Genomic DNA, 57671 nt, shown 5'->3' on the forward strand with positions numbered 1-57671 from the left:
ATAGAGCGATGCTATTGACGCTACCAGGTGTTTCAACCGCGCAGATATTCGACGAAATCGACCAGTTGGACGCGCGCATCCTCTGGACGGACCGCTTGGGAAACGTTTGGTCCGTTCAACTACCGCGCTTCCAGTCCGCCTCATGGTTTCCCAGCGTGCGACAGGGCGTTCTGATTTTTCGTGTCAGCATCGGCTTAGCGGGATGCAGCATTTGAATAGCCGTTCGCCGCCTGCTGCAGGTTGTCATGCGCTACATATACTGTGCAACAATGCAGCGCCTTTCGCTTTCAAGCTGTATCTTTTTCAATTTTCCCGTCGATCCACGGTCGCAGCAATTGTGGCGTGCGCATGTCGCGCGGCGGAGCAAAGTCGCGTCGCGCGACGCCACGCATCGCCTGAGGAGAGCGAGGAAAGCCGCTGCGCCCACGATACCGCGTGTCGATGCCTCGCTGCCATTCCCGATCGGAAGTGGACTCACCTCTAAGCGCGACGCTCGTATATACGTCAAGCGCGGTTATGCCAAGGAGATTGGCCAACGTGCCGAGCGTCCGTGCTTGGCGCCGGGGAGAGGGCACACCCGCTTTACCGATCACGGTCGCGACATCGACTATATCGCCGCCCACTCGCGCCCACACGTAAGGCGCAGGGTGACGCGTCAGAAGGATGCCGACGCCACACGCGATTTCGCGCAGGCCATACAGTCGCACAAGCGCGCGGCTGCCTTCAATGCCGGCGGCACGGGCGACGCTACGCGGCGCAACGAGTTCAGCCGCCCCTATAGCCAGGCTGAACCATCCGAGTCCGCGTGCGAGCGAACGTGGGTTGCGCCCGGCGCGTAAAGCCCGGCCCGCCGAGTCAGTATGAGAGTTCATAAGAAGCCTTGTTAAGAAGTCGAGGGGAAGCCGTCCGACACATTCACGGTTTCAGAACAACCTTGATGCAGCCATCCTTCTTGTCCCGAAACGTTGTGTACATGTCCGGACCGTCTGAAAGCGCGACCGTATGGGTAATGACGAACGACGGATCGATTTGTCCGTCCCTAATGCGGCGTAACAGGTCGTCCGTCCAACGATTCACATGCGTTTGCCCCATGCGCCAGGTGAGCCCTTTGTTCATTGAAGCGCCAAAAGGAATCTTGTCTATCAATCCGCCATATACGCCAGGCACGGATAAGATGCCTGCGGGGCGGCAAACGTAAATCATTTCACGAAGCACATGCGGGCGATCCGTCTCCAACATCACTGTCTGTTTTGCGCGGTCGTACAGTGCGTCAATGGATCGGGTGGCGTGCGACTCCATGCCCACGGCGTCTATGCACTTTTCCGGACCTTTGCCCTGCGTCAACGCGCCCAATCTTTCCAAGACGCTTTCGTTTGCGAAGTCGATCGTCGTCGCGCCCGCGGCTTGCGCCATCGCAAGCCGCTCGGGTACGCGGTCGATCGCGATGACCTGCCTGGCTCCCAGCAGAACGGCGCTGCGTATTGCCATCTGTCCAACCGGACCGGCGCCCCAGATGGCGACAGTATCGGTGGGTTCGATGTCGCATTGGACGGCGGCTTGCCAGCCAGTTGGAAAGATGTCGCCAAGAAAGAGCACCTGTTCGTCGGTGAGGCCGTCGGGGATCTTGATGTGGGTCTTGTCGGCGAACGGCACACGGACGTATTCCGCCTGGCCACCGGGGTATCCACCCGTCAGATGGGTATAGCCGAAAAGACCGGCAGTCGTATGTCCGAACATCTTGTCTGCAGCGCTTGCATTACGGTTGCTTCGTTCACACACTGAAAAATTGCCACGTTTGCACTGCTCGCACTCACCACAGAAAATAGTAAATGGCACAACAATGCGTTCGCCCGCCTTCAATACCGAGTTGTCTTTGCCCACTTCAACGACTTCGCCCATGAACTCATGACCCATGATGTCACCGGATTTCATGCCGGGCATGAACCCGTCGAAGAGATGCAGGTCGGAGCCGCAGATCGCACAACTCGATACTTTGACGATGGCGTCTCGTGGGTGCTCAATGCGAGGGTCTGGAACAGTCTCGTAACGAATATCTTTCTTGCCTTGCCATATCAGCGCCTTCATGTCTTTCTCCGTGAGGATGCAGTCACAAGCGGCCGCATTGCAGTTGCAATAGACCTCTTCGATCCATCCAAAGCGGCCACAGAATGCAACGAGCAACGCGCATACCGCCACAGTTCTTCCGAGCGTAAGGCACACTGACAAACCCTCTTGCCCGCGACAAACCGAGGGAACGTGGCTCTTTTTACAGTTGGAAACGCGCGGTGCGTCTTCCAGGCATGAGCAGGCAGCCCGTCGTAGAAGGGCACACGGATTGCAGCAACCATAGACGGAGGAAATCTTCCTCGACTTTCCCGTCACGCAAGGAGCCGATATGGCTGAACCGAAAGACCACCTTCTCGACTGGCTACGCGATGCCCATGCCATGGAGCAACATGCGGAGCAAATGCTACGCGCTCAGTCCGGCCGGCTTGAGCACTATCCTGAGTTGAAGGCTCGCATCGATCAGCATCTGCAGGAGACACTTGGACAACAAAAGATCGTTGCTCAGTGTATTGAACGCCTCGGCGGTACGACGTCAGTAGTTAAGGACCTGACGGCCAAAATGATGGCCTTTGGCCAGGCGGTCGGCGGCATGACGATGACCGATGAAGTCGTTAAAGGTTCCATCATGAGTTATGTCTTCGAAAATCTTGAGATTGGCTCTTACACGGCTCTTATCGCCGCAGCCGAACGCGTAGGTGACGCGCAAACGAAAGCCGCGTGCGAGCAAATTCTGCCACAGGAGCAAGCGATGGCGCAGTGGCTGCTCGACCACATTCCGTCCATTTCGAATCGCTACCTCGAGCGCTCGGCGGCAGGGGAGGAGGCAAAGAAGTAGGCGAATCATTTCTCTGGCGAGAAGCAAGGTCTTCGCGTTCGCGCGACAGCAGAATCTTTGCCTTGCGTGACATTCGGGGTCCGGATTGCATTTCTTGCGCGGGTACTGCCAGACAGAGCGAGCTACTGCCTCGCGCTTGAAAGCTCAAGCAGGGCAGTGCGGCTTGCAGTGACCGAAGAACATTCACTCACGAAGATTGTCGAGGATCGCGCGCCAGGCGCACGTATCGCCGAGCCGCCATCACAAGCAGCAATGTGGCCGCACCGTCAACGCTGCCCGTGCCCCGGGCGGCTGCAACCTTGCGCTGGTGTACAAGCTGAATTCGCGTACGCGGCCATTTTCGCCCGAGCGCTCTCTCAAACCACCACCGCTTTTGTAGAGCGCGTCGCCGCTTTCCCGCGGTTCGCCTTTCAACTGTGCTTTAACTCCTACCAGGCTCGCTATGGCGTCGTAGAGGCGTGGGGCGCGTCGCCCAAACCCGGCAATCGCCCTCGAAGCACCACCCACGTATAGGTCGCGTGTCGGATGTACCGCTGCATGAAGAATTGCCTTCGCCACAATGGCTGGCGCGTAGACGGGTGGCGGCAGCTTGGGTTCGTCATCGAGATAATGTTTTGCATGCTCGACAAACAGTGTGTCGATGCCCGCCGGCTTGATAAGGGTGACCGATACAGGCGCCCGTTCGTCCTTCAGTTCAAGACGCAGCGAATCGGTAAAGCCTTTGACCGCGTGCTTGGACGCTACGTACGCGCCCTGCAGAGGTACTGCAATATCCGACAGCTCGCTTCCGAGATTGATGAGCGCCCCGCCGCTTTGCCGCAAATGCTTTATTGCGACACGCGAGCCATTCACAACGCCCCAATAGTTTGTGTTGAAGAGCCTGCGCTGGTCTTCCAGCGTCACATCCTCAAGGCGGCCGTAAATCGAAACGCCGGCATTGTTGATCCATGTGTCAAATCCGCCGAACCGCGCCACGGTGGCATCAGCGGCGGCTTGCAGCTGATTTTCGTCAGCGACGTCCGCCGCCGTGTATGCCACAGCCGGCGCTCCATCGCGTGCGAGTTACATTGCAAGCAACGCAAGGGACGCTTCGTCGCGGGAAATCAGCATCAGCCGGGCGCTAGCCATTGCCGCATGGCGAGCTACAGAAAGCTCGATACCACTGGTCGCACCGGTCAATACGATTGTCTGTTCGTTCAACGGCTTGAGTTCGATTCGCATGAAGGGTCCAAACCGGGTTTCAGTCATCGAGCATGCCGCATTCCCAACACCCATACGCTCGCTTATACCCCGGCCCTCCGCCCTTTGCCGAGGCGGTCATGGAAAGCCCGCGCCGCAATGCAAGCAACCGACGCATCATAATTTAGATCATAACGGCCGAGACCGTGTAAACACGAAACAATCGCGAGCAGATTGCTAGCGCGGGCGTCTGGCGAATGAGATATTCACAGTCCGGTCTTCGACTTCCGTTCACTACCAACGCCTTCGGAATAGAAGATTGCTGACACTCGAACGGAGGTGTACCGGATATCGATTGCTTCGACGCACTCTCCTGTTGTGAAGTTTGAACGGATCCCGTTAGCAGTTATCATCACTTCTTTCAATGGCAGCTTCGCTTTCTCTTAGCGTCCCCATGCGGCCCCGTATCGCGCATCCGAATACAGCGTGCTGTCGCACGGAGCGCCTGTGCCGGCATTCATAGCCGCACCGGGCAGCCGTTCCTGATAACCCTATGGTCTGCCTCGGGATGTCTGCCTTTGTGGACCGGCTTCAGACGGAAACAAGTGTAGGACTATTGCGCGTTGCCATATCGGCGACGGCGGCGCATATCGAGCTGGCGATCTTGTGATGCACCATATGGCCCGCGTCGGGCACCTCATCGAGTGTGCTGTTCGGCAAAACGTCCTGCAGACGCACGGCATGCGCTTGCGGATCGACGATCTTGTCGCCGGTTCCTGCGAAAATTCGCACCGGTATATCGATTGAAGCGTAGTGCGCGCGCAATCGCGCGGCGGCTGGGATCATAAACGCTGCATCTTCCGACGTTGCCCGAATCTGGCCTGGACGCAACAGCATCTCACGAGGCATGGCATCGAAGAAGCCGCCAGGCACGGGCTGCGGCGAGAACATCGCCTTGACTGTCTGGCCGATGAGCAACCGGCCAGCAAAGGGAGAAGCGGTGTATCGGATCACATCACCGACTACGGGAAGCGCGACCGGCGCCGTCATTGCAACGTCCAGCCGCGCTGAGGGAAAGTAGTATCCGGAGATAAGCACGAGGCCGCGCAATTCCCCGGGAAAATCGACGGCAAGAGACAGCGCGACAAGTGTTCCCCATGAGTGCCCCACAACGATTGGCTTTGCGATACCGAGCTCATTAAGCGCGCGCTGTATTAAAGCTGCCTGCGCTTGAGCAGTCCAAAGCCGATTGCGCGGCCGATCGCTGTGACCGAAACCCGGCCGATCGAAAGACACGACGCGAAAATTTTCGGCTAGTCCATCGGTGACACCGCTTGCTTCGAAGTCCTGCAGTGTGACCATGTTACCGTGCAAAAGTACTATGCACGGACCCGTACCACGATCTGAGTAATGCAGATGGGTTCCATCGATTCCAATAAACCGGCCAACCGGTGGATGGGCACGCTCGACCTGTTTTGCTTTATGCCGGTTCCAAAGGGCAGCGGCCGCGGCAGCGGTGGCAGCAAGCGCGGCGGCGCCAACTGAAGGGGACAGAGACCTAAGTTTGGATGTGAAACGAGGCATGGGATTTTCAGAGTAATCGTTGGAAAGGATCGCGGATGCAATAGCGATGGTGAATTAGCTAGAGTGCGGGAGACGTCTTGCGTCTCAGCCGGATGCGCAGGTTGCATGCGGCCAGCGTGTGTCACAGCGTTTTGGAAGTTCGTCGAGCGCGAGTGTCTTTTATTGGAAGCACTCATTGACTCTGCCGTGCAAGCTGCCTTGTATGCACCAACCGATACGGAGCTATAGAGGACGCGCCACCGGCGCGACACGATTGCAGCCCTAAAAGAAAATATGGCCTGACAATTCAGCAAGCCATGTGCCGGGGATGTAAGGTAAATCGGGGTCGACGCCTTACGTGCAAGGAATTGTGCCACCCATGTTAAGCCAACTTGCAAGCAGCTTGAGAATGGTAGGTATCGGTTTCGGCGCCGGCAGTAACGGATTGCTTGAGGCGGCTTGTCCGGCAGCACGCGCACTTGCAGCGCGGGTGAAGTCTCGCCTGGCGAACGACGCCACGTCCGACCGGTGAACCAACGAAAGAAAGGCAGGAGCTAAGCTCGAATCTGGTGTACGGGGGAGTTGAGGCGGGAGATTGAAGGCGGTGGAGGTTTTAGCTGAGAATCTGATTGTCGAAGTCGGAAACCAGCAAACAACAAACCATCCACCATGAACAAGTTTACGGAAAAAGCGGTTGTCGGTCTATCGGAAACCGGTCTGGGTCTGGACGAATTGGTCCGTCGCGGAGCCCGGCAGTTGATTCAACAGGCGATCGAAGCGGAGCTGACGGCGCTGTTGGAGCGGTTCGAAAACGTCAAGACGTTGCACGGGCAGCGCGCGGTGGTGCGCAATGGCTATTTGCCGGAGCGCGAGGTATTGACGGCGGCCGGCCCGATTGCCGTGAAGGTCCCCAAGGTTCGCGATCGTTCAGGATCAGGCGTGAAGTTCAATTCATCGATCGTGCCGCCATATGTGCGGAAGTCGCCGCGAGTGAGTGCTGCGCTGCCGTGGCTGTATCTGAAGGGCATCTCGACGGGCGACATGAGCGAGGCACTGAGCGTGCTGCTGGGCGAGGACGCCAAGGGGTTGTCGGCCAACGTGGTGAGCCGTCTGAAGGCGCAATGGGCCGACGAGCACGCCAACTGGAACCGGCGGGATCTGTCGACATCGCGCTACGTGTACTGGTGGGTCGACGGCATTCACACCGGCCTGCGTAGCGAGAACTCGGACGGCCAGTGCCTGTTGGTGATCATCGGCGTGAGGCCAGATGGACGCAAGGAGCGTGTGGCAATCGGCGACGGGTCTCGGGAGTCGAAGGCGTCCTGGCAGGAGCTGCTACTTGACCTGAAAACGCGTGGCTTGCAGGCCGGCCCGCTGCTGGCAGTCGGCGACGGCGCGATGGGCTTCTGGGCTGCACTGGAGGAAGTGTTTCCGGCAACGCGCGGCCAGCGCTGCTGGTTCCACAAGATGGGCAACGTGCTCAACGCGCTGCCGAAGTCGCAGCAGGGGCGTGCGAAGGCCGACCTGCAGGCGATTTGGATGGCCGCGACGCGCGCCGACGCGTATGCCGCGTTCGATCGTTTCGTGACGGTCTACGCCGCAAAATATCCGAAGGCGACCGAAACGCTGAAGAAGGACCGGGAGAGCCTGCTGTCGTTTTACGACTTCCCCGCCGAGCACTGGCAGCATTTGCGCACGACCAATGCGATTGAGTCGACATTCGCGACCGTGCGCCACCGGACGACTCGCACCCGCAACTGCGTGTCGCGACCAACCTTCCTCGGTCTGGCATTCAAGCTGATCGAGCAAGCCGAGAAAACCTGGCGCCGTATCAACGGCCCCGAACAGATCAAGCTGTTGTTGGAGGGCATTGCCTTCAGGGACGGCGAACCGGTGCAAGGCGATCAAACGGTTCAGCAGAAACTCGCCGCCTGAAGTCGAACGCTATCAAGCTGCCCATACACCATGCATGGACGCCCCCGGCTTGCCAAGCTCTCGTTCGTAACGTCGGGCAGGTAATGATTGCAGCCATGCATCCGGACTTCGCTATCCGGCCCACGGCCGGCTGTCCCTGATGGAATATGCTGGCCGGACTCTCATCACTCTTGCGTGCTTTCGCGCACATTGGTGTACCCAGAGTTTCCCAGCCACGGTCTAACCTGTCTCGCCATCACGTCATGATCGCCTGAGCAATCGGCTGTAGTCTCCTGCTGGCGGTTGAGCGGTAAGCATGCGGCAGATGGTTACGCGGTCGCTGCAGGCGCGTGGTAATCAGGGTGAAACTCGCGGCCGTGGACCAACAGCGCCCAGACGATCCGCGCATTCTTATTCGCGATCGCGACGGCGGCGACATTCGCGTTCCGCCGCTGCAGCAGGCCACTCAGCCAGCCGCCCTTGCATTCCTTGCGTTTGGCAACCTGCAGCAGCGAGCGCGCGCCGTGGATCAGCAATGTTCGCAGGTAGGTATCACCGCGCTTACTGATTCCAAGCAGCACGTTCTTGCCGCCGCTGGAGTTCTGTCGGGGTACCAGACCGAGCCACGCCGCAAGCTGCCGGGAGTTCCGGAAGCTCTTCGCGTCACCGACAGATGCGACAAGCGCGCTTGCGGTAAGTGGCCCGATGCCCGGGACACGCGCGAGCCGTCGACTCGTGTCGTCACTACGGTGCCAGGCCTGAATCTGCGCCTCGAGCTCCCGGACCTGCCTGTCAAGCTCCTTCAGATGGTCCATGAGGCGCTGGATGAGCAATCGAAACGAGCCTGTTAGTTCGTTTTCCGCATCTTCTATCAGCTCAGGTACCTGACGATTGAGATACCCGATTCCCCTTGGAACAGCGATCCCGAATTCAGCGAGCAGTCCGCGAATCTGGTTGGCCTGCGCCGTTCGTGCCCGGACAAAACCCTCGCGTACGCGATGCAGCGACAACACCGATTGCTGCTCGATGGTCTTAACTGGCACGAAACGCATGTTCGGTCGCGCGACTGCCTCGCAGATTGCTTCGGCATCGGCCGCGTCATTCTTGTTCGTCTTCACGTACGGTTTGACAAACTGGGGTGCGATTAATCTTACTGTGTGACCCATGGCCTGCAGTTTGCGAGCCCAGTAGTGTGCGCTAGCACATGCCTCCATCCCGATCACACAGGCCGGAAGGTTGGCGAAGAACTCCGCAACGTGATTCCGCTTGAGCACTTTCCTCAGAACAGTTCGGCCGTGCTCATTTACACCATGGACGGAAGAAACGTTCTTTCGCCAGATCGATGCCAACTGTCGTAACCTTCATGATGAACGCTCCCCTCATTCAAGTGGTTGCATTGACACTTCCACTTTGGCACATCGATGCCGTTTCGGGTGGGGGCGTCCATTCCATTACTCTTGACGATAGCTCGGGCACCACTCTAGAAGATCGCAACCGGTCAGTACAGAATCAACGCACCCGAGCAGTTGGCGAGCACTGCGAGCAATGCCCGCGTCCATAAGGCGACGATGCAGCCCTGCGCGGGTTGTCGTCTCGCCGAAAGGAAGGCATGTCAGGATCCGCTATGCTAGTGCAGACAAGGGTGGCTCCGTTAATGTGTTATTCGTACAAGCAACCGCAGCAGCACTCCGGTCGTTCCGGTTTTTTGACAATAAGCGTCGAAGCCGACTTGTACGCCCGCAGAACGGGTGACGCGTTCATCTTGGGAGGTGAACGCGACGAGGGCGGTGTCCCTCATTGAATGCAGCTCGCGCAGACGCCTGGCTAGCTCGAAGCCGTCCATCCCGGGCATATTGATGTCGAGCAGTGCAATGTCGGGAATCCAGTGATCGATTAGCTTGAGTGCGGCATCGCCGCTCAGGACGCAGCGCACGTCATAGCCTTCGCTCAGCAGGACCGCAGTAATTGCGTCGGCTCCCACGCGATAATCGTCAACGACAAGCAAACGCAGGGCGGTAGGGTGACGGTTAGCAACGGTGCGATCGGTCCATCGCGAGGTAAGAAGAGGCTCCACGAACAATCCCCGAAGTTTTATTTGCGCGTAGCAACGATTATTCCGACTCGGGCCGAAGTCGGGCCATTCTCCGCTCATGACGGATCAACAGACGACCCTTATGACTCTATCGGACTTCATTGAAGCGAGTTTCGATGTGCTGGTTGACGACTGGACGGCGTATGCGCGAGCCGTCAGTCCACAGGACGGCCACTTAAACGACACCCAACTGCGCGATTCGGCACGCGAGCTACTCGCCGGCATCGCGATCGACATGCGCGAGATGCAAAGTCGGGAGCAACAGGAAGCAAAGTCAAGGGAACCAGCCCTACCCAATTCGATGTTTAAAAATTGGACGTGTGCATGCTAATGACCGGCTCTCGCAAGGCTTCGGCATTAACGCGCTGGTCGCCGAATTTCGCGCCCTTCGAGCGAGCGTGCTGCGCAGATGGCAGGACCACGGGCCGCTTGACGCGGCCGCGTTCGAGCAAATGATCCGCTTCAACGAAGCTATCGATCAGATGCTCGCAGAGTCTGTCGGGCAGTTTGCGGCACGCACGGAACGCCTTCGAGATATGTTCGCCGGCATCCTGGCGCACGACCTACGCTCGCCAGTAGGCGCCATCATGGCGTCTACATACTCAATCCTGCGTGACGAGCATCTGTCGCCTACCAGCTTGCGAGCCGGCGCGAATCTGCAACGCAGTGCGGAGCGCGTGAAAACCATGATCGACGATCTTTTCGTTTATACGCGCACGCGTTTGGGCGATAAGCTGCCAATCGATCCGACCCAGCAAGATTTTGGCCGTATTTGTCGAAACGCGGTCGACGAGGTTCAATCCGCCTGCCCGAACGCTCAAATCGAGCTGGAGGCGACGGGCGAACTGGGTGGATTTTGGGACGGCGCGAAGCTCAGCCAGCTAATCGTCAATCTTCTCACCAACGCCGTCAACCATGGATCCGGATCCATTTGCCTGAGCGTCGGCGGCGATGATCATCAGGTCGTACTGAAAGTCGCGAACGAAGGCTCGCCGATTCCAGCTGATGCATTGCCAACGCTGTTTGATCCGTTGACCCGCGCTAGCGCGTCACGCGAGCAAAAACGGAGCAATCGTCAAGACTGGTGTACGCGGATCGGACGGCGTGATCAGGCGGCCAGTGATTGAGGAGCCGGTGTGCTTTCAATCACCGGGGTTCCGTCCTTGAAGGGGATACCTTTCAGAAGCGCCTCGATATTCTCTGCGCCGCGGATTTTCCTCCATGACTTTTCGGCGGCTTCAATCAACTTGAACGCCATCGCGAGGAAGGTTGCGCGCGACAGGCAGTTACGTGTGCGGCTTGTGCGATGGCGCACCGTCGCGAACGTCGATTCAATCGGATTCGTGGTCCGCACATGCTGCCAGTGCTCGGCAGGGAAGTCGTAGAATGCGAGCAATTCGTCTCGGTCCTTCGTGAGTTTCTCGACGGCCTTTGGATACTTTGCCCCGTAAGTGTCGACGAACTCGTTGAACGCGACGATCGCATCGGCTCTTGTCGCGGCATTCCAGATTTCAGCAAGCGCCGCCTTGGCCTTGCCGTGCTGCGACTTGGGCATGACGTTGAGGATGTTGCCGACCTTGTGGAACCAGCAGCGCTGGTGCTGTGTCTGTGGAAACACTTCTTCAAGCGCTGCCCACAGCCCCATCGCGCCATCGCCGACTGCCAGCAGCGGCGGCGCCTGCAGACCTCGCTTCTTCAGATCGAGCAGCAGCTCTTTCCAGGATTCCTTCGATTCGCGATAGCCGTCGCTGAGCGCCACTCGCTCCTTGCAGCCGTCCGGTTTTACGCCGATGATCACCAGCAGGCACTGCCCGTCCGAATCCTCCGCGCGGGCCTGCGTATGGATGCCGTCGGCCCACCAGTAGACCCAGCGCGAGGCCGAGAGGTCACGCTTGTTCCACTGCTCGTACTCTTCTGACCATGCGCCCTTCAGACGGCTCACGACGCTTGCTGACAGCCCTTTGGCCTGCTCGCCCAGCAACTCCGATAGCGCCTCGCCCATGTCGCCCGTCGAGACACCACGCAGGTACAGCCACGGTAGCGACGACGACACCCGCGGCGACTTGCGCACATACGGCGGTACGATCGTCGAATTGAACTTGATGCCGGAGCCCGAACGATCGCGAACCTTCGGCACCTGAACAGGCACCGGTCCCACGGCCGTAACGATCTCGCGCTCTGGCAGGTAGCCGTTGCGCACGACCGCCCGCCGCCCATCGATCGTCTTCACATTCGAATATTGCTCGAGCATCACTGCCAGTTCCGCCTCGATTGCCTGCTGGATGATTCGCCGCGCCCCTTGCTGAATCAGATCGTCCAGGCCGGCGGCCCTCGCGACTTGTGCTTCTTCTGCTGTTTGACTGCCGCTAGTTTCCTGCGTATGTTTCGCCATGGTGGTGGAGTTCGATTGTGGAAGTGTTACCGTGAGAAGCAACATTCTCCTTCAATCGCCACCGCCTTCTTCCGTCTCTTCTCCACGCCGCGTACACCAGTTTCAACGATAGCTCGCAAAAACGTGTTTCGTCCGGCATGGGGCTGGGACTGTACATCTGTCGCATCATTGCACAAGCGCATAACGGAAACATCGACGTCGAGTCGAACGAAGCCAAGACGGCATTTACGGTAACAATCCCAAGAGTTGCAGGGACAAGCCCTTAACGCTAACCGCGCCTAAACGATGCCCGCCCGACTGGGCGGCATCATCCCGTCGGCCTTTTGGGATCCTTCCGTTCATGGACGGGGATGGCCGCGCTTGTCGCTCGAAGTGCTGAGCGTCGAGGCTGGTGAAGTGCGGACATCGAGCCGCCCAAGCGTAATTCGTGATAAGTGCGGCCGTCTCGTTCCAGAATTTCCTGTGCGTCGCGCTGACGCCTCCCATGGACCGAATCGCTGTATGGCTGTATCCAAGAAACAAAGCTCGAGCGGAAGAAAGCCAATTCGCAACCGGCAGAACAAGCGTCTGTATCTCCCTTTAAGCAATGAACACGCAAGCCAACTGAACCTGCAGGCGCGCATCGCATTTGAGTCAATACGGACGGGAAGAGGCGATAGGGCCGCTTTGCTTCAGATGTCCTCGATCGTGCTTCTATGCGAATTCCCCACCGAAGACGGTCACGGGCTGTTGCCGCTCTCGTTGCTTCAAGAGGCAAGACGACGCATGGCGCGAGTCATGGCCGCCGGCAGCGCCGATGAAACATGCGAATATGCGCGACGGCTCATCGACCAACTGAACGAAATCGTCAACGAGTACGACAGGCAAATGCGCGAGACGCGCTTGCACACGATCGTCGCCGCATTCGATAAGGTCGACTGCATGTTGGTAGCAAGGAAGCGCAGCCTCGCGCGGACGAGGAGGCTGACGATCAGATTGAGTGACGGCTTGTAACCCCGCTAGAACTGACGCAATGACCGATCGACAATCCCAAGTGTTACGTTTTCCGCACGGAGTGCAATTCGAAGACGGCAATCGACGTCTGGAAATCCCGAGGATAGACAGAGACATCCACCCATTTCGGTCGGCTCGTCGAACATGTGGCCCAGAAGAAGGGGGTTGCGCGGCGGTCGCGCGAAACACAACGTGATCGCATGCGAGCCTTTAACGTGGCTGCCTATGACCGCTTCTCGCAATCCGATCTTGTCTACGGGCGAGCCTGGTCCTCTCCTGAGTTACGCCGTATCCAGCTTCGGCAGCCGAAACAATTCCAGCCTTTGCGCCAGTAAGGTCCACGCGCACGCTGCCTTCGGTCAGGCAGGTCCAATAACGTTGACCGCGGCACCAGAGTTTTATCCCGTTACGGACGTCTCGCTCACTCAACCCGAGCGCCGCCGCTTGGACAAGCGCGTCCTTAAGTATCCCTACCTTGAGAGGGATTTTTGATGCGGAATTCGGCGGAAAGGCGCGGGGAAAACGCCTCTGCAGAATGATAACCGCGCGTTCTGCTGCGTCGGCAGAGGTTCTCGGAAGCTTCGTCAATGGGTTGGCGTGCCGCTCGTCGCCTTCTGTCGATGACGTCCCGCGTGAAGTGGCCTTGTCAACCTTGGCGTCTTGCTTAAACTGCGCCTTCAGCACCGCAAGTTGTTCGAATCCCATCGTACGTGTCCCAATTAATTAATCAAATTTTGCCAGTCAGCTTATACATCGCCAATAGCGAAATAACGATGGCCTCGCCCGGCATTCTTGCATTGGACGCATCCGTCGGCGGCGCAGGCGGGTATGCGTGTGGGCTCGCACTTCGCGCGAACCGCTCTACAATGCAGAGTGTCGAAAGTCTTGCGATGCGGAAAACAAATTCTCCGGTCAATGCGATGCTCAACTGCGGCTCAATCTCCGGCCTCTCCCTTCGATAAGGCCTTCCCTGTGAAGCACAAAAATTGCTTGTATGCCTGACGTTTGCAGTTTATCTCGCTTACCCTCTCCAGCGTCGAAACGCTCATCTATGCCTCCGACCTCCGAAGCGCTTTTCAATGCTCTCCCTATTGGCGCCTATCTTCTCGCACCGACAGCGGATGCCACCGTCCTTGCGGTGAACGACGCGTTCCTGACAAATTCGACTTTGCGACGCGAAGAGATGGTCGGTCGAAGTCTATTCGACATTTTTCCGCACAATCCAAACGACTTGGAAGATACCGGCGTCGAGGCGCTGCGTCGCTCGCTCATGCAAGTGATTGAGACCGGCAAGCAGACCGCGCTTGCTCTCCAACGGTTCCCGCTCTGGATCAGTGCGCACGGCGGCACTAAACGTTACGAGGAGCGGTACTGGCGCGCGGTCAACACGCCAATCTTCGATGCTGAAGGCGCTATGACCAGTATCCTGCATACCACCGAAGATGTGACCGCCGCCCACCGCGACCAGCAAGCGTTACTGCGAAGTGAGGCGCGGTACCGCAGTTTGTTCGAAGCGATCAATGAGGGCTTTTGCGTCATTGAGATGGTGTATGACAAGCAAGGCATCCCGGTCGATTATCGCTTCTTGCAAGTGAATCCCGCGTTCGAGGCTCAAACAGGCCTTGTCGACGCCACCGGACGGACGATTCGCGAGATAGTGCCTGCGCATGAAGGGCACTGGTTCGCGACTTACGGCGCGGTGGCTCGCACTGGAATTGCAAGGCATTTCCAAGACGAAGCCGTGGCGCTCGGTCGTTGGTACGACGTTCATGCTTTCCGTCCCGATCCGTCCTCGCCTGATGAGGTAGCGGTTCTATTTTCCGATATCACAAGGCAGCGCACAGCTGAGCGACGTCTGCTTGAAAGTGAACGAAGCGCCAGAGCCGCCGCGCGTGACGCGATGGCGGCAACGCGGCGCCTCGACGCCGTGTTGGAAGCAGCGCCAATTGCGATCGTGGTTAGTGACCGACTAGGCGCAATCGAACGAGTGAACCGTTCCTTCGTCCAACTTTGGGGAGAGAACTATCCTCTGCCCCAAGACATCAGCGACTTTCGATTGTGGCAAGCCCGTTGGGCCGACCATTCTGAGAAACATGGCCAGGCTCTCGGGACAGATGAGTGGACGACCGCTCGCGTTTTGCAAGGCGAGGCGATAGCCCGAGACATCTTGTCGATTGTCAGCTTCGACGACCCGCCAAACCATCGAACCGTGCTCAGTAATGGCGCCCGTATTGAGGATGAAAACGGTGAAGTGGTGGGCGCCGTGGTCGCCCAGCTCGATATCACCGACCGAGTTCGTGCGGAAGAGGAGCTACGGCTTGCAGACAAGCGCAAGGATGAATTCCTGGCGATGCTGTCGCACGAGTTACGAAACCCGCTGGCGCCGATCGCGGCTGCAGCCGAGCTAATGCGAGCCTCGCCCAACGATGAGCAGCGAGTAAGCAAGTCCAGCGGTATCATCGCACGGCAGGTCAAGCACATCACGGGTTTGATCGATGACCTGCTGGACGTTTCGCGGGTCACTCAAGGGCTGGTCAAATTAAACACTGAGATGGTTGACGTCAACCGCATAGCGGCTGACGCGATCGAGCAAGTACGCCCACTTATCGATCAGCGAAGGCACCGACTGTCATTTACCACACCGGCGGGTGCAGCGCTGGTTCGCGCGGACTCCAAGCGCTTGACGCAGGTCCTGGTGAACGTCATAAACAACGCTGCCAAATACACACCTGAAGGAGGCGACATCAGCGTCTCAATCGCTATCGATGGGCCGCATGTCAGAGTGACGATCACTGACAACGGGATCGGAATGACACCTGAAATAGCGGCCCGTGCGTTTGAACTGTTCTCACAGGCGGAACGTAGCTCGGATCGCTCCCAGGGAGGCCTCGGAATTGGACTTGCGCTCGTGAGGAGTCTCGTCACTTTGCACGGCGGGACCGTGCAAGCTTACAGCGCAGGTCCGCATCAAGGCAGCACATTCGTTATTTGCCTAGACCACGTCGAGATGTTGGCGATGCAAACTGACGCCGAGAACAACGAGCAGCACGACGCCGACCATGGCCATCTTCAACTGCGGGTCTTGATCGTCGATGACAACGTTGATGCGGGAGAGACGCTGAGCATGTTGCTGGAGGCGATGGGAAACGAAGTACGGGTCGCGCGCAATGCCCAGTCGGGGCTCGAGACCTACGACCGTTGGCTGCCAGATGTATGTCTTCTCGATATCGGGCTACCCGATATTGATGGGTACAGGCTCGCTGGTATGTTGAGGGCGCGAGTCCATTCGCCGGAAACACTACTGATCGCGGTGACGGGATATGGACTTCAACAGGATAAAGAGAAGTCTCTCGCGGCAGGCTTCGATCATCATTTCGTGAAGCCGCTGGACATCGACAAGCTGGTTTCGGTTCTTGGTGCCGTTTCTTCCCGGCGGCGCTGATCGAAGGGCGGTAGCTGGGGTCGTTTTTCGAGTCGTCGCCGGTCTGCACTACTGCCGAACCTAGGCCAATCGCAGTCATTCGCCTGAAAGCGATCATTGCCGGTTGAAGGGTTGAAGGTCCGTTTCGTTCCGGGCTAACTAACACCGACGAACGCACACATTACGCTCGCTCAAGCGGGTAGAGGCGCTTTGGCCCGGCTGGTTGTCAGTGCACGGTCCTGCGGAGATGTGCGCCAGGGGGCCGCGCGGGTTGCTACAATCGTTGCACGCGCATCAAGACGCTATGCAGGCGTGAGCCAACGTCGCTCGCTCCCTTTAAACCACATTAACTCTGCAATGCAACGTCCGATCCTCGTCGTTGAAGACAATATTAACGACCTCGACCTATTGCTTCTCGCCTTAGAACGCACCGGCGCAACCAACCCGATTGTCACCGTCAGCGATGGTCAGCAAGCGCTTGACTTTTTACTGCGGAAACACCGATTCAGTGACCGCGAAGGGCTGGATCCCGAGTTCGTGCTGCTCGATATTAAGTTGCCGCGTGTGAACGGGCTGGAGGTGCTGGGGACAATGCGCGAAGTGCCCATTCTGCGCACTGTACCAGTCATTATGCTCACATCATCAAGCTATGAGGGCGATGTTCTCGCAGCCTATGATTTAGGAGCTAACGGCTACGTCATCAAAGACAACGACTTCCAGGCATTCGTAGTAGCCGTCTCACAGATCAGCAGGATGTGGGCGAAACACAACGAGCACCCGCCGCATTTTAGACGAACAAACGTACGCGATCCACGAACGACGCCCCTCGGAGTAAGGTTGAATAAGTGGGAGAGCGCGTGATGTATGTCAGCAATGCGGGTCAGCGGAGATCTACGGGCATCTTCCAAGGAAGCAGCGCGTCGTAGTCGTCAACGGTCCTCGCCAGAGGAAGACGTTGGAACAACCAGTGAAGGTAGCGATAGGGATCGATGCCCCCGGCTTTGCAGGTTTCGATCAGGCTGTAGAGGTTTGCACTTGCGTTCGCCCCCGCTACGGTGTCGCTAAAAAGCCATGAGCGGCGCCCGACGACGAATGGGCGAATCGCGTTTTCGCAAGGGTTATTCGAGATGGCCCAAGTGCCGTTCTCGACGTAGCGGATCAGCTTCGGCCACTGCTCGCGCAGATAGGTGAGTGCCTTTCCGAGCAAACTTTTTGGTACGACACCCGGCGACTCCGCGAGGGCTAGAGCGTAGATGGCGTCGAGTATGCGCGTGCTGTATCGACGTCGCAATCGCTGTCGTCGCTCAGCTGCCCATTTCTTAGGGCGGGCCTCCGCAGCGAACAGCTTGCCGATCAGCGTGATGAATCGTGTCGCGAGCAGATCGGGCGAACGCGCGGCTTTCGGCACGTTCTCCTCCGCTTTGATGAAGTACCGTCTTAGGTGTGCCCAACATCCGAGGTGCACGAGGTCGTAGCGTTGAGCGATGTCGTTGTAGGGCTCGTAGCCATCAGTCATCAGAACCGCGCCCTTGCGGATCCCCGTGAACAGCTTGTCGGCTAGCTTGGTACCGCGTCCGGGCGTATAGCTGAAGCAGCGGATGGGGACGCCTGAATTGGTCATCTGCGCCCAGAGGTAGCTCTTCGTTTGCGGCTTGCGCCCTTTCTCTTTCAGTACCTGGAACGTCGTCTCGTCGCAGTAGATCAGTTCGGCGTCGAGCAACGCATCGCGCATGAGGTTGATCACGGGCTGGGTCGCGAGGCCAACGCCAACCATGCTGGCGGCGATCGTGTTCGACGAGATGTCTCCGCCGAAGCGACACAGCAGACCGGCCTGGCGATAGAGCGGCATGCCGAACTGATATTTGCCGGTGGCGATCCATGCGAGCGCTGCTTCGCTCAACAGTCCGCGCGCGATGATGCGCGGCGGCGCTGGAGTGACCTTGATGCCGAGATCGCAGCACGGGCACGCATATTTGACGCGCTGGTGTTGGATCACTCGAAGCTGCTCGGGGATCACATCGAGCTGCTCGCTGATCTCCGCGCCGATCTCAACGAGCGCTTGCCCATCGTTCGTGCAAAAGCGTTCGGCTTCGGGCAATTCGTGCCGCACGACCTCGCGCGGCAGATTGGGATCAAGCGGCTTGCGGTGACCGCGCTTCTTGCGCTTGTGCGCGCCAACCGTCGTCTCTGGCGTGTCTTCTTGGGCAGGCGCGCTGTTCGCGCCGAGCACCTCGGCTTCGTTGAACAAGTCAAGTTGATCAGAATCTAGTGCCTCGCTCTTGGCGCCGAACAGTTCGCGACGGTAGGCTCGGAGTCGCTCCTCAGCAAGATCGCGCTCTGCCGTCATAAGCCGCAAGGCGCCGCGTAAGGCCTCCTGTTCTTCTCGCAATGCCCGAGCAGCATCGCGCTCGGCGAGCAACGCCTTCAATTCCTCGGCGGTGATCGTGACATTGATCGGCATGGCGGGTTAGACCATGCGCACGGCCTCACTGTTCAGCTCACGCGGCGATATTCCTGCTTCGGATGCCGTCTTATCGCGGTGATGTCATCGCCATCGAGCAACGCGTGCAACACGTTGGTCGTCATCGTCACGATCTCAGCCTTGTTGTCTGGCCAGATGAAGTGGCTGCTCTCCAATCGTTTTATCAAAAGCCAGAAACCACTGCCGTCCCAGCCAAGAATCTTTATCCGGTCACGACGTCGGTTTCCGAAGATGTAAAGCGACGTGTCCATCGGATTTAGGCGCATCGACTGCTCGACGAGAATCGACAGACTGTTCATGCCGTAGCGGAAGTCGACAGGATCGCGGTGCAGGTAGACCTTCAGATTATCGTCGAACCGGAACACGGCATCCTCCCGAGCATCTGGACCACGGTGGTCAGCTCGTCGATGGTCGCCTCTGTGATGTCGAACTCAACACCGTTGGGCAAACGTATGTGCAAGGCAACCGTGATCGATGGTGTGCGCGCGGACACCGCTCCTTCAACCGTCACAGCCCCTTGAACAACCGGTACAAATGGTGATGGCACGTCGGGCGCATGAGTCCGCAAGGCCGGCGGCGCGACATCAAGCGATGCCCTGTCTGCTGGCCTCAGTTCCTTCTCCGCCGAATTCCGCGCCGCATGTGTCTTCTGATAGCGCGTGATCCACTCGCGCAACAGATTCGGGTTCAAGCCGTATTCCATCGCCGTACGCGCTATCGAAACGCTGGACGTCATGCACAACTGGACCAGTTCCTCGCGGGCTTGCGGATCGTATTCCCGGCGACCATCCCGCTTCGCGCCGACTACCAGACGGCTACGCAAACCTCGATCTTCTGTCATGTACTCTCATCCCAGCTGTCCACGTGGACAGGTAGCATCAGAGAATCACTCGTCCATTGCTAGGGCGTCCTTGAAGGACCGCATACGAACAAACCGCAATTAGTTTCCGGATCCCATTGCCGCAGCGCGCAGCGGATGCTGATATCCGTGACCTGCTCCCATTCAACTTCGTAACACGGAACGACGTATCCGCATCAACCTGATCGAGCAACAGGCAGTCGCTGGCTCTCGATGGTGTGCGTTAATTCGCGCTTACAAAAAGCGCACCTTATTAGCATAATTTGTGGATTTCGCTAGCGGCAGCGGACGTTGTCTTGCGAGCGTGTTTCGCCGATGCACGCAACCGGACTAGTCAATCGATTGCGGCGGTCATGGTCGAACTGCGATGTCGCACTAAGAACGCGACCATGCAGAACGCAGTCGTGGAAATAAGTGAGACCACCAAAACGGTCCACTCGACCAAGAGATAATTTTGCCCGACCGTCCAGATCAACGCAGCGGAAATCGGAGCTACACCCTTCGCGATGTTCGACGGCGCAGAGAGCAGTCCGCTGACTGCTCCGTAGCCCTCGGTCCACATCACATCTTGCACGATCGTGCCGCGCAGGATTGTCATCATGCCGTTAGCGCCGCCGTAGATGACCGCGAACAGGATCAAAGCGATGGGCGAGGTTCCTGCGACCAGGAGGATCACAACAGAAACCGGAAACGCCGAAGTGATGATAAGGCCAACGATCTTTGACGACACGTTTCGTCCGACGGTGAACCAGAGCACGCGAGCAAGAACCTGGGCCGGACCGATCACTGCCATCGTCGCGAGAATGCTGGGCTGCGATACTCGGCGTTCGACCATCAACGGAACGAGGTGAAACGTCAGCGCAGCGAAGGTCGCGTAGTAGGCGGTAAAGCAGACCGCAAGCGCCCAGAACACCGGGGTTTGCAGCGCGCGCCTGACGGACGCCTCATTTTCTGCCCTGATCCGCTCCTTGTTGACGGCGAGTGCCGCGACGTTCGGATCATTGCGCAGGGCCAGCCAGTGAATGGGCAGGCACATGCAGGCGTTGATCGCCGCGAGCGCGAGTAATGCATGCCGCCATCCCAGAGCATCGACAAGCTCCTGCGTAAGCGGAATGAATACGGTGCTCGCAAATCCCGCAACGAGCGTCACCAGCGTGATTTTCGTGCGGAAGCTGCGGGGATAGTCGCGGGTTAGAATCGCGAACACCGGATCGTAGAGCGTGGCCGCCATGACACGCCCAATCCGACCCATGCAGCGAACAGCGTCACAAGGCTTGCTGCCTGCGACCAAAGGACCAACATGACGGAGGCGAGCAGCGAGCCAGCCGTCAATACGATGCGGCTATGTCCGTGGTCGATCCACTTGCCGACCGGGTATGCGGCCAGCCCGGACACCAGCAGCCCGCACGAAAGCGCAGCATTCGTCGATGCCCGGCTCCATCCCAGTTCCTGCTCCATCGGCACGACAAAGAGCGAAAACGCGTAATAGACCACTCCCCACGCGACAAGCTGGCCGGTCGCCAGTGCCCAGGTTGCCCTATTGCTCTCAGGTTTTCGGTCGCTAGCGTAGGGCGGCATGGGTCAGATACTGGCTTGATTCACGCGTTTCATCAGCTCTTCGGCACTCTCCTTGCGCTCGCTGTAGCGATCGACCAGGTACGGGCCAATATCGCGCGTCAGTAGCGTGAACTTCACCAGCTCTTCCATCACATCCACGACGCGATCGAAATAGGCCGAAGGCATCATGCGTCCGGTCTCGTCGAATTCCATGAACGCCTTGGCCACCGACGACTGGTTCGGGATGGTCAGCATCCGCATCCAGCGTCCAAGCACCCGCATCTGATTGACGGCGTTGAACGATTGTGAGCCGCCACTCACCTGCATTACCGCGAGCGTCTTGCCCTGCGTCGGCCGCACCGCGCCAACCGAAAGCGGAATCCAGTCGATCTGCGCTTTCATGATGCCGGTCATCGCGCCGTGGCGCTCCGGCGAGCACCAGACCATGCCTTCGGACCACAGCGCCAGCTCACGCAGCTCAGCCACTTTGGGATGTGTGTCTGGCGCGTCGTCGGGCAGCGGCAGGCCGCTCGGATTGAATGTGCGGACTTCGGCACCCATCGCCGTAAGCAGACGTGCGGCCTCTTCGCTCAGCAATCGGCTGAACGAGCGCTCGCGCAGCGAACCGTAGAGCAGCAAGATGCGGGGCGCATGAGCGGATACCTCCGCGGCCTGAAGGCGTTGGATATCGGGCACTTCGAGCAGCGCCGCATCGACCTGCGGCAGCTCGGTGGCAAGATCAGTTATCGGTGCAGACACGCTTGCCCTCCGTATCGATGACTACCTCGCCGTCTTCCTTCGTGAACGCGCCGCGTTGTGCTTCGGGCAGGATGTCAAGCACGATCTCGGACGGACGGCACAAGCGCACGCCCACCGACGTCACCACAAAGGGACGATTGATGAGAATGGGGTGCGCGATCATCGCGTCGAGCAACTGGTCGTCGGTCAATGCCGGGTTGTCCAGATGCAGTTCGGCGTAGGGCGTGCCTTTCTGGCGCAGCACCTCGCGCACGCCCAGGCCCGACTGGTTGATCAGCTCGACGAGCTTCTCGCGCGACGGCGGGTTCTTGAGGTATTCGATGACGACGGGTTCGATACCCGCGTTGCGGACCATCGCAAGCGTATTACGCGAGGTGCCGCAGTCCGGGTTGTGATAGATGATGACTTCGCTCATTGCTTGTTTCCGTAAAGCTCAGGCGCACTCGTACCAGTTCTTCGAACGGTTGACGATATGCACCACGAGCAGCATGACCGGCACTTCGACCAGCACGCCTACGACGGTCGCGAGTGCCGCGCCGGAGTTAAGGCCGAACAGGCCGATTGCCGTGGCGACGGCCAGCTCGAAGAAGTTCGACGCGCCGATCAGGGCAGACGGACAGGCGATGTTGTGCTTCTCGCCGACCGCGCGATTAAGCCAGTAAGCCAGCGCCGAATTGAAGAAAACCTGAATCAGGATCGGCACGGCAAGCAGCACGATGACGAGCGGTTGCCTGAGGATCGCCTCGCCTTGAAAGGCGAACAGGAGTACTAGCGTTGCAAGCAGCGCCGTGATCGACCACGGGCCGATTTTCACCATAGCCGCTTCGAGCGCCGCTTCGCCATGTGAGAGCAGTAACTTGCGCAGGGTCTGCGCGAGAAGCACCGGAATGACGATGTACAGCCCGACCGAGATGAGCAGAGTCGCCCAGGGCACCGCAATGGCCGATAAGCCGAGCAGCAGGCCGACCAGCGGTGCGAATGCGACCACCATGATGCTGTCGTTGAGCGCCACCTGAGACAGCGTGAAGAGCGGATCGCCACCCGTCAGGCGGCTCCAGACGAACACCATCGCCGTGCACGGCGCTGCTGCCAGCAGGATGAGCCCGGCCACGTAGCTGTCGAGCTGCGCGGCGGGCAGCATCGGCGCGAACAGGTGCTTGATGAAGAGCCACGCGAGGAACGCCATCGTGAACGGCTTGACTAGCCAATTGACCACGAGTGTGACGCCAATGCCCTTGATGTGCTGACGCACTTCATGCAGCGAGCCGAAATCGACCTTCACTAGCATCGGAATGATCATCACCCAGATCAGCAACCCGACCGGCAGGTTGACTTGGGCGTACTCCATGCGGCCGATTGCCTGAAAGACGCCAGGCAGCATTTGGCCAAGGAGGATGCCCGCGACGATGCACAGCGCAACCCAGACCGTCAGGTAACGCTCGAAAAATCCGATTGCTGGGGGCGCTGCGCGGACCGCTGTTCCGGTACTGCTCATTTCTTTCCTGCGATAGTGTCCACGGACTTGGCCGGTGTGCAGCAGGCGGTGGGTGCCTGTGTTTTCTCCTGCGAACGCGCGCGTGACGAACCGTACATGGGGGCGGTATCCAGCGTGCGAAAGGTCTCCCATGCAACGCCCTGTGGATCAACGGTCCACGCCTTGTCGGACCTTGCGTAGCAGCAGGTCGTGCCGATTTGCGCCTGCACCGGCAGTTGTGCCGCCGTAAAGCGCGCGGTCATCTCATCAAGTTCCGCGTGTGTTTCGACTTGAATACCAATATGGTCAACGCCGGGCTTGACGCCTCGTTTCCAGATCGCGAAGTTCACCGCCGGATCGGCCAATTCCCACTTGCAATAATCGTCTACCAGAACGACGGGCTCGGCATTGCCAAACATTGCGCTGTAGAACCGGATACTGTCGTTCAGATTGTCGACAGCGACGTGAATGTGCATGCGTTTCATGGTGTGTCTCCACAACAGTTAGGGAGCTCGCTAATCGCGCAGGTTGCGCCAGCGCAGCAGTTCTCCGTAAGAAACCCGATCAGGTTCGTCATCGCGTCGAAGTTTGCCGAGTAGATGACAAAGCGCCCCGACTGACGCGACTTGACAAGCTCTGCGTGCGCCAGATCTTTGAGATGGAATGAAAGGCTGGAAGGAGCAAGCCCTAGTTGCTGTGCGATCTCGCCCGCGGGCATACCGTCGGGTCCAGCGACGACGAGCTGTCGGAAAATCGCCAGGCGCGATTCGTGGGCGAGAGCGCTCAAGGCGCGTACAACGAGGTCTGGGTTCATGCACGACACGATAGACGATGCGTTTCGATATTTTAAGTATAATTGAAATAACGGATTTATCGATAGAGTCTTGTTTGCTTGCTGGACTACCAAAGAAGTCAGCCGCTTCAGCCGCTTCAGTCGTGCTTAAAGCGGCCACTCAGGGAACTGGCATTTCCCTGGCCTTCGGGTCAGGTCCGCCGATCGCCGGCGATACGCAGCAAGGAGACGCATGAAGGGCGCAAGGGGCCGCTCATCGTCACGCGAGGCCCGTCCGGCGCCTTCCAATGACTGGCGCACAATCAACCTCTCGTCGGAGCCGTATGGCCCAGCACGGCCGCGATCGTTAGAATGACCAGCATGGCAAGCGCTTCAACGGACAGCAAGACATCAAAACGCTTTTGTGTGGCCGCAAATGAAGAATCGTCCCGAAGCGCCTGCGCGTGAAGCTTGGGGAGAACCACCAACCGGTTCCAACCGCCCAATCCCACGGCCGCTGCAACGCACACAAGCTTCGCCGCAAGTATCCGGCCCCAGGGCGTTGCGAAGAACCGCACGTCTGCCTCCCCAGTGTCCTGCAAAACGTTGTAGAAGCCGGTGATTAGCACGACAACAAGCGCGGCCGTCGCCAGATACGATAGCTCAGCGCAGAACGCTAGCCTTCTATCGGCCGTTGCGTGAGCGGTCGTTGGGCCTCGGAGCATAATTGCGGCAACGATCACGCTTCCGGCCCACAGTGCCGTTGCGCACAAATGCATGACATGGATGGCTTCCCGCACCGAGAGGTCGCCCGCATCGGCTGCATGGCTGGCCGCTGCCTTGCCTGCAGCCCACGCGACTAGGCCCGCGATAAACAGCGGCAACCCCCAGCGACCAGATAGCCAGCTCAGCGTCGCCAGCAGGGCGCCGACAAATGCAACCGACCACGCGAACCCGAAGTGCGATTCGGTGAGCACGGAACTTACCGCGGCACCGGCGTCGGCAAGCGGCGAGCCGCTCATGACGGCTGCCTGTAGCCAAAGGTACGCAAGGGCCGTGAGCGCCAACACAATCGATAGACCGGTCTGCCAAATGCGTAGTGCGGTGGGTGCGCCCATACCGCTGCGCTTGCCCATTTCCGCGCAGGCGAGGCAACCGGCTGCCGTCGCGAACACCACATCCTGGACGGCTGCTACGCCGATTTGCGTGGCGACGAGCGGTTCCACGGTCACTTCACCATGAATTTGTAGTGCCCCTGCGTACGATGTCCATCCGCAGCGACAGCCACCCATGCAACCGCATAGGCGCCTGGCTTCAGCGGACTCAAGCCCACGGACATGCGCTTGCTGTCCGATGAGTCTACTTCGGACTTGCCTCTCGTGACAGCCTTGCCTTGTTCATCGGTAACCGCGATTGAACTGAACGCGCGCTCGAGCCTATCGTCGAAGTCGATCACGACGGCGTCGATCGTGGTCGGTGCGGTCGATCCTGCGGCCGGCTCCTGATGTTTCGGATAAGCGTGCGCCCACGCGAGGTGGGCGGCCAGAAGCGCGACCGTGGCAACAGCCGTGCGCACTGTAACGAGTTTCATGACGGTGTTCCTGTTAGAAGGTGCCGACTTACTGAAATAGTGGCTTGCCGATCGTGCGCGGCGCGACATCGTCGAAGAAAATATGCATTTGCACGAGGATGCCGATGTGCGAGCCGCTCGCTCGACTGATCGGGATTTGCGCTTCGACGCCGAGCTGGCCATAGCGGCTTATCCAGATGAAGCCGGGGTTCACGGTCCCGGTTGTTTGTCCCTGACTGCGAGAGAGCGGCACTTCGACCAGCGGGATGAGGTTGGAAAACGGCTGGGGCAGGCCGAGGTCGTGTACGTGTTGTTGCAGGTAGGGCAGGCTGTACTGAAACGTGAAGCCATAGTCGAAGGAGTTCGGTTGGCCGCCGCCCGTCGTGAACGACGGTCCTGCTTCCCCCGTAATGGCGACGGGACGCAGCCAGGCTAGCGAGTCGGGCAGGTCGCCCATGCCCTTGCCGGCGAAGACCGTGGGCGAGATCGTCGAGAAGTTGTCGGCAATCGCGCGGCTGCCCGTGCCGCCGAGGTCGGCATTCACACCCACCGACGTCATGAATTCGTGCGCGTCATTTACGTAAAGCAGGTACTTGAGCCCCACGCCGAAGTTGTCAAAGCCGCGCGCAGTGGGATTGTTTTGCATGACGTAGCCGCCGTCCACGGAGAAAGCCAATCGCGGAGTGATGAGCTTGTCGTACTCGAAGCTGAAAGTGTTGATGCTTTGGTCGCCGGCGTCACCCGGCACGCGCTGGTGGCCGAATTCGAGGTTGGCTTCGTCGCCTACGCCGGGGTCATCAACGGAAAGTGTGGAGGGAAATACGCGATCGCCCGCGATGGCGTGAGCGTGAGCGGGGGCAGCATGGGCAAGGCAGACAATCGTGGCCAGCAGCGCGTAGCGTGCCGGGGGCGTACAGCGATTGATGAAGGTTCGCATTTTGGCTATCTCCAGTTATCGTTCGATGCCGTCGTGCAGAAACACGACACGCTGCCGCTTAGCAGGCGCCAAGAAGCAGAGTTGCAGGTCAAACACGGGATTAGGAGAAGACCGGAGGCGCCCTAGGTTGCGCTACTGTGTAGATGAGAGTGAGAGGCACGGCGATCAAGGCACCGGCGACCGTCATTGTCGTTGCGGCTAGCGGTACGACAAGCCCAGCCGAAGTGCCGAGGAGCGTCGGGACATGTCCGATCAGACTGCAATAGGCGCAGGCCTGTCCGTGCGTAGGAACCCCATGCGCAGGCTTGCCGTCATGTGCCGACGACACAACTGGATCATCGGCTGAGCAATACGTAGCCAGCGCATCACCGAGCCGGTGATGCGACGCCAACAGCTGCGAGACCACCGGCGCGAGTGTCACCAGCAGGATTGCAAGCAATCCCAGCAGAGAGCCAAGGCGATGGAATCGAACGCGGTACATGGCGCGCTTGGTGAATGGAACGCGGAGGTTAGGAAATTATCCCACGCCAGTAGAAAGTTCAACTACCGAGATTCAGCGGATTATTCGCATCTCGCAATAGAAAGCAATGCGGAAGCATTTGGACGCACCGACTGAATCCGTACGACGAACGAAACAATCGACTTTTGGTTAGCGGCGATGTATAAGCGCACCTGGCCATGCCTGAACAAGGACACTGCGGGAAGCCGGTGAGATTCCGGCGCGGTCGCGCCACTGTATCGGGGGACGCCGATGATCGGCCACTCCCCGAAGCCAGACCTCTCAGTGTCATCCTCTACACCGATATGGAACGCGATTATTCCGGGAGTTCACAATGCTTGACCCTCTGCGCCAGATTTTCAACGACTCGGACTCGAAAGTCCGCAATAACCTGTTCGGCATTTATGGCGTGCTGATCGGTATCAATGTGTTCGCGTCGGTGTGGGCATTCGTTGCCTTTCACGCATACCCTGTCCTGCTCGGCACTGCGATGCTTGCCTATGGCTTCGGTTTGCGCCATGCCGTCGACGCCGACCATATCGCGGCCATCGACAATGTGACGCGCAAGCTGATGCAGGAAAGGAAGCGGCCCGTAGCCGTCGGCTTCTTCTTTTCGCTCGGCCACTCGTCAGTGGTCGTGCTCGCCTCGGTCGCCGTCGCACTGGCGACAGAGGCGATTCAGGGGCGATTCGACAGCTTCAAGGCGATTGGCGGAATGATCGGCACCTTCGTTTCGGCCGTTTTCCTTTTCGCGCTGGCGCTAATGAATTTCCTGATTTGCGCGGCATCTATCGTGCGTGGAAGCATGTCCGCGCTGGCGGGGCGTACGTTGATGACGACTTCGATGTGCTGCTCGCCAACCGGGGGCTCATTGCCCGCCTCTTCCGCCCGCTTTTTCGCCTGGTGACGCGTAGCTGGCACATGTATCCAATCGGATTCCTCTTCGGGCTTGTATTCGATACCGCAACCGAAATCAGTTTGCTCGGCATTGCAGCGACGCAGGCAGCAAAAGGGCTCTCGCCCTAAGCCATCATGGTCTTTCCGGTACTCTTCAGTGCGGGGATGTCACTCATCGGCACGCTCGATGGCCATTTGATGTTGGGCGCCTATGGTTGGGCTTATCAGAAGCCCTTGCGCAAGATTTACTACAACATGACGATCACGCTCGTCTCGATCGTGGTCGCCGTCGCGATCGGCGGCATCGAGGCTCTCGGACTGCTCGCCAATCGACTCGAACTAAAGGGTCCGGTGTGGGATGCAATTGGCTCGCTCAACGACAACTTCGGCGCGCTCGGCTATATCATCATTGGTATCTTTGCGCTTAGCTGGATTGCTTCGCTCGTGATCTACAGGTTGAAGCGTTTCGACGAGGTGCAGACGGGTTAGCAAGTCCGACTTGGTACGCGGCTGATGATGCCATTCAGTACGATGGCGGGCAGCGTCGTGCACCGCCCGCCTGCGATCAGAATTTATAGGACACGGTGACTTGCGCGGTCAAGGGAGGACTGGGCATGAGCGTGTAGTCGAAAGTCGCGGCCGAACCGCCGGTGTAGTACTTGCGATTGAACAAGTTGAAAATGTTCAGCTGCGTTTTCCAGTGCCCTTGCTGGTAGGACGCCATGGCGTCGGTGCGAACGTAGCTGGCCAATTTGAAGGTGTTCGGCAGGGTCGCCTCTCGCGAGCCCACGTAATAGACGCCAGCCCCAAATTGCAATCCCGGTATGGACTGCAATTGATAGACCGTCCAAAGGCTTGCGCTGTGACGCGGAACATTACTGAGTAGATCGCCGACGGGGTAAGTCGTGTCACTCGTGACTTTGGCGAGCGTGTAGGCATACGTGACGATGGCTTTCCATTGCGGCGTGATGTTGCCAGCGATGTCGAGCTCCACCCCCTGACTTCTCTGCTTGCCTGTCAACACCTGGAGCAACGGGTCGGTTGGGTCGGTCGTGAGGATGTGATTTCGGTTCAAACTGAATAAGGCAAGGTTGGCGCCCAGCCGATCCTTGATGAGATCTTGCTTGACGCCTATCTCGAATTGCTCCGCGACTTCCGCATCGTAGGTGACGTTGCTGCCGCTATGTCCGACGTTAGGCGCATGGCTGCGGCTCCAGTCCGCAAAAAACGAAGTATTCCCCATGGGTTGCCACACCAGCCCAACCCGCGGGGAGAACGTCGTCTGCTGACCTCGGACGGTCGCTTCGCCCACCTCGTCGGCGCGATTAAAAAATCGATCCGCGCGCATGCCGAGCTGGAGTTTGATTTGAGGCGTCAGTTCGACCAGATCTTGCACATAGGCGCCGTAATCCTTGCCCTGGCTCTGGTGAACCGGCAACGGATCGCCCGGCGTTAGGCCGGAAACATAGTCGGGGTTGAACAGGTCCAGCGTCATGTTAGACACCTGCGAGCCGCCGTTACCAAGTTTGAGATAGCCGTAGTCTAGGCCGGCGAGCAAGGAATGCTTGAAGCTTCCAGTGTAGAAATCGCCGACCAGCTCGGCCCGGGCAGTGTACTGCCGCGAGAATTCGTTCGCGCCGCTATAGACCGAATAGTCGAGCAAATTGCCCACAGCAGTCGTACTGTCGGGAAACGACTGCGTCGAGAGCTGGCGCGCGTAGGCGTATTGACCAGAGAGTCGCAACTTCCAATTCGCTGAGAGCGCCTGCTCGAATAGCACGGTTTCGGAAAAGGTGTCGTTCCTGCCGTAGTCGCCTTGAACTCCTGGGTACACTCCGTCATGAAGTCCGTAGTAGCGAGTGCGAGAAAGGTCTTGATAGTTGGGCACAGCTGGAACACCGAAGTCGAAGCCATCGCGGTTCAGATGGTTGTACTCGGTCAGCAGCGTCACCGACGTGCCCCGGTGATTGTCCCAAGTGATCGCCGGCGCCACCGACCATGAGCGATAGGCCGCGTTATCCCGGAAGGTCGAGTTGCTTTCACCCGAGGCGTTCAGCCGAAAGCTCAGTTCGTCGTTCAGCACGCGGTTCACATCCAGGGTCGAGCGCACCAGACCGTAGGTCCCCGCTGTCACATCGACTTCGCCGAAGTTGTCGCGCTCAGGCCGTTTAGAGACGGTGTTGATATAACCACCCACCGCGCCAATGCCGCCATATAACGCGCCCGCCGGACCTTTGAACACGTCGACGCGATCAATGTTCTGTACGTCGCGAAAAGCATAGTAGCCGTAGTTGCGAAAGCCGTCGCGCAAGCCATTGCTCTCGCTGAAGCCGCGAATGTTAAAGAAGGTCGCACCGTTGCCGCCGTAGTTCGCCTCAGCATGCACCCCGCTGACGTTGTCCGCTATCTGGTCGATGCGAGTGACACCCCGGTCCTGCAAAACCTCGGACGGCACGACCTGAATGGATGCGGGATAGTCCTTGAGGGGCGTATTTGTTTGCGTCGTGCTGTCCGATTTCTGTGCGTCATAACTCGAGCCGTGCGTGCCGGTGACGACAACAGGCGGCAAAGCCTGGCTCGCCGATTCTGAATCATTCGCAACACCGCTAGCACTGTCGTGCGTTTGCGGGTTGGCCGAAGGTATCGCCGGGTCGGCGGCCCGCGCATCAGGCGCGGGGATGAGCCCTGCGCACATCAGTGCTACCGCGACATGTGCCGGTACCGTTTTCATACGCACCAGCCCGCCGGGTTTGGCTGTGATGCCATTGCGCGCTGCGTTCGTCCGCGCGTTTTGAGCGCCCGCGAAAGGCGGTCGTTGTGTGATATTCATATTGTCGATCCAGCAGAAAGAATGGTCGAACGTGCGCGGCACCGTCACGGCGTGCGCAGCGGGGAAAGCGTCTTTCAGCTGAAAAGAGGAGGTGCCCGCGACAGCGGCAGGGAATGAGGCGAACGGCGCAACGGCGTGCGCGCAGGAGCTGGACTCCAAGATCGCGCGACACGTGTCAGGCCGAAAAGCACAACGGCAAGTGCAACTCCCACGCACGCCAGAACAAGCGCGGCACTGAATGGGCAAATCCCATCGTCTGCCGCCATTGCGTCGTGCAAGTGAGAGTCCGACATGCCAGACATCTCCGGGACGTTGTCCATCGTGCCCATCATCTGACCCATGTCCATCTCGGGCGATGTTTCGGGCATCGCCGCAGTTGGGCTGGCGTGATGCGTGAACATTGGACCGTGCCCCGAACACATCACAAGCGTGAGATCGCCGGTAGCCACTGATATGGGGTCGAGCATAATCCCGCCCGGCAGGAGCGCGCGCACGAACAAGAGGGCGAGCGCAGCCAGCAGGCGTCGCCGGCCGATCGCGCTGCCCCGAAACAAAAAGCGCCGAAAGGGATACATAGCGCGCATTCTACCTTTCGTTGTGGAAAGGCATGCAATCATGCATTTAGCAAAGGCTGCGCATATGCCTATAGGGCGACAAGATGAGCGGTAGCACGTTGCATTAAAGAGTTCGACGTTCTTCCTCAGTACACTGGACTGCTAATGATCATAAGCAGTGAGGGTTTTAATGGGTAAAATGGGGGTAGCGTTATTTACGCCTCGCCGAACGCCCATTAGCACGGGGCAGAGGCGGGTGTTCGGACTAGTCAGCGGGCTGGGACGTTACTGCCAGGTGGCAGTTTGCGCGGCGGGCGGAAGCTGAGCGGCGACGCTCTATGGTGAGGTGAGCACCTGCGGGAGCACGCGCGCGACAATCGATGGCCAATCAACCTCAACAATTGACGCTTCCCACGCCGCGCACCTACACCCGCACCGACTTCACGGCGCTGCGCGCGTTTGTGCAGCGCGTGCCTGCGGCCACCATCGCGCGGCTTTACTACGACGTCGAACGCTCGCCCCATGCGGCGAGCGCTGAGACCACCGAGCGCTATCTGCGTCAAATGCGTGATGACCTGGTAAGTCTGGCGCTCAAACACGGCTCATCGGTGCTCGCCGATCACCTCAAACTCGATCAAACAACACGGCAGCGCGCGGCTTACCGCCATGACGCTACGCATGGTCGAGCAGGCGTCGACCCTGGCGGCCGCTACGCCGACGCTGGCTCACCCGGTCGAGCTGTGGTTCCGGCCGCTGATCGCGCGACGGCTGATCGGCGAGTAAATCACCACGCTGGGCGCCCTGATCGAGTATTGCAACGCGCGCGGCGGCAGCTGGTGGCGATCCGTGCCGCGCATCGGACCCTTGCGCGCGGCAACGCTGGTGGCATGGCTGCGTCGGCATGAGCGAAGCCTCGGCGCACGCGTCGCCGACGACGTCGATGCGAGGCCACTCGATGTCACCTTTCGCGCAGCGGGCGAGCCGCTCGCCATCGTGGTGGGCGGCGATCCGGCCGTGCCCCGTCTGGCGCCCTTCGAGCAGCTCGCCGTGCCGGCCGAGTTATCGGGCGGTGATGGACTCCATCGAGGCATCAACCGCTCGGGCAGCTTCGCCTTCATTCGTGCCGAGCACGATCTGGCCGCCGTGCACGCCTACCTGCACCGGTATCGCGATCGTCCGGTGACCCTGCGCGCCTATACGCGGGAGCTCGAACGGCTGATTTTGTGGAGCGTCGTGGTTCGACAAAAGCCGCTTTCGTCGCTGCTGGTGGAAGACTGCGAGGCGTACAAGGATTTTTCAAAGCGCCGATTGCCAGCTTTACGGGACCGAAGCGTCCACGCACGAGCGGCCGTTGGCGCCCCTTTGCGCCCGAGGGGCTGTCGGAAGACAGTCAAGCGTATGCGGTGCGCGTAATTCGCGCCGCCTTCGCCTGGCTCGTCGAGGTGCGCTTCGCGGGCAACCCGTGGAGCGCCGTGCATGAGCCGGCGACGGTTATCCGCGAGTCCGCTGTTAAGGTTCACCGCGCACTACCGGCGGATCTCTGGACGTGCGTACGACGGCTGCTCGACGAACGTTGCAAGGCCCCGATTCTGCCGTCGCCAACGGAGCCGGGGGAGGCGGGGGCTCGTTTGACCAAGCTTGCGCGGGCGCGTGAGCAGCAAGAGGCGGCGCCTCAGTGGCGGGCTGCGCGGGCGGCCATTCTTTTGATGGGCGACTCGGGGCTGCGGTGAGTCGAAGCCGCTCAGGCACGGCGTGAAGATTTGCGCGCTTCTGACGTCAGAAGCGAATCGTCGACATCCGCTCGACGTTTACCAGGGGAGGCGCCTGCAGCGAGTGAGGCATCTGGTTTGGGTCCTCGAACCGTCTGGGCCCTGACGATTGTCGGCAAGCGGCGCAAGCAACGCACGGTGCCGGTAAGCGGCGCCACGCTCGACGCACTGCGCGCCCATTGGGCGGACCGCGATCGTGACTTCAATGGTCAGGCGCAGGGGCCGCTCATTGCGCCAGTCTGGATTCCAGAAACCAATGCTGCGCAGAGTCGGCACACCACTGACGACCGTGACGTGGCTTACACGCCGGACGCACTTGGGCGGCTGGTCCGCATGGCCGTCCGGCGACTTGTAGTCGAGCTTCGTGCCGATCCGACGGGCTTGAGCGAAATTAGCACCGAGGACTTGGTGCAACTGGTAAACACCTCGGCGCATGCGTTTCGCCACACCTTCGGTACACGCGCCGTCGCTCGAGATATGCCGACGGACGTTGTTCAGTCGATCCTTGGGCATGCGTCACTCCAGACCACGTCCATCTACGTCAAAGCAGAGAAGCGGCGCATGCTTGAGGCGGCGGCACGGTACTACGCGGATGACGACGCCTAGCCTTTGAAAGCGCCGGGCCGGTGCTTGCACACTGGGCTTGATCAGTAGGGAAAAGCCGAAAAGCGGCAGACTTGGGGAGCATCCGGGGTCGCAGGTAGTTACTCAGATGTGAGGCTTCGCGTCATAAGAAATTCCGCCTATGCAAGTCCGATGTTATTCGAAGCAAGGCACAAAGCACTGTGCTCGCCTGGCAATCGACCGATGCTCGCGAAATCCAATCTATTTAATAACTTTCACATGCAATATACCTACGAGACCCTTTGCGAGCGGACATGGGCGGCGGTAAATCGCTACATTGGTGAAGCAAACAATCTGACGAAATACCCGAACGTCGCTCGTGAGCAACTGGGTGCCGCCCGCGGCATAGTCATAGGTTTTTTTGCGCTCACGTTCGACGCACCGGCCAGTCGGGCCGACCAAGCGGATATGCTTGACCGCATTGCGCGTGCCCAAAATCAATTGCGAGAGCAGTGCCGCGAACGAACGCCGAGGACCTGACTACTCGATATGAGGTTTAGCCAGATTAGCCAGCTCTTGATTGCGTCGAAAACGAGGAGGCAATCTGATGGACGCCGACGACGACGCGCAAAAGCCCTAAATGCCTATGTTTCTCGAACGAACGAACGCCCGCGGTTAGTTCCGTGGGCGTTTTTCTATGGCAACGATCGCCGATTAAGACGCGCGGGCAATGTTCCGCTAGCTTCGTTCTCATTTTCCGCGGATGCCGGTCGCCAATTTATTGGCGCCGTCGCACGGCCGTAGTTCGGATTTTTGACCTTGAGCCAGTCACGGGTGTACGCCGGCCGAGTACGGCGCTTTGAGCCGTTTCGCCATAACCCCTTCGAGGTTGAATCGCGCTGCGCGCTCGAATGCCAGCTCGCCTTGCTCCTCGATGCCATCAACGTACACGATGACCATCGTGTCTGCAAAGCTCTCGCGCAACATCGCTTTCCTATCAAAAAGCCGCATGCGTCGCATGTCGTGGTGGCCCCAAGCGAGCATGTCGAAAACGTAGATCCGTGCCGGATCCTCCGTAGCGGCCGCATGTAGGCTCAGTGGATGGCGGCTTCGCGTCCGCCGTTGAAGGCGTTCTAAGGAGGTGCGACCGGTGCCGTCATCGACGGTCAGCTCCGCGTCCCAAGAGAAGCTACCAGGAATATCCGCAACCGCGGCAACGACTTCGGGGAAATGTTCGTTAAGGGACTTACCATTGCGCGAGATCAAATCAACTGAGCTGCCTACCTTCCGCACCAGCGCCCGGTAGCCGTCGTATTTGACTTCAAAGATCCATCCCTCGCGGGAAAACGGACCGGGAGCTGGGATGCCATGCATGAGATCAGCAGCTTCAAGCGACAATAGCATGCTCAGGTTCCACAAACGGCGCGCTGGCAGGAGCTAGCTTCGCCTCGCAAAAGCTTGGCGACTTACTTTTGCCGTGCAAATCCGACATACCGCATTCCGAGTGCCCGGTGCTACGAAGCTCTGCGAACCTGGCTTCCCGATTCAGTCTGCCCGGGACCGGCTCGATGGCTTAGGAATTAGGTGGAACGGCCGACTTCGGCGGGAAAACTTCTGACGTCAGAAGCGGCTCACCAAAATTTGCGTGGAGCATAGCGGGTAGAACTTCTTCCATATGGGTTCGCCAATATGTTTTGAGCAGGCGCTGACGCGCCGTCGCGCAGGTTGCCGACCGAAGTCGTCCACCTATTGGACGATGCATCGTGCAAACCACCTCGATCTACGTCAAGGCGGAGAAGCAGCGTATGCTCGAAGCGGCGGCACGTTATAACGCGGACGACGGTGAGTGAGTCGTGCAACCAGCGCGATGTATGTCGTTGCCGCGTTCGTAGCAGCTGATACTGAGCACTCACGTATCGCCGAACCGTTCGCCAATAAGCGAATCGTAGTGGCGAGGGAAGGGCAGCAACGATTGCCCGCATCATAGCGTCCAGGCCCGTAAGACTCGAAAATGCGGGCGCGAGGGCGCGAGCTGTACGGAGAATGACATAACCTTCGCGGAAGCTATTAACACGAGTGCGATATTCTTTCCATCTTCGAGAACCTAGTCTACATGCTTACACCTGAAGGCGCGGATGACACCGAAGTCATCGTTCGACCGGCCGCTTATGGACGCTGGCAGGTCGAGATTCCGACCGGTCACGGGGTTGCTGTCAATTTAGTCGACGACGAGCGCGCGGCAATCGCTTTCGCGCACGCCGTCCGTCCTGGCGCCGACATTCGAGTGCTGCCTGCAGCAGGGTGACTGCCGCAGCGAGCGATGGTCTTATCGCGAAGGGAAGGGAGCGCCCAACTTTGCCGGGTCGCTAGAGGGACGCATGCGGAAAGTGCTAGTACGTGCTTCGCGCGTTGCATCCGGTCCGCGCCGCTCTTCGGCGACGGCTTAACGGAATGAGCCAAGTCGGTCACGACAGCTTTTGGCCATTGACAAGCGTATGCTGATCTCATCCTCGACCCTCAGGAAAAATCATGCGTCCGCAAACATACCTGAGGATCTACTGCACTTCTTGCGGCTTTTGGTCCGGCTGCATCTTTATCGATGATGTAGCGGTGAAAGGCATCTTTGGATGCCGGAGTCCATATGAGGTGGAGATCTGGGCCAAGGACTCTGTCTATCGCCTTGATGTGATCAAGATTGAGTCCCATTGAATCGACCCGGCGACCCCCATTTGACCATGCAGCGACGGACTGACCTGCGAATCTACAAGCCGACAGCAGAGGCACAAGTTGGCTCGCGCCCGTCCCAAGCGTTGTCTGATGCCACTGAGGTGCACGACAGCATTTCCAGCAATCGATACAGATTGTATAAGCGCGTCCCAGGCGGCTACCGGGTCTTCGAGGTCGCCTTCAATAACGAAAATGCGAGGTGGAGATGGGCTGCTGTGACAGGATGTGATAAGCGCGAGCAACACACCGCCGCGCCCCAAACATTCGCATCAGAGCGTCTTGCCGTCATCAACGCAAAGCGGCAGTTGGACGGGGACTTTTGGGTGATGACCACTTGGCCCGATTCGATTCGGACCGCGTTTCATGATTGGGGAGGCATTCTCCGGATAGGTGAAGTCTTGGTGATCCATTGGAACCGAAGACCGCGCCGGATCGCAAGAAAAGCGCAAACATCTTCGGCTGCGCCTAAGTGGTCGCCACCCAGACGGTCATCTCATCTTCTGAGAAAGTCCGTCGGCGTCAGGCGAATCATGTCGGAGCTGACAACCAGAGACATTCGTTCCGCCACCGCGCGGATGCGCGCATACCCGTCTACAAAGCACTGCCGTATGCGTTCATCGTGAGCTGGTAAGTCGAGCCAGAAGCACTGCTGCAGCGCTTCTAACAAGATCACGCACTCAACGCGCGGACCATCTTTCAGTATCGCGAACTCGGCTCCATGTCGGGTCAGCTGAAACTGAGATTCGCTCGGAGCCGCTTTCATAGAGACGTCGGTAATCGTTATAGCTCGGGATTTGCAATATCGCCATCGACGATCTTTCGACCGATTTGCTGGGCAGCTGCGAGCGCCTCGTCCGGTCCCGTGTAAGGGCCGATTGGCGAAGCGCCATCAAACGGATACAACAGCTTGGAATCCGTCTTACGCACCACCTTCAACGTGCCGTGAAAGCCGCTCGCGCGAGTGCCGCGGTAGGACGCATAAACGGCAAAGTCGCTCTCGGTCAAGCCGGCTGCCGGTGCGACAGATTTGAACGGGAAGAGAACTAGCTTTGGGCGTTTTCCGTTGCGCATAGCACCGTTGAAATAGACGAACAGTTCAATCTCAGCAAAAAATGTACCAAAAGGAATTGGACAGACGCGAGATACTCGCCAACTGTGCGTGCTCGCGTGGACCGCGCCCGCTGCGGCCGCACAAGCGCGCGGGGGCGTGGCTCCATTGAACAGATCTGTGGCCGACCTCGCGTCATTGCTCGACATTTCCAGGCGTCGTCAACGAATTTGTGCCTCGTGGACCTTTCAAGGGCGACGAGCCGCCAGTGAACGTAAATGCACACCTGTGCACCGCACGCTGAACAACGTCAGCGTCCTAACCTCGCTTGCGTTCTTGCTCGGGGTGCTAGCCCAATACTGTTTCGAAGTGCGCCCGAAAGGGCGTGCGGATGTCGCCGGTGTCTGGCGTATAAGCTTCGGCGCGCGTCCGTTCGTCGCCATGCAGTGACTGCAGGTAGGCAGTTGCTTCATCCACGCTCGGTACTCGACCGTTGTGACCGCGCGACTTTGCTGGCAACGCCGTCCAGATGACGGCGTCTGCGCCGGTTCCGTCCATCCATTCGGTCAGCGTCTCAGATTGCTCGCATTCAATACCCCAGGCCCCGGAATACTGCCAATCCATTCGTCAGAACTCGCGCGGATGTCTTCTCGGATCCGCAACGCTTCTTGTGCAAAACTAAGCAAATCAACCAGAACCGGTGCCCAAAAAGTTGGTTGTACCGGTGCGCCCTCAAGCACGACGAGACTGATACAAGGGTAGAAGCGGGCCAGGCGAGTCGTTTCAGGTGTATTGATGAATCGTGGGGAATGGAAAGCTTTGCTGGAAGCCTATTAGCATTCGGGATGCCGTCAAAATGAAACGTATACGCTTTGATCTTTGCGATTTGCGGGAGCCTTAAGCAGCAAATACGCCGCTCGTTCCAGAACTCTTTGTGCTATCTTTTGTATGTTCATAAGCAATCCATACATCGATGCCGTCCTCTAGCACTTATGCGCGCCGTTGGACAAGTCGTCGCGTAGTGCGCCGCGACAGCCGGCTGCGAGTGCTGGTGGTGGACGATAATACGAATGCCGCGGACGCTTTTACCGCGTATTTCGGACTGTTTGGAACAACTTCGAAGGCTGCCTATGGGGGCGCAAGCGCGATTTGCACAGCGCTGAAGTGGGTGCCGAGTGTTGTTTTCCTCGACATATCTATGCCCGAATTAGACGGGTTTGCGGTGGCGCGACGATTCAGATCCGAACCTCTGCTCAAAGACGTCGTAATAGTCGCCCTAACTGCGCACGACGAGGCCTTCGTTCAGCAGCGTGCTCCGATAGGCGACTTCGACGGCTATTGTCAAAAAGGCAACCCCGCGACTGCGTTAGTCGAATTGCTTGAACAGCTCACCGCTGAAGTTTGAAAGCGTACGCCTGCGAGGGGCGGGCTGTCGCGCTGGTCTGCCGGAGCAATCCTGGCTCTTGTCGGGGTCGGCCTCTTCATCGTTATTCGGGCCCCCAAGCGTTTGAGCCATAAATAGCACGTTTCGTATTAAGCGCCAAATTTGGTCTGGGAGCGATGCCTGTGACCTCCCATCCCCGTCGAGCTAGAGTCCTGAGGAGTTAGTGCACAACTCCGGGCGCAGGACGACAATGCAGCGCAACCGGTGATCGGGTTGTGCTCATTCGCTGCGTTGTTCGTCGCTTCCCACCCCTCAAGCATGAAGCGAAATAAGGGAACGGAAGCGCGAAATCCGTGGAACCGAGCTTGCTTCGCGATCGGAAACTCCTTGAACGTCGAACTATGAAAGCAATTATCTGGGGACATACGACCATTGCCGAGGGACATGAAGAAATTCACCGCTTCGCTTTCGAGCTTCAGGATGGAAGTGAAGCGCCCTCCGTGCGCGAGTCGGTTTCGCTGCGGACAGCTCGGGTAGTCGTTGCACATCTCGAAGACGGGAACGCGTTGATTAAGATGTTTCGAGCCATCGTAAGTTGCGACCCGGGGAGTTACGACGACTTGATTGGCCGATGCTTTGAGGATAACTTTATTGAGAACGGTCCAAGCGATCGGGTCAACATTCGCGAAGGCTGGCAAAACGCCGACCATTAAGCACCGGGAGCAGACCGCAAATTCGTGGATACCGCATACCGCTACTTCAAAACGATGCTTACGGTCGAAACGAAATGCGCCGGATCATGCGTGTCAAACAATGGTCCACCGCTTGGGGACGCTTGCATTGTCAAGGATCAGTTGAATGGCGCGGTGATAGTCGCGAATGGCGCCAGCTGAAGAACTGCCGCCTGGAGACTTAACTCGGCTTTAAATTGGACTTAACTCGGCTTCAAATTGCGGATTTTAACTGGAACACGCTCCGGCGACTTGCCTTTTTCCGGGAGCATTGTCGGCTTGCTGGATGGCGCCCTCGCTCGCACGCCGTCAACACCGTGGCATAGCAGGGCGAGCCAAAGCAATGCAACCCGCTGGAAGAGCAGTGGCGTCGCGCCGCTCGCCGGGGATCGGGAGTGGGGGGAGACTACAAGCAGCCCACGCAATATGGCCTGATTTTAACGGACGAGCTTTAACGTCACAACCGCGCAGACCGCGCGCGGTTGAGATCTAACGGCCTTTAAACGGCTTGACCTGCGCCAAGGTCAGCGCCTGTCGTGGGATTTGCGGCTGGGTCTGAGGCTGTGCGAGAAGCCATCGATTGCAGCGCCTGCACTTCCTGCTCCGATACCTGAACAGTGGCCGTGCCGTCTCCGCCATCGACTGCCGGCTGCGGATCCTCGACGAACTGCCAGTCGCCGCCCTGGTTCCAAGGGCCTCGGGCGTCGTCGCCTTTGGACATATTGAAATAGACGCTCGTGAATTCCGGGTTACCGGGCAGCTTGCCCTGCGGGAAGTTCGGCTGGATGGCGTGCAGCGCTTTCTCGAAAGACTTTTGGTGGGCAATCTCGCGCGTCATCAGAAAACCCAACGCCTCTTTGATGCCTGGATCATCAGTGACGTTGATCAGTCGTTCGTAGACGATCTTGGCGCGCGCTTCCGCGGCGATGTTCGAACGCAGATCGGCAGTGGGTTCGCCAATGGTGTCGATATAGGCCGCCGTCCACGGTACGCCGGCAGAATTGGTGAGCGGCGCTCCACCGCCATAGAGGATCGAGGTGATATGCGAATCGTTGCCCGCGCCAGTCAGCGAGCGATACAGTTCGGCTTCAGCTTGTACGCCTTCGGCCAACTGGCCCTTGGCGCCCTTGTTGAGCATCGCGACAATCGAGCCGATTACCTCAAGGTGGCTCAGCTCCTCGGTCGCGATATCGAACAGCAGGTCTTTACGGCCCGGATCATCTTCAGCAACAGCCTGGGTGAAGTAGCGACAGGCGGCCGCGAGTTCGCCTTGGGGACCGCCAAACTGTTCAAGCAGAAGGTTGGCTAGCCCAGGATTCGGGGCCGCGACACGGACGGTGTATTGCAGGCGCTTATTATGAACAAACATTTCAACGGCTCCTTGTGAGGGGCGAGCGGTAGCCTTGCGGGCGTGCACGCGAGCAGCAAATGGTCGGGTTGATCTCGCAGCGACCGAGAGGAGCGCCGAAGCGTCACTTGCGGTCCACATGCCACGAGCCCCAGCGCGGAAATGCGCCGGCGTCTTGAAGGCAGGAACGCGCGCTCGATGCACAGCACTGACAGCGGCGCTGCGACGTCGTCGCAACACAAATTGAGCAATGGCTGTGCCATACTCTGTGTCTCGCAACCGCACGACGTCGCAATTGCGGTCCTCGACTCTGCGACGCCGTTTTCCGCACAGAGCCGTCTCTACGCGACGCACGGGCACCGCCGGTAGCTCTTTAGCAACCGATCACATTTCTCTGGCAGCGGGCTGAAGCACCGATCCTTGGGCAGCCTTCTGTTAAAGTCCGGTACCGGTTCCTCTGATGTTTGTGATATGGCTTCGTGATTGGCTCTCAGGTTCTGGCAGGCACTCGGAGTGGCCAGAACTTTTAACCGACCTCTTGGGTCGGTTTTTTTTGCCCTTCCGCGCGAATTGAAGGCTAGCTTCTGAAAGCCATTTCTGCGTGACATGAAAACGATTACTTACTAAAATGTAACCGCAGCGTCGGACGTCCATTCGGCCAGCTAGGACCTGAGAGAACGCCGAGGTAATACGAAAACAGGCCGACGCTGCACCTCGGAATTTCGCATTTGTCCGTTTCGTCAAAAGAAGCGCTGGAGGAGAAACAGCAGCGCAGCACTCGCGGTCATGGCGGCCAAACATCCGACTACAATAAGGCTGCGCGGCCAACGTCTAAGCTGCTCGATCTGTCGCAACTGGAGTTCGATCGCATGCTGCACCCGCTCGCTTGAGCGCTCCCATTCGGATTTCATCGTGCCTCCGCTTTGATGAGTTTTGGGAAGGCCCGCCGAAACACGGGGATCACCCATCGGAAAGATTCGACAGCTCCTTCAGCGACAGTTCGAGGATTTCCGCCGCATCGGCATGGAGTGCCGCAATCTCTGCGCCTAATGAAATACCCGATGGCATTCTGCGATTGTCTGAAGAATCGCGAAGCACGGTTATGGCCAGTCGTAGTGCCCCGGCGAGATCAAGATTGTTCATGAGCCCCTCCTTCCCATATGGGGTTGAACATTTTGGATACCCAAAGATTGGGTACCGAGTTGTATTCTAGCGTTAGATTTTGCGGTTCGAATAAGCGATACGAACCGTTCGCTTTTAAAATCGTCTGTGGCGGGTTAGGACCAGTCTCGGTAGGCGCATCACGATCGGTCGGGCAGGTCTCTCTCGATTCCTTAACGATCATTCGACGCAATGGGAAAGGCTCCAGGTAGATACCAGTACTTTGCCGCATTGCTGAAATAACACGCAGCAAATCTTTCGCAGCCCTCATAATGAAGTTCGAGGCAGCATGCCCGGGAGGCTTAATCTGCCGCGACTCAACCCGACATCGGCCGCGCACTGACCCAACGCACATCTTGCGGTGGTGTCTGATTGAAGTCGTGCGCAGGTCCGCTCGAGCGCTTAATGGAGCGCTTCTCTCTTGGTTTAGATCGCTCGGTCAATTTAGAGCGTCGCGCCCCGACACTCGCCTCTTTTATGGGCAAAGCCTTTCATGTCCGCGCTGTTTGGGCCGACTGACATGAGACGGTCCCAAGGACATGAATGTTGCACAACTTCCTTTCGAACAATCGCGCCATCATCCTGGCGAAGTGCCAGGAAAGAGTGGCAAGTCGTCCCTTTCGGGCGGCGTCCAAGGACCAACTCCAAACTGGCGTGCCGCTCTTCCTTGACCAGTTGATTGCGACGCTTCGTTTCGAGCAGAGCGATAACTCGCCTGGCGGCCAAGAAGTTTCCGGTCCGCCCGGCGGCGTTGCCACCAATTCCGAGATTGGAGCATCAGCCAGCGAGCACGGAAGCGCACTCTATGCATTGGGTTACACCATCGATCAGGTCGTGCACGATTACGGCGATGTTTGTCAGGCTGTTACCACGTTGGCGCATGAGCGCGACGTTCCTTTCGAGGTCGAAGAATTCAAAACAATGAATCACTGCCTCGACACGGCAATAGCAAGGGCCGTGATGGAATTCAGCTATCAACACGGCAGGGTGGAGCATCAAGAGGAAACACAGGCTTTCAAAGAACGGATAGAAGAACTCGCGGATGAGATGCGAAATGCGCTGGGCAACGCGATGATGGCATTCCAGGCCGCCAAAGCGGGCAACCTAAGTCTGTCAGGCGCTACGGGAACCATTTTGGAACGTGCCCTTGCCACGATGCGCAAGACGATCGAATCCTCGATTGAGGACCCAAGGGCGCCGGCTGAGAACGCACGACTGGCGGCAGAAAACCACTGCCTGGCTGAGTTTATTGCCGAGGTCGCGCATGCGGCTCAGCTAGCTGCTCAGGTAAGAGGCGTAAGACTCACGGTTCTAGCGGTCGACAATACGCTTGCGTTCCGTGCGGATCGCGATGCCCTGTACTCAGCTCTTGGACACCTTATCCAAAATGCGTTCAAGTTCACCCGTCCGCGCAGCACCGTCACCCTTAGCGCATACGCGATAGCGGATCGAATCCTGATTGATGTAAAGGACCATTGCGGCGGACTCGCGCCAGACGCGGCACGTACCATGTTCAAACCCTTTAGGCAGCAGTCCGCAGATAAGACCGGCCTTGGGTTAGGTCTATCGGTTACAAAAAAGATCGTTGAAACCTATCAAGGCGTTTTGAGCGTGAAGAACCGGCCGGGCGTCGGTTGCATCTTCACCATTGACTTGCCGCGATATACGGCGTAGATGGCAAGACTGCTGAACGGTGAACACCTGACGACAAGGAGCGTTTTCGCGCGTTACCTTTGCTTAGAAATGAAGTCCCACCGAGGAAGGGCTTGCTAGTTTGCTAGTCCGCGACCTCTAAGTACACAGCTGACCGGGCATCGCGCCAATGTCAGTGTGGGTTGACCTGGTTGCGATCGTTCAGCCCGCGGCATACCCATTGCTCGGTCGTGTTATGCATGACCGCGCCCATCCACGATAAAGGAAAGCGCTTGACATCCTGGTCTAGGGAAAGAAATGACCGCGTGCAGGCCTGCTCGAAACGCAGCGCTCACAAATTTAAGGAGAACTACCGTGGCTGTAGCAACGCTAAAAGATTTGTTTATCCACGCCTTGTCTGATGTTTATAGTGCAGAAAAGCAATTGACGAAGGCGCTCCCGAAGCTCGCCCGCGCGTCGACCAACCCGGATCTTGCCGCCGCTTTCAAGACACACCTTGAGGAGACGCAGGGACAGATCGAGCGGATCGATCAGGTGGTGGCGGGCACTGAAATCAAGCTTAAGCGCGTCAAATGCGTGGCGATGGAAGGGCTTGTCGAAGAAGGTCAAGAGCAAATCGAGGAAATCGAGAAAGGTCCGATCCTTGATGCTGCACTGATCGCCGCGGCGCAAAAGGTCGAACATTACGAGATTGCGAGCTACGGCACCCTCGCAGCCCTTGCCAAAAAGCTTGGTTACGCCGACGCGATGAATCTTCTTCTTGAAACATTGGAAGAAGAAAAAGCCACTGACCAAAAGCTGACGATGCTCGCCGAGCAAGAGCTATCTGAGGAGGAGGCAGGCACAAAGAACAGCAAGTGAAATTAGGGCGCCGCGTTCGTGCTCAGACGCGGCGCCTGATTTTCACGGCAGTTTCAAGCGTTAGCCGCTTTGGTTATCGCTACCCAGGGCCTCTCTCAGAAGCGCTCAACGAAAGACCGCCGAGTAGCCGAGGGCACGATGTCCACGCATGACTGTTTCCCTGTCACAGCACTGCCTCATCGTCTAGTCCCACTTCGCCCACTTTCTGTCGTTGTGCATAGCGGGAGAAACAGTTCCTACGAAGTCCACGGAGCATCAATGACTGAGCACGACCCGAATGCAGGGGGATTCGAGCGGGTTGCCCTCGCACTGCAGGGCGGCGGCGCCATCGGCGCGTTCCAGGCCGGCGTGTTCGAGACCCTACACGAGGCAAATATTGAAGTAGACGCTTGCTGCGGATCGTCAATCGGCGCAATCAACGCTGCCATCTATTTTGGTAATTCAAAGTCGCGTCGAATGGATCAACTGAGGGAGTTCTATCATCGGGTCTCGATACCCGGTACAGCCACGCGGGATCAGATGCTCGGGTTTTTCGGCGCGAGCATGCTCGCTGGGGACGACTTTCGCCGCTCGCTGGCCGAAGCGGACCAGAGCTATGCGATGAGCGTGGGACTCCCCGGCTTCTTCACCCGCCGGCTGAACGTGCCATGGGTGAATGGTAGCGGCGCGCCCGAGCTAGCCAGCATCATGGATCTCGCGCCGCTCTATCAGACCTTGGAGAACCTTTGCGACTTCGAGGAATTGAATCGCAGCACCACACACCTGAGCGTCGTTGCGACCAACGTGGCTACCGGCAAGTCACACTATTTTGATAACCGCCATGGGCGCCTGCGTGAAGCAATGATTGTCGCTTCCGGTTCATTGCCGCCTTGGTTTGCCGCCGTCGAGATCGACGATGCATGGTTCTGGGATGGTTCGCTCGTTTCGGCCGCACCGATGCACCGTATCATCGAAACTGCTCCGGCCGACGTTCGTACGACCATCTTCCGGGCAGACCTTTGGAGCCCGGACGGCCAAGTCCCCGACAATCTGACTGACGCCGAAATTCGTCAGAAAAACATTGAGCATGGAAGTCGCGCGGCGGCTTACCGTGAAACGTTGGACGAGTCGCAGCGTCTAAAGTCGCTGCTCGCCTATGCGCTCGAGTGTATCGAGCCGGCACGGCGCCAGGCCGATGCGGAACTCATGAACGCGGCAGCGCTTGCGAACGTCAAGCCGATCCGCATTGTTCCGATGGACTACGAGTCGTCGCAAGACGGAACGCACTTCAAGGATGGTCAGTTCAGCCCGGCAGCTATCCAGACACATTGGGCCCACGGGCGGCAGGCAGCACAAGCGGCACTCGAACGATTAACAGTGTTATGAGTGGCCGTAAGACCCTTTGACAATGGTAATGCCACGCTTGCATGTTGTGGCGCTAGCCGCGCTGCATGGCCTTCACAAGACGCCCCGGGGAGTTCCTCGAGGAAGGCTCGTATGCTGACTTGAGAACTGCCCACGGAGCCGAATGTTGTCGACCGCCGTTGCTGTTTGACGACGGCGAACCAAAGTCCCCACATCGGAAGGCATTCGTGTCACCATTCTGTCGACGAATTGGGAGCACCCTTGTGTGAACTGACCCCCGAAGGTTGCACCTATCTTTGGGGAATGTCTTGGGAAAATATACAGAACAAGCGAAGCTCGCTGCCGTTAAGGATTATTGCGCTGGCCATCACGGGCTCAAGGTCGTCGCGCGACGTCATGGCATCAACGTAGAATCGCTGCGTAGATGGGCAGCGCTTTACCGCGTACATGGCGCTGAAGGTGTGCAGGAGAAGCGTAGAGCGACCTATAGCTTAGAATTCAAGCTATCGGTTTTGCAACGTATGCGAGATGACGAATTGTCCTACCGCCAAGTTGCAGCCCTCTTTGATATCCGAAATTTCAACATCATTGGCAACTGGGAACACGCATACGACGAAGGCGGCATGGCCGGCTTGTCGCCGTACGCTTCCGTGCGCCGCCCAAGAATGAAAAAGCCGTCAACTAAAAAGCCTCAGCCGAAGTCATATGATGGCAGCTCCCCTAGCCGTAAAGAGTTGCTGGCAGAACTGGATCATCTTCGAATGGAGAACGCATACCTAAAAAAACTCGACGCCTTAGTTCAAGCGAAGAAGCAAGAAGCGCAGCAGTAAAAGCGCGAATCGTGCTTGAACTAAGGCAACAATATCCACTCGCTGGCTTGCTCAAGGTGGCGGGCCTGGCACGGAGTACCTTCTACTATCAGAAGAAGGCGCTCGGGATTGCCGACAAGTATGCAAGCCTGAAGGTCCGGATTCGCTCGATCTTTGACGAGCATAAGGGGCGGTATGGCTATCGCCGCATCACTGCCGTGATACGGCAAGAAGGCACCAAGATCAACCACAAGACAATTCAGCGCCTGATGGGTGAACTTCGGCTGAAGTCGTACGTCCGGTTGAAAAAGTACCGTGCATTCAGAGGCGAGGTGGGCCTTGCGGCACCGAACATTCTTGAACGGCGATTCGATGCGAAGCGTCCGAACGACAAATGGGTAACTGACGTCACCGAGTTCAATGTCGGTGGCGAGAAGCTGTATCTCTCGCCCGTTCTCGACCTGTACAACGCCGAGGTTATCGCTTTCGAGATAGCCCGACGACCTCTGTTCGACATGGTCGGGACCATGCTCAAGAGAGCGTTCGCGCGCCTCGGACCGAACGACAGACCCATACTCCACTCGGATCAAGGCTGGCAATACCGAATGCCGGTCTATCGGAAGGCTTTGGACAAGCATTCTGTCAAACAAAGCATGTCGCGCCGGGGCAATTGCCTCGACAACGCGGCGATGGAAAGCTTCTTTGGCACACTAAAGTCAGAATTCTTCCACCTAAACAAGTTTCGAGACGTTGATGAACTCCACGCCGGACTGAAAAACTACATTCACTACTACAATCACAAACGTATCAAGATGAAGGTAGGAGGCGTGAGCCCGGTCGCATACCGGTCTCTGCTCGCAACAGCATAGCTGTCACACCGTCCAACTTTCGGGGGTCACTTCATCCAACCCTGAACCCTAAAATCCGAGCAAAAGAAGTAATAGGAAAATGCTAGGGAAAGCAACACTGGCTATCGCCATTCCGAAAATAATCGCCAAGTCAGATCGGTATATGCGCGTTTCGAGGTAGAGATGGCGGTCAAGACGTGGATCAGGGGCTTCGATAACGAAGCCGCCACCGTCGGCGTCAGCCAGCCTTGAGTTTGACTCCTCGCGAAGTGGTGTCATGTCTTTCAGTGCATCCCGCGTTCAAGAAGAAACCGTCTGATGATTAAGCATGTCATGTGCCATGTCGGAACGGCTTTCGCAGATCGCACTTATCGACAGCGCGGTAACCAAAACAACCGCGTTGTTCCAGAACACTTGGCGCCTTGAGTAGCGCGTTACGTGACATGGGTGCGCATCTAGCGACAATTTCGACCTGATCGGCTAATGGCCCTCGGGCCTGAGCCTCGCATCTGCCATCTGTGACGCCGAAGAGTGTTTCTGCCGCTTCGCAGGATCGGCGGTTGCACACGAGGATAGATGGGGAGATCGAATTTGAAAAACGCCTCGCTGCGCGCTTGCAGTCAGGTACCCGTCGCACGACGCCTTGCTCTTAGTAGTAGCGGCCTGAGCAGCGCGGAAGACAACGACAAGCACGCCCGGCGCTATCATCAAGCGAGGAACAAATGGAACGACGAGATATTGTGGTGGTAGCGACATCTACCGGCGGCCTGGGAGCACTTAAGCAGTTGTGCGGTACGCTGCCAAGGGATTTGCCCGCCTCGGTGTTCGTGGTGATGCATATCGGCGCCTATCCGAGCATTTTGCCCGCCATCTTACAAACCGTGTGCAATTTGCCGGTGAGACATGCCGCAGACAATGAGCCTTTTGCACCATCGACAATTTACATTGCGCCGCCGGACCGTCACCTGTTGCTCTTAAACGGCAGAACTTTGCTATCCAATGGACCGAAAGAGAACTTCACCCGCCCAGCGGCGGATCCTTTGTTTCGCTCAGCGGCTGTCACGTACGGCCGTCGAGTCATCGGCGTGGTTCTAACCGGCGATCTCGACGACGGGGCCGCAGGGATGCGGGCGGTGCGCGCCTGCGGCGGGTTCACCATCGTCCAAGATCCCGCTGATTGCCGCTCGCCTAGCATGCCCATCAATGCGCTGCGAGCCACCACGGCCGACGTCGTGGCTCCCATTGCGGAGCTAGGCACGGCCATCCGTCAAGCACTGGAGGCAACCATGACCACTCCAAAGGAACACAATCAAGCGGACGCATTGGCGGCCGAGTCGGAAGACAGAATGATGCGTACCGGGAAGATCGAGCTAGCTGATCTCGATGCCATTGGCGTGCGCAGCTCGCTGACCTGCCCCGACTGCGGCGGCGTTGTATGGCGCATCGGTAGCGGGATGCCGCTGCGCTATCGCTGTCACACCGGTCACGCGTTTTCCGCAGTGGCCCTGGAAGATGAGCAACGCCGGCAATCCGAGAATGCGATCTGGCAGGCGATTCGGGCAATCGAAGAACGGATTTTCTTGGCACGCGAACAACTCGAAGAGGAAAGGCTAGCCGGACGTGACGTCTCGCATCTTGTTGCCCGAGTTGCTACGCTTGAGGAGGCAAAAGCGTCAACTATGCGCATCGTGCGAGAGGGCCTGATCGATAGCTGACGATTTCAGGATGATCTGTGGCTCGGGCGAACCGGAGAAGGTAAGCGAGGGTTTGTCCTTAAGGGGTACAAAACGTACGCGTCGCGCTGCAGGTCCGTCCGTCGAAGCCCCGTCGGCGGTAGGGAGGGCTCTTGCATCGCCTGCTAGCGCCTTTGATTTCCCAAACAGGGACATGTTCGCTGGCTCACGCAATGCTCAGTAGTTGTCTTCACTTACAGGGCATACGTCGATGGCACATACGTCAGGCAAGCGACCCAAACTAGTCCTCTATCCGACCAAGCCCGTGCCACCGAAAGCAGGCGCAGACAAAGGCGACTTCGTTGTCTATGCGTCGTATAGGGGCACACTGGCAAGCGGTTTTTATGGCACGTTAAAGGTCGTTCGTACCACAGACGGACGGCTGTTGTTTCCCTTTGAGGGAGCAGGACCCATTGGTCCGTTTCCCACGAAACAGGAGGCATCGGTCGCCGCCGTAACGCTTGGGACCGAGATCGTCGCAGCAGATCTCGCATATCCGGAGATATAGCGCACAGCAGCGAGGTAAGCGCGCAGTTGAAATCACGCGCCATCTGACTGACCTTCCAGCCATCGGACAGTGCAAACAAGGCCTGAGCTCGCTCCGACTTGATTATCTTAAAAAATTGCGAACATCCTGTTTTAATTTCTCCCGAACCCGCCTCGGAGCAGTCGAGCTAGCCGGTCGACCGGTCGCACCGTTGAAACCAACGCTATGATGGGTCGACGGCTACGGAGTTCTTGAGACTGCTGTCGCCGACCGAGTCGTCCGACCGAGTGAGTCATGGAACAAGATCAACAAAATGCCGGTGATGGCCGCGCGGGGTCGCTCCCACTTTTGCCCGATGCCTCGTCACGACCGTTGGTCGTAGGCATTGGAGGTTCCGCCGGTGGCTTGCAGGCCACGATGGCGTTGCTCGAAACACTGGGCGCTGAAGCTCCCGTGGCGATCGTCGTGGTGCTGCACCTCTCGCCTGACCATGAAAGCAGCGCGGCCGAGATATTGCAGCGCGTGACGCCACTCAGCGTGAGCCAGGTCCGCGTCAGGACCCGCTTGGAAGCAGGGCATGTATACGTGATTGCCCCTGCGACCAACCTGATCACTGATGACGGGCATGTGCAGCCGGGTGAGGCAAGCCGCAACAACAGGCCTTCATCCGTCATCGATCTTTTCTTTCGAACCCTAGGCGAAGTGCATGAGGAACGCGCGATCGGCATCGTCCTGTCTGGAACGGGCCGAGACGGTTCACTGGGGCTAGCTTCGATCAAGGAGCGAGGAGGGCTCACGATTGCGCAGGAGCCGGACGACGCCGAGTACGGGGAGATGCCGCAAGCGGCCATTAACACAGGAGCGATCGACCTGGTCTTGAGCGCGGAGGAAATCGGCCGGCGGTTGGTCGACCTCGCAAGGGCCCCCCGAGGCCGTTCATCGGATTCGGATACCGCGCTGGCGACGGACGCCGGTGCTGAAGCCGAGGTGGATGACGACACGTCCGACGAAAAAGCGCTGCAGGACATTCTGGCGACACTTCGGAATCGAAATAAGCACGACTTCCGACACTACAAACGCGCCACGGTGCAGCGTCGCATCGAGCGCAGAATGCGGGTGAACCGACTGGCCAGTATCGCGGAGTACCGAGATTTTGTGCACAACAACTCGAGCGAGCTTGTCCCGCTGCTGGCCGATCTCCTCATCAGCGTGACCAGTTTCTTTCGCGACCTTAAATCCTTTGCCGCTCTACAAAACGACATCATTCCGCATTTGATGGACGGCGTCCCAGCGGGAGAAGAGGCGCGCATCTGGGTACCGGCTTGCGCATCGGGAGAGGAGAGTTACTCGGTCGCAATCCTGATTCAGGAATACGCGGACCGGATGCCGCAGCCCCCGCGGGTGCAGATTTTTGCAACTGACATCAATGAAGCGGCGCTTGAGGTAGCCCGAGCCGGCGTCTACCCGGCGAACATCTCGGCCGACGTGACTGAATCGCGCTTGCTCGCTTACTTCGAGAAGGAAGAAGATCATCGGTACCGTGTGCACCCCAGCGTGCGACAGATGATCGTCTTTGCCCAGCATAACGTGTTAAGCGACCCGCCTTTTTCGCGGCTCGACCTGGTCTGTTGCCGCAATCTGCTGATCTACCTTGATCGTACCGCACAGGCGGTGGTTCTCGACATGTTCGCCTATGCATTGAAGCCGGGCGGCTATTTATTTCTCGGCAATGCGGAATCGATCGACGGGATCAGCACGGCGTTCGAGACGATCAGCAAGGAGCACCGAATCTATCGACTACGCGGTGACGCTGAGGCGAACACCCGGGCTACAATTCCATCGCGGTTGATGGACACCGAAATCCATCCGCGGTCTGGTTCGCGAGGCAAACCGGTGACCCGCAGCTTCGATACGCGTCGCGGCAAGCCGCTCGAGGCGCTGCACGATCGTGCGCTCGCCGCCGCGTCGCCCCCGAGTGTGCTCATCAACGCGGATTACGAGATCGAACGAGTCTCGCCCGGCGCCAGTGACTTTATCGTTTTCAGTGCAGGTGTGCCCACGCGTAATCTTTTGAACAACGTGGCACCGGACATTCGGCTGGAGCTGCGGGCCGCGTTATATCGCGCGAGTGCCTCCCAGCAGCGCGTGAAGGCCGTGTTCAGTCGACGTGACCGAGAAGGCCGCGCCACCGGTCCCGTCATGACGCTTACCGTGGACCCTGTGAAGTCGGCCGACGAGGAGTCGACGTACTGGCTGGTACTCTTTGACCAACCGCCTGAGGCCAGTGCACCTCTGCCAGAGGCAAGTGGCCGTGATGTCACCACCTACGAAGCGGCCATCCAGCGCCTGGAAGATGAGAACCGGGCATTGAAGTCGCATCTGCAGGACACGCTTGATCGCTCAGCCGTATCGAACGAAGAACTGAAAGCGTCGAACGAAGAGCTCCAGGCGATCAATGAAGAGTTGCGGTCGGCCAAGGAAGAGCTGGAGACAAGTAAGGAGGAGCTGCAGTCCGCCAACGAGGAGTTGACCACGGTCAACTTCGAATTACGCATGAAGGTTGACGAGGCCGGGCGCAACAACGACGATCTGAGCAATTTGATGGAAGCGTCGGAAATCGCGACGGTCTTTGTTGACTCTGGGATGCGCGTGAAGCGTTTCACCCCGCAGGCGCGCCGCTTGTTTTCTCTCATCCCGTCGGATGTCGGCCGGCCTCTCATGGATGTGACGAACCGGCTTCGTTACGACGAAATCGTGGAAGACGCAACGGCTGCATTCAGGCAGTTGGTGCCCATCGAGCGCAGCGTCACGAGCGTCGACGACGAGCACTATCTTGCACGCATTCAGCCGTATCGCACGAGTCAGGACAAGATCGGGGGAGCGGTCTTGACCTTCATCGACGTGACCGAGCTGCGCGCGGCAGAAAGCCGCGTTCAGCGCACCGAAGAGCGCCTTCGGGATGCCATCGCGTCAAGCAAAGACTTTGCCGTGTTGAGCACCGACCTGCACGGCGTCATCACGACCTGGAACGAAGGCGCTGCAGTCATGTTCGGCTATCGTTCGGACGAAATTATAGGTCAGTCGATCGACGTCCTCTTCACCCCGGAGGACCGTGCGGAGGGCGCGCCCAAGCAAGAGCGCAGCGCTGCGGCGCGAGCGGGCCGCGCTGCAGATGAACGCTGGCATCTTCGCAAGGATGGAACGCGCTTCTTTTGTAGCGGCGTCATGACACCCTTGAACACCAGCAACGGAGGAGGATTTGTCAAGATTGCCCGGGACGTATCGAATGCGAAGCGCCGAGAGTCGAAATACAATGAAGAGATGACGCAAGAGCGGCGCGCGAGCGCCCGGGTGAAGGCTGGCTCGGACTTGAAGGATCGCTTCCTGGCTGAGATGGCGCATGAGCTTAAGCAACCACTGAATCTCATACAGGTCAATGCCGAGCTCTTGATCCGTTTGCCGGAAACAAGGCACTCTGCTGCCGTTCAGCGGCTCGGTGGGACCATCATGCGTGCGGTATCGACGCAAGAAACAATCGTCAACGACTTGCTTGATTTTTCCCGGGTTCAGACCGGAAAACTACGACTGCATCGGCAACCGATAGATGTTGTGGAGATTGTCCGGCGCTTGAGCGAAGCCATGGCACCGGACGTGGCACGCAAGGACATCACGCTCCAGTTGCAGGCGCCTGACACGGTGGTGTGCGACTGTGACGCGGTACGAATCGAGCAGATCATCTGGAATCTGCTCGGCAACGCGGTGAAGTTCACGCCCGCAGGCGGCACCATCCGTGTTTCGGTCGGCGCCGATAAGCGGGACGCGACGCTCGAAGTCAGCGATACAGGCATCGGTATCTCGCCCGATTTCCTGCCTAAGGTCTTTGAGCTTTTTAGCCAGGGTGAAGCGGCAGAACCGATCAGTCCGCGCCGGATCGGACTGGGTATTGGATTGGCGCTCGTCAGGGAGCTGGTCCGGGCCCACGGCGGAAGCATTGAGGCAAGCTCGGCCGGTAAAGGCTTGGGCACGAGCTTTCGCGTCAGGTTACCGTTGTCCGCCGCCGGACTTAGACAACCCGACGACTCGCGGTCCTCCACGTCCTTGCATCATCGCATCCTGCTGGTCGATGACGACGGCGACAGCTTATCCGCATTCGCAGAACTGCTTCGCGGCGAAGGAGCTGATGTTGACACGACAAGCAGTCCCAAAAGAGCACTGACCATGCTCGAAGCCGGAGACTACGACGTGCTGTTGTCAGATATCCGCATGACGGAGATGTCCGGGTACGAACTGATCAAGCGGGCGCGAAGTCTAGAAACTCCGAAGCGTATTCGGGCGTTTGCAGTAAGTGGCGAAAGTGGCGAGGCCTCGGTGCGTGAGGCTTTAGCGGCGGGCTTTGACGGACACATCTCGAAGCCCGTGTCGCTTGAGCGGCTGCGGATGAGCTTGGGAGAGGCTTGACGCAATACTCCAAGCCTCCATAGTCACGTCCACCTACGGACGAATACGCTAAGCTGGCTATCAACGGTAACTGACCAGTACCGACGAATGCTCCACGAGCTCTACGCAAGCGCCAGGTTTCATACCGGATTACGGTGGCGCACGCCGCTTTGCTCATTGCACGCGAGCGTCTCGCCTCAAGCTTTCTCGGCGCGCTTCAATGATCTCGTGGAGTCGGAAGAGCGCCATTTTTAGATTACCTTCCTGCGCTAGCCGATTCGCGATTAGCAAAACTTCATTCTCAAAATAATCCGCGTCGAGGAGGCGCTCCGTTTGAGCAATGAGCGCGATGACGTCGCCATAGATCTGCTCCGGATATCGGCCAGGGTGCCGGTCCAAAACATTGAGCAATACGCTCCAGCGTTCCGAGACAACCTGCAAGGCTTGCGGTGATAATGCTTCCATAGTGGCCTCCACAACGAACGCGAGTTGTGAATGCTTCAACAATCGTCGTGCCATGAGACGCAGGCCCACCAGGCGAGGCCACATAGCCTTTACCCCTTGCTTCAACTCGGAGCAGTGCGATCACCGGATGTTGCCAGAGAACAGTCAGCTACGGTCACGACCTACCGACTTCGTGGTGTGGCGGACTGTTTCCACTGGCACGTGTGAACTTTCGCCGTTAAGGAGCCAAACCGTTTTCGGCATAAAGGCGCCAGGGAGTTTTCGGCGTTTGGGCGCCGCAAGTTTTTCGGCATATAGGCGCCAGTAGATTTTCGCCGTAAAGGCGCCACTGGCGTCTGAGTCGGGCGCTCGAACTTCACCAACCGCTACTCTGCCGGCACGCATTTGCTCCGGAGGGTGGCTTGAAGAGGAAGTTCGAGATGTACCAATATCGACAGGTTCTGGTGCGAATGCGCCAGGGTGACTCCGACCGGGATATCGACCGGTCGAAGATCATGGGCCGTAAGAAGCTGGCAGCCGTGCGGGAGATCGCAACCGAGCGCGGGTGGCTTTCTCCGGACAACGCTCTGCCGGATGACGCGCAGCTTGCTACAGCGTTCAGCCACAAGGAGTTCCTGCCCGCGAGCTGTATCTCGTCGGCCGAACCGTGGCGCGAACAGATTGCCCAGTGGCACGACGCGGGCGTCCCCGGCACGACGATTCACAGCGCGCTGGTGCGCAACCACGGCTACACGGGAAGCTACTCATCCGTCTACAGGCTACTTCAGCAATTGAAGGCGGAGCTCACGCCGGATGTTCCGATGCGGCTTGAGTTCAAACCCGCAGAAGCCGCGCAAGTTGATTTCGGCGCAGGTCCGACCATCACCGATGCACACACCGGCGAGGTCCACAAGACGTGGTTCTTCGTGATGACGTTGTGCTGGTCGCGGCATCAATACGTTGAGTTTGTCCGCGATCAGAGCGTCGACACATGGTTGCTATGTCACCGTCACGCCTTCGAGTGGTTCAATGGCGTAGTGGGCCGCGTCATCATCGATAACCCCAAGTGTGCCATCGTCAAGGCCTGCATCTACGAACCCGAAGTCCAGCGCGCTTACGCGCAATGCGCCGAAGGGTATTCGTTCAAGGTCGATCCGTGTCCGCCGAGGGACCCGGCTAAAAAAGGAATTGTCGAGTCGGGCGTCAAATACGTGAAGTCGAGTTTCCTTCCTCTTCGCGAATTCCGTGACCTTGACGACGCCAACCGGCAAGCGCGAGCCTGGGTGATGCACGAGGCCAGCACCCGGACGCATGGCACGACGCGCGAAGTGCCGCTCAAGCGTTTCGAGGATGTCGAACAGGCGCTGTTGCAGCCGCTTCCCGATGTGCCGCCCGAGCTGGCAACCTGGGCGCGCGTGAAGGTTCATCGCGACGCCCATGTGCAATTCGAGCGCGCCTACTATTCTGTGCCGTTCCGGCTTGCCGGTAAAGATCTGTGGCTCAAGGCGACCGCCACCATGGTGCAGCTCTACTACGAGCACGAACTGTCGGCATCGCATGTCCGCCAGACTACGCCAGGAACGCGTATCACTGTGGCCGATCACATGCCGCCAGCAGCACAGGCCTGGCAAATGCACGACACCCAATGGTGTCTGAGAGAAGCACAACGTATCGGGCCGTCATGCTACGCGCTTGTTCACACGCTCTTCGGCGATCAGGTTCTCATCAAGCTGCGCGCCGTCCAGGGCGTGCTGCGCTTCGCTCAGCAGTTCGGCGCATCGCGCCTGGAGGCGGCCTGCCGTCGCGCGAATCACTTCGGCACGCCGAGCTACAAAGCCGTCAAGCTGATCTTGCAGAAAGGCCTCGATCAGACCTGGCTGTCGATTGAACCTGTTGAGTCAGGCTCGACCACCTACACCCACGGCGGCCGCTTCTGCCGCGATACCCAGACTCTCCTGATCCATTGAACATGAATCCAATTCCCGAACTCACGTCTTCTCTTAAGCAATTGCGACTGTCCGGCATCCTCGACACGCTCGAAGCACGCAACCGTGAAGCCATCGACCGTAAGCTCGCCTATACCGATTTCCTGACGTTGCTTATCCAGGACGAGATCGCACGGCGCGATCATCGAAAGCTCGACGCCCGCATGCGCCGCGCGAACTTCCGTGGACAGAAGACACTGGAAGGTTTCGACTTCGACCGGCTACCCAATCTTAATCGCGCCGTCGTCCATGATCTCGCGACCTGTCGCTTCATCGATGAGAAGGTCAGCGTGCTGATCGCCGGTCCTTGCGGAACAGGCAAAAGCCATCTGGCGCAGGCACTGGGCCACTCCGCCGCCCGGCAAGGTCACGATGTCCTGTTCATGACTCAGACTCGGCTTCTCAGCACGCTACGCAACGCGCAAGCCGTGGGCTCCTACGAACGGCGATTCCAGGCGCTTGCCAAGGTGCCGTTGCTCATCATTGACGACTTTGGACTGAAACCCATGCGCACGCCCGAAGACGAAGACTTCCACCATCTGATTGCCGAGAGGTACGAGCGTACATCGACTGTCTTAACAAGTAATTTGGATTTTACGGAATGGGGCGACGCGTTCGCGACCAACAAAATGCTCGGCGCTGCAACGCTTGATCGCTTGCGACACGCGGCATACCGCGTCGTGCTCGACGGC

Annotated in this window: 51 protein-coding genes, 5 pseudogenes and 1 riboswitch (2 of these 57 cut by a window edge); of the genes and pseudogenes, 27 read left to right on the forward strand and 29 right to left on the reverse strand. The window is 58.5% G+C overall.

Annotated features, from left to right (window positions below):
• Positions 1 to 215, forward strand: the 3' portion of a protein-coding gene (locus P9292_RS41160) for a DUF2243 domain-containing protein (protein ID WP_309965686.1). The gene continues 379 nt to the left of window position 1, outside the view; only the last 215 of its 594 coding nucleotides appear in the window; its start codon lies off the left edge, out of view; its stop codon occupies positions 213 to 215.
• Positions 216 to 647: 432 nt separating this feature from the next.
• Complete coding sequence (locus P9292_RS41165) at positions 648 to 839, forward strand: hypothetical protein (RefSeq protein ID WP_309965689.1); 192 nt, start codon at positions 648 to 650, stop codon at positions 837 to 839.
• A 76-nt stretch (positions 840 to 915) separates the two neighbouring features.
• Here P9292_RS41165 and P9292_RS41170 read toward each other — a convergent pair whose 3' ends face one another.
• On the reverse strand, positions 916 to 2085 hold the full coding sequence (locus P9292_RS41170) for a zinc-dependent alcohol dehydrogenase (RefSeq protein WP_309965692.1): 1170 nt from the start codon (positions 2083 to 2085) through the stop codon (positions 916 to 918).
• A 310-nt stretch (positions 2086 to 2395) separates the two neighbouring features.
• On the opposite strand from P9292_RS41170, the gene P9292_RS41175 reads away from it, so the two are divergent.
• Positions 2396 to 2902, forward strand: coding sequence for a ferritin-like domain-containing protein (locus P9292_RS41175; RefSeq protein WP_309853321.1), 507 nt, complete (start codon positions 2396 to 2398; stop codon positions 2900 to 2902).
• Between the two features lie 240 nt (positions 2903 to 3142).
• On the opposite strand, the pseudogene P9292_RS41180 reads toward P9292_RS41175, so the two are convergent.
• A pseudogene (locus P9292_RS41180) lies at positions 3143 to 4123 on the reverse strand (SDR family oxidoreductase).
• Between the two features lie 549 nt (positions 4124 to 4672).
• Positions 4673 to 5665, reverse strand: a complete 993-nt coding sequence (locus tag P9292_RS41185; RefSeq protein WP_309965695.1) for an alpha/beta hydrolase — start codon at positions 5663 to 5665, stop codon at positions 4673 to 4675.
• A gap of 648 nt (positions 5666 to 6313) precedes the next feature.
• On the opposite strand from P9292_RS41185, the gene P9292_RS41190 reads away from it, so the two are divergent.
• Positions 6314 to 7579, forward strand: coding sequence for an IS256 family transposase (locus P9292_RS41190; RefSeq protein WP_309965697.1), 1266 nt, complete (start codon positions 6314 to 6316; stop codon positions 7577 to 7579).
• Between the two features lie 308 nt (positions 7580 to 7887).
• Here the strand turns inward: P9292_RS41190 and P9292_RS41195 are convergent.
• Both P9292_RS41195 and P9292_RS41200 read right to left on the reverse strand, forming a co-directional pair.
• Positions 7888 to 8923 (reverse strand): annotated as a pseudogene (locus P9292_RS41195) (IS110 family transposase).
• 286 nt (positions 8924 to 9209) lie between these two features.
• Positions 9210 to 9710 (reverse strand): response regulator, encoded by a 501-nt coding sequence (locus P9292_RS41200; protein WP_309965700.1) that lies wholly within the window; start codon positions 9708 to 9710, stop codon positions 9210 to 9212.
• 22 nt (positions 9711 to 9732) lie between these two features.
• Here P9292_RS41200 and P9292_RS41205 point away from each other — a divergent pair, with 22 nt between their 5' ends.
• Together P9292_RS41205 and P9292_RS41210 are read left to right on the forward strand one after the other, a co-directional pair.
• On the forward strand, positions 9733 to 9981 hold the full coding sequence (locus P9292_RS41205) for a hypothetical protein (RefSeq protein ID WP_309853329.1): 249 nt from the start codon (positions 9733 to 9735) through the stop codon (positions 9979 to 9981).
• On the forward strand, positions 9971 to 10777 hold the full coding sequence (locus P9292_RS41210; protein WP_309965704.1) for a HAMP domain-containing sensor histidine kinase: 807 nt from the start codon (positions 9971 to 9973) through the stop codon (positions 10775 to 10777). Before P9292_RS41205 ends, P9292_RS41210 begins: the two co-directional genes overlap by 11 nt.
• On the opposite strand, the gene P9292_RS41215 is transcribed toward P9292_RS41210, so the two are convergent.
• Entirely contained in the window at positions 10759 to 12042 is a 1284-nt protein-coding gene (locus P9292_RS41215) for an IS256 family transposase (RefSeq protein ID WP_309966496.1), read from the reverse strand. The two genes, P9292_RS41210 and P9292_RS41215, sit on opposite strands and share 19 nt — an antisense overlap.
• A 101-nt stretch (positions 12043 to 12143) precedes the next feature.
• On the opposite strand from P9292_RS41215, the pseudogene P9292_RS41220 reads away from it, so the two are divergent.
• A pseudogene (locus P9292_RS41220) lies at positions 12144 to 12308 on the forward strand (ATP-binding protein); the annotation flags it as partial.
• A gap of 235 nt (positions 12309 to 12543) precedes the next feature.
• Positions 12544 to 13035 carry a hypothetical protein gene (locus P9292_RS41225; protein WP_309965707.1) on the forward strand — a complete coding sequence of 164 codons (492 nt, stop codon included), beginning with the start codon at positions 12544 to 12546 and terminating at the stop codon, positions 13033 to 13035.
• Positions 13036 to 13245: 210 nt separating this feature from the next.
• Here P9292_RS41225 and P9292_RS41230 read toward each other — a convergent pair whose 3' ends face one another.
• Positions 13246 to 13740 carry a ProQ/FinO family protein gene (locus P9292_RS41230; protein WP_309965710.1) on the reverse strand — a complete coding sequence of 165 codons (495 nt, stop codon included), beginning with the start codon at positions 13738 to 13740 and terminating at the stop codon, positions 13246 to 13248.
• Positions 13741 to 14086: 346 nt separating this feature from the next.
• On the opposite strand from P9292_RS41230, the gene P9292_RS41235 reads away from it, so the two are divergent.
• Positions 14087 to 16477, forward strand: coding sequence for an ATP-binding protein (locus P9292_RS41235; protein WP_309965712.1), 2391 nt, complete (start codon positions 14087 to 14089; stop codon positions 16475 to 16477).
• 336 nt (positions 16478 to 16813) lie between these two features.
• Positions 16814 to 17317: a response regulator gene (locus tag P9292_RS41240; protein ID WP_309965714.1), complete on the forward strand. Its 504-nt coding sequence runs from the start codon at positions 16814 to 16816 to the stop codon at positions 17315 to 17317.
• A 19-nt stretch (positions 17318 to 17336) separates the two neighbouring features.
• On the opposite strand, the gene tnpC is transcribed toward P9292_RS41240, so the two are convergent.
• The 13 genes and pseudogenes from tnpC to P9292_RS43445 all read right to left on the reverse strand — a co-directional run bounded on the left by tnpC (position 17337) and on the right by P9292_RS43445 (position 27347).
• Entirely contained in the window at positions 17337 to 18917 is a 1581-nt protein-coding gene (gene tnpC, locus P9292_RS41245) for an IS66 family transposase (protein WP_309965717.1), read from the reverse strand.
• 32 nt (positions 18918 to 18949) lie between these two features.
• Positions 18950 to 19303, reverse strand: a complete 354-nt coding sequence (gene tnpB, locus P9292_RS41250; RefSeq protein ID WP_008344887.1) for an IS66 family insertion sequence element accessory protein TnpB — start codon at positions 19301 to 19303, stop codon at positions 18950 to 18952.
• A complete protein-coding gene (locus P9292_RS41255) occupies positions 19279 to 19779 on the reverse strand; it encodes a transposase (protein ID WP_309965722.1) in 501 nt (166 codons plus the stop codon). The genes tnpB and P9292_RS41255 overlap by 25 nt, the downstream gene beginning before the upstream one ends.
• A 352-nt stretch (positions 19780 to 20131) precedes the next feature.
• A pseudogene (locus P9292_RS41260) lies at positions 20132 to 21375 on the reverse strand (MFS transporter).
• Between the two features lie 3 nt (positions 21376 to 21378).
• Entirely contained in the window at positions 21379 to 22101 is a 723-nt protein-coding gene (gene arsH, locus P9292_RS41265) for an arsenical resistance protein ArsH (RefSeq protein ID WP_309854000.1), read from the reverse strand.
• The gene (gene arsC / locus P9292_RS41270) at positions 22094 to 22528 is read right to left on the reverse strand and encodes an arsenate reductase (glutaredoxin) (RefSeq protein WP_309853978.1); all 435 of its coding nucleotides are present in this window, start codon (positions 22526 to 22528) and stop codon (positions 22094 to 22096) included. The genes arsH and arsC overlap by 8 nt, the downstream gene beginning before the upstream one ends.
• An 18-nt stretch (positions 22529 to 22546) precedes the next feature.
• Positions 22547 to 23608: an ACR3 family arsenite efflux transporter gene (gene arsB / locus P9292_RS41275; protein WP_309965723.1), complete on the reverse strand. Its 1062-nt coding sequence runs from the start codon at positions 23606 to 23608 to the stop codon at positions 22547 to 22549.
• Positions 23605 to 24072, reverse strand: a complete 468-nt coding sequence (locus P9292_RS41280) for an ArsI/CadI family heavy metal resistance metalloenzyme (RefSeq protein ID WP_309965726.1) — start codon at positions 24070 to 24072, stop codon at positions 23605 to 23607. The genes arsB and P9292_RS41280 overlap by 4 nt, the downstream gene beginning before the upstream one ends.
• A complete protein-coding gene (locus tag P9292_RS41285; protein WP_309853985.1) occupies positions 24069 to 24401 on the reverse strand; it encodes a metalloregulator ArsR/SmtB family transcription factor in 333 nt (110 codons plus the stop codon). Before P9292_RS41285 ends, P9292_RS41280 begins: the two co-directional genes overlap by 4 nt.
• 281 nt (positions 24402 to 24682) lie before the next feature.
• Positions 24683 to 25585: a CopD family protein gene (locus P9292_RS41290; RefSeq protein WP_309853988.1), complete on the reverse strand. Its 903-nt coding sequence runs from the start codon at positions 25583 to 25585 to the stop codon at positions 24683 to 24685.
• Between the two features lie 2 nt (positions 25586 to 25587).
• Positions 25588 to 25950 (reverse strand): copper resistance protein CopC, encoded by a 363-nt coding sequence (locus tag P9292_RS41295; protein WP_309853990.1) that lies wholly within the window; start codon positions 25948 to 25950, stop codon positions 25588 to 25590.
• A gap of 28 nt (positions 25951 to 25978) precedes the next feature.
• Positions 25979 to 26866, reverse strand: coding sequence for a hypothetical protein (locus P9292_RS41300; protein ID WP_309965729.1), 888 nt, complete (start codon positions 26864 to 26866; stop codon positions 25979 to 25981).
• Positions 26867 to 26966: 100 nt separating this feature from the next.
• Positions 26967 to 27347 (reverse strand): DUF2946 family protein, encoded by a 381-nt coding sequence (locus P9292_RS43445; protein ID WP_409015586.1) that lies wholly within the window; start codon positions 27345 to 27347, stop codon positions 26967 to 26969.
• Positions 27348 to 27565: 218 nt separating this feature from the next.
• A riboswitch (cobalamin riboswitch) is annotated at positions 27566 to 27645 on the forward strand.
• A gap of 54 nt (positions 27646 to 27699) precedes the next feature.
• On the opposite strand from P9292_RS43445, the pseudogene P9292_RS41305 reads away from it, so the two are divergent.
• A pseudogene (locus tag P9292_RS41305) lies at positions 27700 to 28751 on the forward strand (HoxN/HupN/NixA family nickel/cobalt transporter).
• Positions 28752 to 28827: 76 nt separating this feature from the next.
• Here the strand turns inward: P9292_RS41305 and P9292_RS41310 are convergent.
• Positions 28828 to 31251 carry a TonB-dependent siderophore receptor gene (locus P9292_RS41310; RefSeq protein ID WP_309965732.1) on the reverse strand — a complete coding sequence of 808 codons (2424 nt, stop codon included), beginning with the start codon at positions 31249 to 31251 and terminating at the stop codon, positions 28828 to 28830.
• Between the two features lie 775 nt (positions 31252 to 32026).
• Between P9292_RS41310 and P9292_RS41315 the strand changes: the two genes are divergently transcribed.
• From P9292_RS41315 to P9292_RS41330, 4 genes are all read left to right on the forward strand, one after another.
• The gene (locus tag P9292_RS41315; RefSeq protein ID WP_309965735.1) at positions 32027 to 32551 is read left to right on the forward strand and encodes a hypothetical protein; all 525 of its coding nucleotides are present in this window, start codon (positions 32027 to 32029) and stop codon (positions 32549 to 32551) included.
• Positions 32451 to 33059: a phage integrase family protein gene (locus P9292_RS41320; RefSeq protein WP_309966500.1), complete on the forward strand. Its 609-nt coding sequence runs from the start codon at positions 32451 to 32453 to the stop codon at positions 33057 to 33059. Before P9292_RS41315 ends, P9292_RS41320 begins: the two co-directional genes overlap by 101 nt.
• A gap of 434 nt (positions 33060 to 33493) precedes the next feature.
• Positions 33494 to 34021 (forward strand): tyrosine-type recombinase/integrase, encoded by a 528-nt coding sequence (locus P9292_RS41325; protein ID WP_309965738.1) that lies wholly within the window; start codon positions 33494 to 33496, stop codon positions 34019 to 34021.
• A 201-nt stretch (positions 34022 to 34222) separates the two neighbouring features.
• Positions 34223 to 34519, forward strand: coding sequence for a hypothetical protein (locus tag P9292_RS41330; protein ID WP_309853696.1), 297 nt, complete (start codon positions 34223 to 34225; stop codon positions 34517 to 34519).
• 288 nt (positions 34520 to 34807) lie between these two features.
• Here P9292_RS41330 and P9292_RS41335 read toward each other — a convergent pair whose 3' ends face one another.
• The gene (locus P9292_RS41335; protein WP_309965741.1) at positions 34808 to 35383 is read right to left on the reverse strand and encodes a DNA ligase; all 576 of its coding nucleotides are present in this window, start codon (positions 35381 to 35383) and stop codon (positions 34808 to 34810) included.
• Positions 35384 to 36092: 709 nt separating this feature from the next.
• On the opposite strand from P9292_RS41335, the gene P9292_RS41340 reads away from it, so the two are divergent.
• The gene (locus P9292_RS41340) at positions 36093 to 36284 is read left to right on the forward strand and encodes a hypothetical protein (protein WP_309853701.1); all 192 of its coding nucleotides are present in this window, start codon (positions 36093 to 36095) and stop codon (positions 36282 to 36284) included.
• A gap of 915 nt (positions 36285 to 37199) precedes the next feature.
• Here the strand turns inward: P9292_RS41340 and P9292_RS41345 are convergent.
• From P9292_RS41345 to P9292_RS41355, 3 genes are all read right to left on the reverse strand, one after another.
• Positions 37200 to 37469 (reverse strand): DUF1488 family protein, encoded by a 270-nt coding sequence (locus tag P9292_RS41345; protein ID WP_309965744.1) that lies wholly within the window; start codon positions 37467 to 37469, stop codon positions 37200 to 37202.
• A gap of 17 nt (positions 37470 to 37486) precedes the next feature.
• On the reverse strand, positions 37487 to 37963 hold the full coding sequence (locus P9292_RS41350) for a DUF6723 family protein (protein ID WP_309965747.1): 477 nt from the start codon (positions 37961 to 37963) through the stop codon (positions 37487 to 37489).
• A gap of 139 nt (positions 37964 to 38102) precedes the next feature.
• Positions 38103 to 38378 (reverse strand): hypothetical protein, encoded by a 276-nt coding sequence (locus tag P9292_RS41355; RefSeq protein ID WP_309965750.1) that lies wholly within the window; start codon positions 38376 to 38378, stop codon positions 38103 to 38105.
• A gap of 430 nt (positions 38379 to 38808) precedes the next feature.
• On the opposite strand from P9292_RS41355, the gene P9292_RS41360 reads away from it, so the two are divergent.
• Together P9292_RS41360 and P9292_RS41365 are read left to right on the forward strand one after the other, a co-directional pair.
• Positions 38809 to 39159, forward strand: coding sequence for a response regulator (locus tag P9292_RS41360; RefSeq protein ID WP_309965755.1), 351 nt, complete (start codon positions 38809 to 38811; stop codon positions 39157 to 39159).
• 380 nt (positions 39160 to 39539) lie between these two features.
• A complete protein-coding gene (locus tag P9292_RS41365) occupies positions 39540 to 39851 on the forward strand; it encodes a hypothetical protein (RefSeq protein ID WP_309965758.1) in 312 nt (103 codons plus the stop codon).
• Between the two features lie 517 nt (positions 39852 to 40368).
• Here the strand turns inward: P9292_RS41365 and P9292_RS41370 are convergent.
• The 3 genes from P9292_RS41370 to P9292_RS41380 form a co-directional block, all read right to left on the reverse strand.
• On the reverse strand, positions 40369 to 41238 hold the full coding sequence (locus P9292_RS41370) for a manganese catalase family protein (protein ID WP_309965762.1): 870 nt from the start codon (positions 41236 to 41238) through the stop codon (positions 40369 to 40371).
• 719 nt (positions 41239 to 41957) lie between these two features.
• Positions 41958 to 42128: a hypothetical protein gene (locus P9292_RS41375; RefSeq protein ID WP_309965764.1), complete on the reverse strand. Its 171-nt coding sequence runs from the start codon at positions 42126 to 42128 to the stop codon at positions 41958 to 41960.
• A 49-nt stretch (positions 42129 to 42177) separates the two neighbouring features.
• Positions 42178 to 42360: a hypothetical protein gene (locus P9292_RS41380; protein ID WP_309965767.1), complete on the reverse strand. Its 183-nt coding sequence runs from the start codon at positions 42358 to 42360 to the stop codon at positions 42178 to 42180.
• Positions 42361 to 42921: 561 nt separating this feature from the next.
• Between P9292_RS41380 and P9292_RS41385 the strand changes: the two genes are divergently transcribed.
• The 7 genes from P9292_RS41385 to P9292_RS41415 all read left to right on the forward strand — a co-directional run bounded on the left by P9292_RS41385 (position 42922) and on the right by P9292_RS41415 (position 54571).
• Complete coding sequence (locus tag P9292_RS41385) at positions 42922 to 44052, forward strand: HAMP domain-containing sensor histidine kinase (RefSeq protein WP_309965771.1); 1131 nt, start codon at positions 42922 to 42924, stop codon at positions 44050 to 44052.
• A gap of 333 nt (positions 44053 to 44385) precedes the next feature.
• Positions 44386 to 44892 carry a DUF892 family protein gene (locus tag P9292_RS41390; RefSeq protein ID WP_309965774.1) on the forward strand — a complete coding sequence of 169 codons (507 nt, stop codon included), beginning with the start codon at positions 44386 to 44388 and terminating at the stop codon, positions 44890 to 44892.
• Positions 44893 to 45150: 258 nt separating this feature from the next.
• Positions 45151 to 46257 carry a patatin-like phospholipase family protein gene (locus P9292_RS41395; RefSeq protein WP_309965777.1) on the forward strand — a complete coding sequence of 369 codons (1107 nt, stop codon included), beginning with the start codon at positions 45151 to 45153 and terminating at the stop codon, positions 46255 to 46257.
• Between the two features lie 287 nt (positions 46258 to 46544).
• Positions 46545 to 47914, forward strand: a protein-coding gene (locus tag P9292_RS41400; RefSeq protein WP_309965780.1) for an IS3 family transposase whose coding sequence is annotated in 2 segments (ribosomal slippage) — positions 46545 to 47022 and positions 47022 to 47914 — 1371 coding nt in all. Because the reading frame shifts where the segments join, the coding sequence is not laid out codon by codon here.
• A 701-nt stretch (positions 47915 to 48615) separates the two neighbouring features.
• Positions 48616 to 49608 (forward strand): chemotaxis protein CheB, encoded by a 993-nt coding sequence (locus P9292_RS41405; protein ID WP_309965783.1) that lies wholly within the window; start codon positions 48616 to 48618, stop codon positions 49606 to 49608.
• Between the two features lie 229 nt (positions 49609 to 49837).
• Entirely contained in the window at positions 49838 to 50134 is a 297-nt protein-coding gene (locus P9292_RS41410) for a DUF6723 family protein (protein WP_309965785.1), read from the forward strand.
• A gap of 273 nt (positions 50135 to 50407) precedes the next feature.
• Positions 50408 to 54571, forward strand: coding sequence for a CheR family methyltransferase (locus P9292_RS41415; RefSeq protein ID WP_309965789.1), 4164 nt, complete (start codon positions 50408 to 50410; stop codon positions 54569 to 54571).
• 153 nt (positions 54572 to 54724) lie between these two features.
• Here the strand turns inward: P9292_RS41415 and P9292_RS41420 are convergent, their stop codons facing one another.
• Positions 54725 to 55015: a hypothetical protein gene (locus P9292_RS41420; RefSeq protein WP_309965792.1), complete on the reverse strand. Its 291-nt coding sequence runs from the start codon at positions 55013 to 55015 to the stop codon at positions 54725 to 54727.
• A 419-nt stretch (positions 55016 to 55434) separates the two neighbouring features.
• Between P9292_RS41420 and istA the strand changes: the two genes are divergently transcribed.
• Positions 55435 to 56961: an IS21 family transposase gene (gene istA / locus P9292_RS41425; protein ID WP_309957873.1), complete on the forward strand. Its 1527-nt coding sequence runs from the start codon at positions 55435 to 55437 to the stop codon at positions 56959 to 56961.
• Between the two features lie 2 nt (positions 56962 to 56963).
• Positions 56964 to 57671: the 5' portion of an IS21-like element helper ATPase IstB gene (gene istB, locus P9292_RS41430; RefSeq protein ID WP_309962218.1), read on the forward strand. The gene runs 81 nt beyond the window's last position; only the first 708 of its 789 coding nucleotides appear in the window; the start codon lies at positions 56964 to 56966; the stop codon falls past the right edge of the window.

The organism is Caballeronia sp. LZ001 (assembly GCF_031450875.1).
GTDB lineage: Bacteria > Pseudomonadota > Gammaproteobacteria > Burkholderiales > Burkholderiaceae > Caballeronia.

What these genes read in the sequence shown, in the direction of transcription:
- P9292_RS41395 (WP_309965777.1), top strand. Translation starts at nt 45,151, where the DNA reads ATGACTGAGCACGACCCGAATGCAGGGGGATTCGAGCGGGTTGCCCTC.
- P9292_RS41170 (WP_309965692.1), bottom strand. Translation starts at nt 2,085, where the DNA reads ATGAAGGCGCTGATATGGCAAGGCAAGAAAGATATTCGTTACGAGACT.
- P9292_RS41365 (WP_309965758.1), top strand. Translation starts at nt 39,540, where the DNA reads ATGAAAGCAATTATCTGGGGACATACGACCATTGCCGAGGGACATGAA.
- P9292_RS41405 (WP_309965783.1), top strand. Translation starts at nt 48,616, where the DNA reads ATGGAACGACGAGATATTGTGGTGGTAGCGACATCTACCGGCGGCCTG.
- P9292_RS41380 (WP_309965767.1), bottom strand. Translation starts at nt 42,360, where the DNA reads ATGAACAATCTTGATCTCGCCGGGGCACTACGACTGGCCATAACCGTG.
- P9292_RS41230 (WP_309965710.1), bottom strand. Translation starts at nt 13,740, where the DNA reads ATGGGATTCGAACAACTTGCGGTGCTGAAGGCGCAGTTTAAGCAAGAC.
- P9292_RS41285 (WP_309853985.1), bottom strand. Translation starts at nt 24,401, where the DNA reads ATGAACCCAGACCTCGTTGTACGCGCCTTGAGCGCTCTCGCCCACGAA.
- P9292_RS41420 (WP_309965792.1), bottom strand. Translation starts at nt 55,015, where the DNA reads ATGGAAGCATTATCACCGCAAGCCTTGCAGGTTGTCTCGGAACGCTGG.
- P9292_RS41375 (WP_309965764.1), bottom strand. Translation starts at nt 42,128, where the DNA reads ATGAAATCCGAATGGGAGCGCTCAAGCGAGCGGGTGCAGCATGCGATC.
- P9292_RS41415 (WP_309965789.1), top strand. Translation starts at nt 50,408, where the DNA reads ATGGAACAAGATCAACAAAATGCCGGTGATGGCCGCGCGGGGTCGCTC.
- arsC (WP_309853978.1), bottom strand. Translation starts at nt 22,528, where the DNA reads ATGAGCGAAGTCATCATCTATCACAACCCGGACTGCGGCACCTCGCGT.
- tnpC (WP_309965717.1), bottom strand. Translation starts at nt 18,917, where the DNA reads ATGCCGATCAATGTCACGATCACCGCCGAGGAATTGAAGGCGTTGCTC.
- P9292_RS41370 (WP_309965762.1), bottom strand. Translation starts at nt 41,238, where the DNA reads ATGTTTGTTCATAATAAGCGCCTGCAATACACCGTCCGTGTCGCGGCC.
- P9292_RS43445 (WP_409015586.1), bottom strand. Translation starts at nt 27,347, where the DNA reads ATGTACCGCGTTCGATTCCATCGCCTTGGCTCTCTGCTGGGATTGCTT.
- P9292_RS41335 (WP_309965741.1), bottom strand. Translation starts at nt 35,383, where the DNA reads ATGCTATTGTCGCTTGAAGCTGCTGATCTCATGCATGGCATCCCAGCT.
- P9292_RS41175 (WP_309853321.1), top strand. Translation starts at nt 2,396, where the DNA reads ATGGCTGAACCGAAAGACCACCTTCTCGACTGGCTACGCGATGCCCAT.
- P9292_RS41295 (WP_309853990.1), bottom strand. Translation starts at nt 25,950, where the DNA reads ATGAAACTCGTTACAGTGCGCACGGCTGTTGCCACGGTCGCGCTTCTG.
- P9292_RS41185 (WP_309965695.1), bottom strand. Translation starts at nt 5,665, where the DNA reads ATGCCTCGTTTCACATCCAAACTTAGGTCTCTGTCCCCTTCAGTTGGC.
- P9292_RS41350 (WP_309965747.1), bottom strand. Translation starts at nt 37,963, where the DNA reads ATGTCGAGCAATGACGCGAGGTCGGCCACAGATCTGTTCAATGGAGCC.
- P9292_RS41340 (WP_309853701.1), top strand. Translation starts at nt 36,093, where the DNA reads ATGCTTACACCTGAAGGCGCGGATGACACCGAAGTCATCGTTCGACCG.
- P9292_RS41225 (WP_309965707.1), top strand. Translation starts at nt 12,544, where the DNA reads ATGGCTGTATCCAAGAAACAAAGCTCGAGCGGAAGAAAGCCAATTCGC.
- P9292_RS41330 (WP_309853696.1), top strand. Translation starts at nt 34,223, where the DNA reads ATGCTCGCGAAATCCAATCTATTTAATAACTTTCACATGCAATATACC.
- P9292_RS41215 (WP_309966496.1), bottom strand. Translation starts at nt 12,042, where the DNA reads ATGGCGAAACATACGCAGGAAACTAGCGGCAGTCAAACAGCAGAAGAA.
- P9292_RS41355 (WP_309965750.1), bottom strand. Translation starts at nt 38,378, where the DNA reads ATGGATTGGCAGTATTCCGGGGCCTGGGGTATTGAATGCGAGCAATCT.
- P9292_RS41410 (WP_309965785.1), top strand. Translation starts at nt 49,838, where the DNA reads ATGGCACATACGTCAGGCAAGCGACCCAAACTAGTCCTCTATCCGACC.
- P9292_RS41280 (WP_309965726.1), bottom strand. Translation starts at nt 24,072, where the DNA reads ATGAAACGCATGCACATTCACGTCGCTGTCGACAATCTGAACGACAGT.
- P9292_RS41345 (WP_309965744.1), bottom strand. Translation starts at nt 37,469, where the DNA reads ATGAAAGCGGCTCCGAGCGAATCTCAGTTTCAGCTGACCCGACATGGA.
- P9292_RS41235 (WP_309965712.1), top strand. Translation starts at nt 14,087, where the DNA reads ATGCCTCCGACCTCCGAAGCGCTTTTCAATGCTCTCCCTATTGGCGCC.
- P9292_RS41385 (WP_309965771.1), top strand. Translation starts at nt 42,922, where the DNA reads ATGTTGCACAACTTCCTTTCGAACAATCGCGCCATCATCCTGGCGAAG.
- P9292_RS41240 (WP_309965714.1), top strand. Translation starts at nt 16,814, where the DNA reads ATGCAACGTCCGATCCTCGTCGTTGAAGACAATATTAACGACCTCGAC.
- arsB (WP_309965723.1), bottom strand. Translation starts at nt 23,608, where the DNA reads ATGAGCAGTACCGGAACAGCGGTCCGCGCAGCGCCCCCAGCAATCGGA.
- P9292_RS41190 (WP_309965697.1), top strand. Translation starts at nt 6,314, where the DNA reads ATGAACAAGTTTACGGAAAAAGCGGTTGTCGGTCTATCGGAAACCGGT.
- P9292_RS41315 (WP_309965735.1), top strand. Translation starts at nt 32,027, where the DNA reads ATGGCCAATCAACCTCAACAATTGACGCTTCCCACGCCGCGCACCTAC.
- istA (WP_309957873.1), top strand. Translation starts at nt 55,435, where the DNA reads ATGTACCAATATCGACAGGTTCTGGTGCGAATGCGCCAGGGTGACTCC.
- P9292_RS41200 (WP_309965700.1), bottom strand. Translation starts at nt 9,710, where the DNA reads ATGAGCGGAGAATGGCCCGACTTCGGCCCGAGTCGGAATAATCGTTGC.
- P9292_RS41205 (WP_309853329.1), top strand. Translation starts at nt 9,733, where the DNA reads ATGACTCTATCGGACTTCATTGAAGCGAGTTTCGATGTGCTGGTTGAC.
- P9292_RS41300 (WP_309965729.1), bottom strand. Translation starts at nt 26,866, where the DNA reads ATGCGAACCTTCATCAATCGCTGTACGCCCCCGGCACGCTACGCGCTG.
- P9292_RS41255 (WP_309965722.1), bottom strand. Translation starts at nt 19,779, where the DNA reads ATGACAGAAGATCGAGGTTTGCGTAGCCGTCTGGTAGTCGGCGCGAAG.